We start from the raw sequence: 55,592 nt of genomic DNA, 5'->3' as shown, positions 1-55,592 counted from the left end.
AGCCGGCCTGGTCACCGCGCTGACCCCCTTCGCCTCCCAGTACGTACAGAGCGAGATCACCCGCCGGGTCGGACTGCACTCCCAGGACCGCCTGTTCCGGGCCGCTGAACGCTTCACCGGGCTGGCCCGGTTCGAGAACCCCGCCTTCCTGGACCGGCTGCGCCTGGCCCAGCAATCGGGCGGGGAGACCCCCAGTCAGGTCGTCTCCGGGGTGTTCTCGCTGGCCAGCGGCACCGTCACCATCCTCGGATTTCTCGCCTCCCTGCTGGTGATCAGCCCGCTCATGACACTGGTAGTGCTGCTCGCCGGAATCCCTACCCTGTTCGTGGAACTGCGGCTGTCCAAGGCCCGCGCCGCCATGATGTGGCGGATCGGGCCGGTGGAGCGGCGTGAGCTCTTCTTCCGCGAACTGCTCTCCAGCGTCCAGTCCGCCAAGGAGCTGCGCCTGTTCGGTGTCGGCCCCTATCTGCGCGAGCGAATGGGCCGCGAACGCGCCGAGGCCAACACCCAGCGGCGCCGCATGGACCAGCGCGAACTGTCCGCGCAGAGCCTGCTGGGCCTGCTCTCGGCCCTCATCGCGGGCTGCGGCCTGGTGTGGGCGGTCCTGGCGGCCGTGGAAAGCCGCTTGACCGTGGGCGACCTCAGCCTGTTCATCTCCGCCGTGGCCGGCGTACAGAACGCCCTGGGCCAACTGGTGCGCGAGGTGGGCCTGGCTCACAACCAACTGCTGATGTTCGACCACTACCTCAGGGTCACCCGTGCCGAACCCGACCTGGCGGTGCGCGCCGATCCGGTTCCGGTCCCCGCGCTGGAACGCGGCATCGAGTTCCGGGCGGTGTGGTTCCGTTACACCCCCGAGCACCCCTGGACCCTGCGCGACGTGAACCTGCGTATCCCGCACGGCGGGTCGCTGGGACTGGTGGGCCGCAACGGCGCGGGCAAGAGCACCCTGGTCAAACTGCTGTGCCGCATGTACGATCCCGACCGCGGAGCGATCCTGTGGGACGGGGTGGATCTGCGCGACATGGACCCCGCCCTGCTGCGCCACAGGATCGGCGCGGTGTTCCAGGACTACATGGAGTACGACCTGACCGCCGCCGAGAACATCGGGTTGGGTGACGTCGGCATCCTCACCGACGGCGGCACCACGGAGCGCCGGGACCTGATCCGAGCCGCCGCCGAACGCGCCGGGGCGCACCCGATCGTGGCCGACCTGCCGCGCGGGTACGACACCCTGCTCTCGCGCATGTTCTTCGACATGCCCGGCTCCGAAGACGACGACGGTGACCAGAACGGCGTCCCGCTCTCGGGCGGCCAGTGGCAGCGCCTGGCCCTGGCACGCGCCTACCTGCGCGGGGGCCGCGACCTGCTGATCCTGGACGAACCCAGTTCGGGGCTGGACGCCGAGGCCGAGCACGAGATCCACTCCGGGCTGCGCGAGCACCGCCGGGGACGCAGCAGCCTGCTCATCTCGCACCGGCTCGGTACCGTGCGCGAGGCCGAGCGGATCGCGGTCCTTGACGAGGGCAGCGTGGCCGAGACCGGTACCCACGAGCAGCTCATCGCGGCGGACGGGCTCTACGCCCACCTGTTCGGGCTCCAGGCCTCCGGATACCGGTCCGGGTCCGAACCCGGAGCCGGACCGGAGGTGAGACAGCGATGACACTGTCGGTACTCGCGGCGGCCGGGATCGCGGTGGCGGTCCCGACGGGGCTGCTGCTGTGGCTCAACCGGACCCTGGTCGCGGTGGAGGTGGTGGGCCGGAGCATGGAACCCACCTTCCGCCACGGCGAGCGGGTCCTCGTGCGCCGGGTTCGTGCCAGGCGTCTGCGCGTAGGCGACGTCGCCGTCCTCGGGCAGCCCGGCCACGACGTTCTGGCCCACCCGGACGAACTCCTGGGCTCCGCACCGCCCTGGGTGCTCAAGCGGGTGGCGGCTCTGCCCGGGGACCCGGTCCCCGACGGGATCCCCGGAGAGCCGGGCGGCACGGTCCCACCCGACCACCTGGTGGTCCTGGGCGACAACACCGGCCGCAGCACGGACTCGCGCGTGTGGGGACCGGTCCCCGGTGACCGGGTCCTCGGGATCGTCCGCAGGCGCATGGCCCCGCACCCTGCTAGGGCAGACCGGTCTTCTCCCGCGGCCACCGCAGAGCGGGATCGCGGTTGAGGATGGCGGCGTGCAGGCGGACCAGGTCCGGTCCGGGCTCCACCCCGAGCTGCTGGACCAGGGTCCGCCGGGCCTCACGGTAGGTGTCCAGAGCGGCGGAGGCCTCGTTGGATCGGTAGAGGGCGAGCATGAGGGCGTGCCACAGGCGCTCGCGGAGTGGATGCTCTGCCACGAGGGTGCGCAGGTCGCTGACGAGGTCGGGGTCCGACCCCAGGTCGAGCCGGGCGTGGGCGAGGTCCTCGGCGGCGCTCCACCGCTGTTCGTCGAGCGCGTCCAGCCTCGGGGCGAGGACGGGCATCCGTGGCACGTCCTCGGCCGCCGAGCCCCGCCACAGGTTCAGGCCGGCCGACAGCAAGGAGGCGGCCTCCTCGGAGTCGCCTTCGCGCAGGGCACGCCGGCCTCGGCGGTGGAGGTCGGTGAAGGCGAGCACGTCGAGTTCGCGGGGGCACACCCGCAGCATGTAGCCGGGCGGGCTGGCGACCAGCCTCGCCCGGTCCACGGTGCAGTGGGCGGGCGGCAGGCGTTTGCGGAGCTGGTTGGCGTAGGTGCGCAGGTTGGCGATCGCGGACGCGGGCGGCGACTTCTCCCACAGGGCGGCGGTGAGGCGGGCGAGGGGGACCGCCTGGTTGGGCTGGAGCGCGAGAGCCGTCAGGAGGGCACAGAGTTTGGGGGTGCCGGGCGAGGGGTCGACGGGGTCGTCGAGGAGGCGGACGGGACCGAGCAGGCCGAAGAGTAGCCCCATGGGACCTTCCAGAGTCGGGCGCGCGAGCAGACCGCGAATCATATCGGCGGACGGCGGCGCGGGGGGTTCCGGACCGTTCTGGGAGCGCTCCCAGAAACTTTACCTCTGAGCCGTTTCGGCCGTCAACAGCCGTGACGTGGCCGCTCCCTGACCTTCCGCGAGCACACTCCGCCGCTCCCGGGGGCCGGTGACCGGCAGGAACCGACCCTACTCCCCCTCCTCCTCCGCACCGGGCAGGTGCGCGTCGAGCATGCCGAGCAGCCGCAGCGCCACCATGGCCAGCAGCGCCAGGCCGCCCGCCAGTTCCACGACCTCCTGCACCGAACCGTGCACCCGGTCGGCGGCCGTGCTCCAGGTGCTGGAGTCGATGAGCTCCATCCCCACCGCTCCGGCCGAGAGGACGACCCCGACCGCCAGCGCCACGGTGGCCGCGCCGTCCGCGCGCACCGCCCACCACACCCAGACGAGCAGCAGCAGGCCGATGGCGGCCAGGACGAAGAGCAGGAAGTCGCCGGGGGCCACCCAGGGCAGGAAGGGCACCGTGTCGCCGTCCGAGCCGAAGAGGTCGTCCCCCAGGCTCTCGTGGAAGGCGAAGCGCTCGTCGGTGCCCAGCGCGAGCAGGCCCACACCCAGCAGCGGCCAGATCCCGGCCCGTTCCCCGGCCCGGCCCGCCACCAGCGCCGTCAGCAGGCAGCCCGCCCCTGCCAGCATGAGCGCGACGCTCTGCGCCCAGGTCATCGGTGTGCGCTCAGGAGCGATCCACTCCCAGTAGTCCGGCCACCGCAGCACGGCCAGGAGCACGGGCACCACGATCCATACGGCGACGAGCAGGCCGACCAGCCTCGTCCGCGTGTGCCCCATGCGCCCCTGCCCTGTTTCTCGCTCCGACGTTCCACCGCGTCACACTGCCCCCACAGGGTTACACGAACGTGGAGTTTCGGGCCCAAGAGGGTGTCTTCACCGCGTATGCCGAAGAAGAAGACGGGCCGGACGGGCCGCCGGAGCCGGACGCGGCAGAGTCGACCGAACGCGAGACGGCCGCCCCGGTGCTCCCGGTGCGGCCGTCCGTCGTCTCTCTGACCCGCTGTTCTCCTGTGTATGAGAGCCAGCGAGGGGACTTGAACCCCTAACCTATCGCTTACAAGGCGATTGCTCTGCCAATTGAGCTACGCTGGCGGGTGCCCGGGGCCGACAGGTCCCGAGCCGTCCACCCGCATGGTACCGGTTCCGGTGTCCGTAGGCCTACTCGGTCGCGGACCGGCGGCGCCGGGCCACCTCGTACAACGACACCCCGGCCGCGACCGAGGCGTTCAGCGACTCCGCGCCGCCGATCGGGATGCTCACGACCAGGTCGCAGGTCTCCCGGACCAGGCGCGAGAGCCCCTTGCCCTCGGAGCCCACCACGACCACCAGCGGTCCCGTGGCCAGGTCCAGGCCGGGCAGGGACGTGTCGCCCTCGGCGTCCAGGCCCACGACGAACAGCCCCGCCTTCTTGAAGCCCTCCAGCGCGCGCGTCAGGTTGGTGGCCTGGGCGACCGGCAGCCGCGCCAGGGTTCCGGCGGAGGTCTTCCACGCCGTCATGTTCACGCCCGCCGAGCGGCGCTCGGGGATGACGACGCCGTGCGCGTCGAAGGCGGCGGCCGAGCGCGCGATCGCGCCCAGGTTGTGCGGGTCGGTGACGCCGTCCAGGGCCACGATCAGCGGCTGGGTCTCCGATGCCCGCGCCCGGTCCAGCAGGTCCTCGGGCAGCCAGTACCGGTAGGGCCGCACCTGGAGGGCCACGCCCTGGTGGGCGGCGTCGGGCTGACCGTTGCTGTCGCAGCGGCGGTCCAGCTCGGACCGGGTCACCTCCAGGAGTTCGACACCGCGGTCCCCGGCGAGGCGCGCCGCCTCGGTCACCCGGTCGTCCGGGTCCAGGCTGTTGGCGATGAACAGGCGGGTCGCGGGCATGCCCGCGCGCAGCGCCTCGACGACCGGGTTGCGCCCGACCAGGAGGTCGGAGTCGGCCTTGCGCCGCTCGGTGCGCGCCGGTGCCGCGCCGCCCCCGGTGGTGGTGCGCTTGGCCGCCCGGGCACGCTGCTTGCCCTCGTACCAGTGCCGTTCCTGGGCGGGCAGGGTACCGCTCTTGCCCTGGAGCGAGCGCCGCCCCTTGCCGCCGCTGCCCTTGGTCGGGCCCTTCTTGCTCTTCTTCGCCGGCATGTCCGCCGCCTCCCGTTGTCGCGAGCATGCCGGAAGCGCGTCGCGTCCGGCTGGTGGAGATCGGCCACCTGGCCTCGCGGGCGGTGGCAAACCTCCAGCCTAGTGCCGTCCGCGCACCGCCCGGGCCCGTGTCAGCCGCGCTTGAGGTCCCACCGGGGGCCCTGCGGGGTGTCCTCCACCGCGATCCCCGCCTCGGTGAGCCGGTCGCGGATGGCGTCGGCCGCCGCGTAGTCCTTGCGCCCGCGCGCCGCCTGGCGCTGCTCCAGAGCCACCGACACGAGGGCGTCGACCACCTCGCGCAGCCCGTGGTCGCCTCCGCCCGCCCACGGGGCGCCGAGCGGGTCCAACCCGAGGATCCCCAGCATGGTGCGGAGCTCGGCGACCCGTTCGGCGGCCTTCTCCGCGCCCTCCGCGGTCAGGGCCGTGTTGCCCTCGCGCACGTGCCCGTGCACGAGGGCGAGCGCCTGGGGGACACCGAGGTCGTCGTCGAGGGCGGCGGCGAACTCCGCCGGTACCCGCTCCGCCGGGGCCACCTCGCCCAGCGCCTCGGTGGCGCGGGTCAGGAAGCCCTCGATCCGCTGGTAGGCGACGGCGGCCTCCTGGAGCGCGGCCTCGGAGTAGTCGATCGCGGAGCGGTAGTGCGCCTGTCCGAGGTAGTAGCGCAGCTCCACCGGGCGGACCTTCTCGACCATCTGCGGGATGCGCATGGAGTTGCCCAGCGACTTGGCCATCTTCTCGCCGCCGACCTTGAGCATCCCGTTGTGCAGCCAGTAGCGCGCGAACCCGTCGCCGGCGGCGTGCGACTGCGCCACCTCGTTTTCGTGGTGGGGGAACACCAGGTCCAGTCCGCCACCGTGGATGTCGAAGCTCGGGCCGAGGTACTTGGTGGCCATCGCCGAGCACTCCAGGTGCCAGCCGGGGCGCCCGCGGCCCCACGGCGTCTCCCAACTGGGTTCGCCGGGCTTGGCGCCCTTCCACAGGGCGAAGTCGCGGGGATCGCGCTTGTCGCCTGCCTGGTCGGCTGACTCCTCCACCTGGTCGGGGCGCTGGTTGGACAGCTCCCCGTAGGCCCGGTAGGAGGCCACGTCGAAGTAGACGTCTCCGGAGCCGCCCCGGGCCGCGTAGGCGTGGCCCGCGTCGATGAGGCGCCGGATGAGTTCGATCATCTCGGGCACGTGCCCGGTGGCCCTGGGTTCGACGGTCGGCGGCAGGCAGCCCAGGACGTCGTAGGCCTGGGTGAAGGCGCGCTGGTTGCGCTCGCTGACCTGCCACCACGGCACGCCCTCGGCGGCGGCGACGTTGATGATCTTGTCGTCGATGTCGGTGACGTTGCGGCAGAAGGTGACGTCGTAGCCCAGGTAGGTGAGCCAGCGCCTCAGGATGTCGAAGTTGACGCTGGAGCGGATGTGGCCGATGTGCGGAGGAGCCTGCACCGTGGCACCACACAGGTACAGGGAGGCACATCCCTCGCGCAGCGGGACGAAGTCTCGGACCTGCCGGGCACTGGTGTCATAGAAGCGCAGACTCACGCCGTCAAGCGTAGCCGGTTCCACCTTCGGTGAGGCCCCCTATTCCCTTGGACTTCGGTGCTCGTTCCCCGGTCCCGGACAGTCCGCAGGACGCATATGTGCTGAGCCGTATCCGAGGGCCTGCCACGGCTTTCCGCCCCTTTCCCGGAACCGTTCCCCGCCGCCGTCCTGCCCCGTGCCACGCCTCGGGGCCCCTCCCCGGGGAAGACCGGCTTTCCGCACCTCCCGGAGGCATCCGACAATCCTCCGGAACCTCGTGCCGAACGGGCCTTCTCGACTACGCTGCGGAGACGATGGCCCCTTACGACAAAGCCCCCGGGACCGGGGCACGGAACGGTCAGCTCGCAGGCCGCGGCGCGGGATCCGGTGCCCTCGCCGTCGGCGTGCTGTTCGCCGTCCTCATCACCGTGTGCGACCTCGTCGTCTCCTACAACGGCATCTACGCCTTCGCACGCTACGGCGGGCACGGGGACGGCGCCGTGGCCCACGTGTTCCCCCTGACCCACGCCCTGCTGCTGCTGATGGCGTTCGGGGTGAGCTACGTCGTCCGCCAGGACCATCCCCGGGACCGCGTGTGGGTCGACGCCCTGATCCTCTTCCTCATCCTGGTGGCCGGCACCGCCATGGCTCTGGACCGGCTGGGGTTCTTGGAGTCGGTGCACCAGGGGGTCGCCGACGTCATCGTGGCGGTCGCTCCACTGGCCGCGCTGCTCATCGCCTTCCTGCTGTGGATGGCGGTCCGCTCCCACATGCGTCGTGCCCGCAGGTCAGCCGTCCCACGGGGCCTGCCCCCCACAGACCGGGCCACCGTGCTGCGCGGCCGCGCCGAGGAGGAGCCTGAGTGGCCGCGGGAGCCCGCCCCGGGCCACGGCGGTCCCGAACCGGAGCCGGTCCCCGGTGCCGCACCGCCCGAGCCCGACGCCGAGCGCGTCCCTGCGCCCGTCCGGCCCGGCCCCGAACCACGTGGGCGCCCCCAGGAGGACGAACCGGACACCGGTTCCCACGAGACCGGGGACCACGGCCACGGGCCGCCGCAGACAGAGGTGTCCACCCCCGCGCTGCCCCGGCGCCCCCAGACGGCGGACAACCCGATCAAGCGGGCCGCGGAGCGCCCCCCGGCCGTGTCGCCGACGGCCCGACCCGTCGGCCCCGAGGCGGAGCGTCCGGTGGACGACAGCGGTCCGGAACCCTCCGACGAGGGGTTCGTCCACGAGCCCCTGCCCGGAGACCCGGTCTCCGACGAGGGCGAGGTGCCGACCGCCGCGCCGAGTGCGGTGGAGCCCGCCGGGGAAGAGCCCATCGAGGAGGAGCGGGTCCTGTGGGAGCCGCCCGCGGACCGTCACGGCCCGCCCGCCGACTACGAGCCGCCGGTATGGACCCCGCCCGAGGCTCCGCCAGCGCCCGTGGCCACACCCGTGGCCGAGAGGGCCCCGGTCTGGGAGGCGCCGGAGGGTGTGCCCGACGGGCCCTCCGAGGCGTTCCCCGCGCTCAACCACGACACCGGGCCGTCGGTCCGGGCCGCCTTCGGTATCCCTCCCGCGGATCCGGACGGACCGGTCACGGAGCCCGAGCCGGTGGACACCTTCGAGGAGGACGCCGAGCCGGTACCCGAGGCGGAGCCGCTCCCCGCCGAACCGTCCCCCGGCGACGGCCCGGTCCCGCCGGCCGGGGGCCGTCCTCCGCTGGAGAAGCGACCGATGGCGCTCAAACCGCGCCGGGGGCCGATCGACCTCACCCCGGTACCGCCGTCGCGGCGGATGCGCAGCGGCCCCCTGCCCCCCGATGGGGACGAGCTCTGAGCCCCACAGGCGGGATACGCCGGACCGGTTGACCGTGCGGCCCTCGGCGGCCCACGGGGCGGCCGGCAGGTCAGTCCACAGGCGCGCAGAGGGCCGTGGCGACGGCAGCGATGCCCTCGCCGCGGCCGGTCAGGCCCAGACCGTCGGTGGTGGTGGCCGAGACGCTCACTGGCGCCCCCACGACTTCGGAGAGCGTCTTCTCCGCCTCGTCGCGCCGGGGCGCGAACCTGGGGCGGTTGCTGATGATCTGGATGGCTACGTTGCCGATCCCGAACCCGGCCGCGTGCACGCGCGCGACGGTCTCGGCCAGCAGGGCAGAGCCGGACGCGCCCTTCCAGCGGGGGTCGGAGGTTCCGAAGTTGGAACCGAGATCGCCCAGCCCGCACGCGGAAAGCAGTGCGTCGCAAGCGGCGTGGGCGGCCACATCACCATCGGAATGGCCGCTGACGCCGTCTTCCCCAGGCCATTCCAAACCGGCGAGGAAAAGTGTTCTTCCAGGAGAAAACGGATGGACGTCGGTTCCGACGCCCACCCGAGGCATATTCTTCATGAACGAGGAGATTCTTCAGCCGATGTCAGTTCGTGAGAACCTCGTCGAGGAGGGCCTCGGCCTTGTCCTCGTTGGTCTTTTCCGCGAGGGCGAGTTCACTGACGAGAATCTGTCGGGCCTTGGCCAGCATCCGCTTCTCCCCCGCGGACAGGCCACGCTCCTTGTCCCGGCGCCACAGGTCCCGGACGACCTCCGCGACCTTGTTGACGTCGCCGGACGCCAGTTTCTCCAGGTTGGCCTTGTAGCGCCTGGACCAGTTGGTGGGCTCCTCGGTGTGCGGCGCGCGCAGGACCTCGAAGACCTTGTCCAGGCCCTCCTGCCCCACAACGTCGCGAACGCCGACATCCTCGGCGTTCTCAGCCGGCACACGAACCGTCAGATCGCCCTTGTCGACCTTCAGAACGAGATAGCTTCTTTCCTCGCCTTTGATGGTGCGAGTTTCGATCGCGTCAATACGAGCAGCCCCATGATGGGGGTAGACAACAGTGTCGCCGACCTTGAAAGCCATGTGACAGGTACCCCTTCCGCTACCACGAGGATACCATGAATCTGTGACTTAACGTACCTATTAGCTTTGCGAAGACGCAGGTCAAGGACTACTTTTCGGGGCTTGACAAAGTGTACCCGAGCACTCTCGCCAGACCCCGCCATGGCGGCGGCCGCCTCCGAATCCCTTGCTGGCCAGCGTAAGCACCGGCCTCGCCCGGCGGCCCCGGAGAGGGGCCCGACACCCCCCTCCGAGGCCGCCGCGGACCTTCAAAGCGAGGAAGATCACGTTTTGAACACGAGGTGGCACCCGGTCTCACGCATCCGGCTCATAGTCCTCCCGCTTCTCACCGGTCACCATGTAGACGAGGTTGTTGGCGACGTGCACCGCGTGGTCACCGAACCGCTCGTAGAAACGGCCGACCAGAGTGGCGTCCATGGTGGCCTCCACCCCGTACTCCCACTTCGGGCTGAGGATGCGCTCCAGCAGCTTGCGACGCAGCCGGTCCATGCGGTCGTCGTCGTGCTCCAGCTCCAGCGCGGTGTCCGGGTCGCGGTCGGCGATCACCTCCCCGGCCTTGGTCACCAGCAGTTCCGCCTGGTGCCCCATCTCCAGCACGATCGAGCGGAGTGGCTTGGGGATAGCCGAGTCCGGGTGGCGCCGCCGGGCGATCTTGGCGAGGTGGACGGCGTGGTCACCCATGCGTTCGAGGTCACCGCGCATGTACAGCGACGTGATGACCGTTCTCAGGTCGGAGGCGACCGGCTGTTGTCTGGCCATCAGGCGGAAGGCCGCGTCCTCGATCTCCTGGTCCAGGCGGTTGATCTCCTCGTCACCGGAGATCACCTCCTGGGCCGCGGTCAGGTCGCTGTCCAGCAGCGCGGTGGTAGCGCGCGCGACGGCATGCCGAGCCAGTCGCGTCATCTCGACGAGGCGTTCGCCCAGGCTGTCGAGATCCTCGTGGTAGGTATCGCGCATATCGTCAATGCTCCCAGTGCTTCGTTGAAGAGTCGGCCAAGATTCGGTGAACGATCCGAGAAGCTCGGTTGGGGCCAGGCCCCCGACCGGGTAAAGAACCAGTCCTGCCGTTTACGATCGAATCGTGCAAGGGGAACTTCTCACCGCCGTGACCGGCATAGTCGGACTCGTGACGGGCGTCGTCATCGGCGTCCTCGCCGGTCATTTCTTTCGTACCAGCGGTACTCAGCGCCGCCCCCCGGTGCCCGAGCGCCGCGACGGGACCACGCTCCCGGCCGGTATCGCCGAGGTCCTGTCCGCCCTCCCCTCCTCCGCCGTCGTCCTCGACTCCACCGACCGCGTGCTGCGCGCCTCGTCGGCGGCACGTGCCTTCGGTATCGTCCGGGGCGAGGAGCTGGTGATCGGCGAACTCCTGGCCCTGGCCCGGCAGGTGCGCCGGGACGGGGTCATCCGTGAGACCGACATCGAGGTGGCGGTCCGCAAGTTCGGCCCCGACGCCACCTCCTTCGCCGTCCGGGTGGCACCGCTGGGCGGGACCGGGCTGGTGCTGGTGCTGGCCGAGGACCAGACCGAGCACCACAGGGTGGAGGCGGTCCGCCGCGACTTCGTGGCAAACATCTCACACGAGCTGAAGACGCCCGTGGGCGCGCTGGCACTGCTGGCGGAAACGGTACAAGACTCCAGTGACGATCCCGAGGCCGTCCGCCGTTTCACCGACCGTATGCAACAGGAGGCCTCGCGTCTGACGGCGGTCATCCAGGACCTCATCACGCTCTCCCGCATCCAGGGCGCTGAGCCGATCAGCGAACCCACCCGCCTCGACCTCGGAAGCGTCGTGGACGAGGCCCTGGACGCGGTGCGCATGCCCGCCGACGCCAAGGGGATCGAGCTGGTCGGCAGCGGGGCGAAGGGCATCACCGTCCTGGGCGACGAGACGATGCTGGAGACCGCCCTGCGCAACCTCGTCTCCAACGCCGTGGCCTACAGTCCCAAGAACACGCGGGTGGCCGTCTCGGTGGCGGAGTCCAAGTCCGGCGTGGACATCAGCGTCGCCGATCAGGGCATCGGCATCCCCCAGCAGGACCTGGGGAGGATCTTCGAGCGGTTCTACCGTGTGGACGCCGCTCGGAGCCGGGCCACCGGCGGTACCGGTCTCGGCCTGGCGATCGTCAAACACATCATGACCCATCACCGTGGAGAAGTGACCGTGTGGAGCAAGGAGGGGTCCGGGTCGACGTTCACTCTACGTCTGCCCCGGCCTGAGAACCGGGAGGCCAAGGCCCCCGGGAACACCGACCGTCAGGAGGCGGCACAGTGACGCGCGTACTCGTTGTCGAGGACGAGGAATCCTACAGCGACGCCCTCTCGTACATGCTGCGCAAGGAAGGGTTCGAGGTCGCGGTGGCCCCCACCGGGACCGTCGCCCTGGAGACCTTCGACCGCACCGGTGCCGACCTGGTCCTGTTGGACCTGATGCTGCCCGGACTGCCCGGCACCGAGGTGTGCCGGACGCTGCGCCAGAAGTCCAACGTCCCCGTCATCATGCTCACCGCCAAGGACTCCGAGATCGACAAGGTCGTCGGTCTGGAACTCGGCGCCGACGACTACGTGACCAAGCCCTTCTCCTCCCGCGAACTGGTCGCCCGCATCCGCGCCGTGCTGCGCCGCCGGGTGGAGATCGAGGAGCCCGTCCTGCCCGCCGCCCTGGAGGCCGGTCCCGTCCGCATGGACGTGGAGCGGCACGTGGTGACCGTGCGCGGCGACAACGTCCAGTTGCCCCTGAAGGAGTTCGAGCTGTTGGAGGTGCTCCTGCGCAACGCCGGGCGGGTGCTCACCCGGATGCAGCTCATCGACCGGGTGTGGGGTGCCGACTACGTCGGCGACACCAAGACCCTCGACGTGCACGTCAAGCGGCTGCGCGCGAAGATCGAGGAGGACCCCGGACACCCCCAGTACATCGTCACGGTGCGCGGCCTCGGCTACAAGTTCGAGCCGGTGACCGTCGACGCGGGGTAAGCGGTGCCCCGTCCCCGTCCCCGCACCCGAGGTTTCCGTGGCGGGCGTCGGCGCCCCCTGAAACGGCCGTCGACACCCGTCACACCTCGATCAGGACGGTGAAGGGCCCCTCGTTGGTGAGCGCCACCGACATACGCGCCCCGAACACCCCGGTCTCCACCCGGGCACCGAGCCCGCGCAGCTCCTCGACGACGATGTCGACGAGCGGCTCGGCGACCGGCCCCGGCGCGGCCGCCTGCCACGTGGGGCGGCGGCCCTTGCGTGCGTCGCCGTAGAGCGTGAACTGGCTGATGACGAGCAGGGGCGCTCCGGTGTCCGAGCAGGAGTTCTCGTCCTCCAGGATCCGCAGGGTCCACAGCTTCCTGGCGACCTTGCGCGCCTGCTCCTCGGTGTCGGTGTGAGTGGCCCCCACCAGGGCCGTCAGTCCGGGCTCGGTGATCCGCCCGACCACCTCGCCGTCCACCGTCACCGACGCGTGCGACACACGTTGCACGACCGCGCGCATGTTCCCCCCTCGTAGACCGCCGCCGCTGCGGCTCCGGCAAGGCCACCCTAGACCTCATCTGCGGCGTTGGAACTGGTTGACCAGCCGCAGTCGGCGCGCGTTGGTGATGATGCCGGTCAGGGCGACGGCGAACGTGCTGATGGAGTCGGAGAAGTCCTCGATCCGCCACTCGCGCGGACCCGTGTACCAGGCGAGCCCGTCGCCGGTCAGTTCCTCGTCCGACAGATCCGTCAGCGCCGCCGCGGCCAGGATGTTCGCCCAGCGGTCGGTGTCGCCGAAGATCACGGCGTAGGGCAGGTAGCGCGAGTAGATCTCCACCCGTTGCCCCGGCGGCTCGGTTGCCGCCCTGGGGTGGAACAGGTAGTCCCGGAAGCCCATCGTGTGCGCGAACACCGAGCTGCCCAGGCGGGTCTTGGCCGGCATGTACTGGGCACCCATCGTGACGGCGGCCCCGGCGATGACGACGGCAAGGCCGGTGAACGCCGCGGTGGTGAACACGGCCAGGACCACGGTCAGGAGAACACCGAAAGCGGTGAGGACCACACCGCCCGTGCTCCACCGGCTGCGTACCTGGTTGGGTGAGTGCGCGAACCACTTCAGCCGCACCATGTCGCGGTACAGCTCCTCGCGGACGCGGTCGATGCGTGCGGGGAAGTCGGCGCACACCCCGGCCGTACCCACCTGGGACAGGCGGACGGTCGGACGCCCGCCGAAGAGGGCGTCCATGAGCAGGCGCTCGTAGGGCAGCAGATGCTCCCCTTCCGGGCCGTCCAGGCGCACCAGGCGCCAGTCCACCGACGTGAAGTGCTCGTGCGGGAGCTCCTCCAGGCGGATGTAGCCGCGCACGGCCAGGTCCACCACGGCTCCGGTGAGGTCGGTGATGTCCACCGTCTCGTTGACGAGTGTCCCGATCTGCCCGGGATGGACGCCGTGCGGCGGCTCGAACCGCACCTGGCCCCGCGCGCCGGTGGCCACGGGCGCCTGCTCACCCCGTCCGGCCTCCTCGCGCAGGGCCCGCTCGTCCCGGCCGCGCACCCGGATGAGCAGCACCAGGCCGCCGATGAGGACAAGGAGCAGGAGCCCGAACACGCTCGCCGTCCACGGCGTGACCGCGAACGCCGAGCCGAGGGTCCAGCGGCGTTCGAGGAACGGCTCGCCCTCGGCGGTGCCGGGCGGGTAGGAGACGGCGATGTCGAGGCGGTCGCTGGGCTCCATGTCCACCTGGAGGAAGTGCGCCACGTCGGAGTCGGTCCCCAGGTCCGAGGCCGTGCAGTAGATGGCGCTGCGTGGCTCGCCCGCGAGGCAGGACAGCCCCTCCGGGGGCATGGGGGCGGTCACGGTGACGTCGGTGGTCCGCACGGGGTGGCTGTAGGCACCCACGGCGCGCCACTCCAGCTGGACCCCGCCCGTCACCTGGCTCACAGCGCCCTCCACACGGTAGGTGAGTACGACCGTGTCGGCACCGCCGGTCTCGACGGTGGCGTACAGGCGGCCGTCCTCGGCCTCGGTGCGCACCTCCAGCAGCGTGCCGCCACCGTCGGACGCGGCGACGTCGCGCACCTCGTAGGCGCGGTCGTGCTCGGTGTCGTAGATCATGGTCTCGGTGAGCGCGCGGGTGAAGGCCTCCGGGGCCCCTCCCTCGAATCTGAGGGTCTCCCTGCCGTGGAGGACGCCCTCGGCGTCCAGATCCAACCGGAGGTCGTTGGTGATGGCACTGTCCTCGGCGAGGCTCCGCCCCGAGGGGGCCTGGAGCGGCCCTTGTACTGTGGTGGCCGGTGGTACCGCCGTCGTGGCCCCGGCCTCCCCCGCGGGTCCGGCGACGGTCGCCACGAGCACAGAGGAGAACACGAACGCGGCCGCCGCGAACACGACGGCCGGGCGCCTGGAGCCGACCCACCACATGACGCGAGAGCCTATCCGGTCCACCCGGTACCCCCGTGCACTGACGTCCGCCCAACACGGCCGCGACCGCCGTCCCCGGACGGTTTCTCGGTGAGAGGCCGCGGCAGTCCCGAGTTCTGGTCCGAGCGGACCGGCTTCTTCCAGCGCCTGGGGCCGGCCGTCTCGTTCACCCTGGGCACCGGCCTGGCCGCGGTCGGTTTCACTGGGTTCCTCTCGATCTCCGCGCTGGTGCCCGGCGCGGACGCCGCCTGGTCCCAGCCCGACCCGTCGGAGGGCGGCGGGGCGGCCGAACGGCCGCTCGTGGACTCGGCCGGAGGCGACCCGCTCACGCACAACACCCTGTACCGGTCCGGTGAGATGGGGAAGGTGAGCTGCACCGCCCCCGGGCTGGACGCCCACGACCCGGAGTCGATGGAGGTGTTCGTACACGCGATCGCCGACTGCCTCGACCTGGCGTGGAGCGGCTACTTCGCGGAGGCGGGGATGGCTTTCTCCTCGCCCAACCGGGTGTACTGGTACGCCGACGGGCACAGCCCGTGCGGACCCTTCCCCCGGGAGGGCACCGCCGCCTTCTACTGCCGCGCCAACCAGGGCCTGTACCTGGGGGTGCGGGACATCGTGGCGGCATCGGCGGGCAATGGCCACCCCGAGGTCTACACCTTCCTGCTCAGCCATGAGTACGGTCACCACGTCCAGGGGCAGGCCCGGATCCTGGCCGAGTTCCACTCCGCGCGTGTGGGCGCCGACGGGGAGACCGCCGACGAGCTGACCCGCCGCAGCGAACTCCAGGCCGACTGCCTGGCCGGGGTCTTTCTCGGCGCTTCGGGCGAGTCCCTGGGGCTCGGGGGGGCCGAGCGGGCGAATATCCTCGACGACGTCGCCCGGCGCAGCGACCACGGCGCCGAGCGGACGCACGGCCGGGAGCGGAACGCGCGCCTGTGGACCGAGCACGGGATGGACCGCAGGGACCCGGCCTCGTGCAACACGTGGAACGCGGACGAGGACCTGGTGGGATGAGGACCAGCGGGGAGCCGGGGCCGGAGGGGCTGGCCCCCGAGGTCGAGGAGACGGACTGACCAGGGTGTTCGAGGGGTTCGGGGACACGGCCCGGCCGGTGGACCGCGTGCGGGCGGCGGACGGTCGGCGGTTCCTCAGTGCCGTGTCCGCACTGACGGCGCTGCTCCTGGCGCTGACCGCCGTGGTCTGGACCGCTGCGGCCGGGGAGGACCCGGGGACGCCGGGGCCGACCGCGGACGAGGCGCGGGCCTCCTCCACCGACACCGCCGGGGAGCCCTCCGGGGGGACCGCCGCGGACGCCCTCGGCGAGTTCGGCCGGAGCCTTCGCCCCTCCGGGCAGGACGCCCTGCTCGCCAACCCGCTCTACGGCACCGGCCGTCTCAGCCCGCTGCCCTGTCCGGCTCCGGAGCCGGATGTGGACGCCCCGGAGGAGATGGCGGAGTTCCTGCACGCGGTCACCGACTGCCTCGACGACGCCTGGGCTACCCAGTTCGCGCGGGCGGGGCTCCCCTTCGAACCGCCCGAGCGCGTGTTCTGGTCGGAGCCGGGGACGAGCCCGTGCCGCGCCTACCCCTCAGCGGCGGGCGCCTTCTACTGCCGTGCCGACACCGGCGTGTACATCGGCGTCTCGGACGTGGTGGACAAGTGGCACGGTACCTCGGAGAGTGTGGTGTACGCCTCCCTGCTCGCCCACGAGTACGCGCACCACGTCCAGGGGGAGTCGGGGCTGCTGGAGTACTACCACGAGCAGCGGCGGCTGGAGGACGACGTCTCGGACCGCAACGCCTGGACGCGCCGGAGCGAACTCCAGGCGAACTGCCTGGCGGGGGTGTTCCTGGGTTCGGTTCGGGTGAGCTACCCGCTGGACGAGGGCGACCTCGCCACCCTGTTGGCCGACGCCGCAGCGACCGCCGACCGCGCCGACGGCGCCGAGGAGGACCGCACCCACGGTTCGGTGGACAACAGTGTGCGGTGGACGCGCACGGGCTGGGAGCAGCAGACCCCGGGGGCGTGCAACACGTGGGCCGAGGAGGACGGGTCCCTGGTGGGCTGAGCGCCCGGTACGGGCGCGGATCCGGGGAATCGGTGTCACCGGAGCACGCTGCGTGGCAGGATGCTGACCATGTCGGCCATGCCCTCCCACACCGACCCTGACAGACCCGAATCCCCCGCCCGGACCGGAGGCGACCATGTGGAACTGCGCGTACACGGCGTGGCGGGCGGGCAGGCCGAGGAGCTCCTCGACGTCGAACCCGCCATGCGGGTGGCGGGCGACGGCCTGTCCGGTTTCTTCCGCTGGCGCAGTGCGGCCGACACGGAGACCGTTCCGGGGGTGCGCCGGGAGATCTTCGCCTGGGGGAACCTGACCTCCGGACGCGCCTCGCGTGCCCTGTGGCTCATGCTGCTGCCGTTCATGCTGGTGAACCTGGCCTATTGGATGCGCCCAGGGCGGGCGGGAACCGGTCCGGGGAGCGCGCCCCGGACCGCCCGTGCCGTCTACGGCGCATCGGTCCGCCTCCTGGCGCTGGCCCTGACCATGCTCATCACCCTGGCCGCCGCGGGCGTGGGAATGGACGTGGCGGCGTGGCAGTGCTCGGCCCAAGCCGAGCGGTGCGCCACGGCCCACCCGTGGTCGGCGTTCCTGGCGTCAGCGCCCCCGGCCCTGTCGGCGCCGGGCACCGTGCTGCTGCTGGGAGCCGTGGCCCCGCTGGCGGTGGTCGCGGTGCTGTGGCGGCTCTCGCGCAGCTCCGGGGGCGAGTACGAGGTGGTGCCGGCCCCCGAGCCGGCAGTGGCCACGGAGGCTGCTCCGCTCAGCGATCCCGGGTTCTGGCGCAACGGAGAGGTGCTGGCGCGGCTGCGGTCGGCGCACGTGGCGGTCGCACTGAACACGGTCTCCCTGCTCCTGCTGGTACCGCCCCTGAGGCACGACCTGGGCGGCGGCTTCCCCGCCCCGGGGGTGTGGGCGGCCGGTGCGCTCCTGGCCGCGGTGCTGGGCCTGGTGACGGCGGTGGCCACCGCGGGCGTGCTGCTCCCCGGCACCGACCCCCGGTGGAACGCCCGCGCCGACCGGCTGTGCGCGCTGCTGCGCGACGCCGCACTGATCGTCGGTGTGGCCGCCGCGGTGTACGCGCTCTGGCCCCGCCCCGGGTGGGAGGCCGTCGGCCGTCTGCCGGGCCACAGCAGCACGCTCACCGCCCTGTTCGCCGTGCAGGGGGTCCTGGTGCTGGTGCTGGTGGCGGCGGCGGTCGTCCTGTACCGGTCTGGCCGGGGCGAGGGCCGGGCCGCGATGCGCGGACTCGCGGGCCCGGCGACGGCGGCCCTCGGTGCCCTGCTGGGCGGGGTCTTCTCCGCCGCACTGGTGTACCAGGCCGCGCTGTGGCTGGGCGACTGCCCGCCGCTGGCCGGTCCGGAGGCCGGCTGTCTGGCCCTGGAACCGCCCACGGCCTACTCGTGGCTCCAGCTCGCCTTCGTCCTGGAGGCGGCGATGGCGATCGCGGCCGTGGCCGTGCTCACGCTGAGGCTGCGCCGTGCCACCAGGTCCCAGTTGTCGGAGGTGACCGAGCAGTACGCCCGCAGCGTGCGCGACCGGCGGACCTGGGAGATCGCCCGCGCGCGTGCGCTGGGGCGGATGACGGAGTCGCTGCCCGCGGTGCTCACGGCGTTCGTGGTTCCCGTGGTGCCGCTGATCGCGCTGGTGCTGTACGCGGCGGTCTCCGGAACGGCGCTGGCCGGTCCGGTGCCGGCGGACACCGCGCTGGCGGCGCTCTCGTCCGGCGGCGGAGGGTTCGGCAGCCGGGAGGTGCTCGCGGTCCTGGTGGGCGTCGGCTCGTTCCTGGGCGGGCTGTGCCTGGCCGCGCTGGTGTGGATCGGGCGCAGCGCCTACCGGGACCGTCCGACCCGCCAGGCGGTGGGCGCGCTGTGGGACGTGGGGACGTTCTGGCCGCGTGCCGCGCACCCCCTGGCTCCGCCGTCCTACGCCGAGCGGGCGGTTCCGCAGTTGGCGGCCCGGGTGGCGCGGATGGCGCGCGAGGGCGCGGACACGGTGCTCTCGGGGCACTCCCAGGGGTCCGTGCTGGCGGCCGCCACGGTGTGGCAGCTTCCGGAGGACTGCGTCGAGCGGGCGGGGCTGGTCACGCACGGGTCTCCGCTGGACCGTCTCTACTCCCGCTACTTCCCCGCCTACTTCAACGCCCGGGCGTTCACGGACCTGGAGCGGCGTGTGCCGGGCTGGCGGAACCTGTGGCGGGTCACCGACGCCATCGCCGACCCGGTACGCACGGTGGAGCGCTCACCCGACGGCTCCGAGCGGATGGCGACGGTACCGCCGGAGGAGCCCCTGCCGGACCCGAGGTCCTACGACCCGCTGCCCGGCGAGGTCCTGCGACCGGAGGTCCTGGGCCACTCCCGGTACACCGGTGACCCGGAGTACGCCGAGTCGCTGTGGAAGGTGTTGAGCGCTATGGCTGACCGCCGTTCCTGAGACGAGCACGGCCTACCAGGGACCGTAGGGCCCCTGGTTCCGTCCGCCACCCGCACCCTTGACGGCGGGGCGCACGTCCAGCAGGAACACCAGGGTGGCGACCAGGCCGAGGATGACGAACATGCCCCGGCCGGAGAACACGGCGAGCAGGGACAGGCCGCTGGCCACACCGGTGAGGGCGACCCAGAGCTTCTTGGACTGCTTGTCCATGATCTCGAACGCGGAGGCCGGGGTGCGGATCGCTTCGATCAGCGCGTACAGGCTGGCCACGAAGGTGACCAGGTAGATGAGCTGCCAGATGAGTCCGAACACTACGCACACTCCCACGACGCGTCCGGGCGGTGGTCTGCTCCGCCCTGCCCGGTCAACGCTTCGACGACGGGAAACGTGCCCGCCGAGTCAGAAGTCACACGCCCGACAACGCGGCGGAGGCGGGGGCACTGCCGGTGTCCGCGGGAGGAGTCTCCACCGCAGCGAGGAACGAGCCGGGAGGGACTGCGCCGCAGGCCTCCGTTGAGGGCGGTGCCGGGCTGGCGGGCGGCGAAGACGCCGGCCTCGGGGCGCCCGAGCCCGCGAGGGACCACGAACACGGTCACAGGGGCAGGTGCCACAGACAGGTGATCGCGGCGAGGAGGAACGCGGACGAGCCCATGATGACGGCACCGGCGTGGTAGGGGAGTTCCTTGCCGGGGTGCAGGAGGCGGTCCACGCGGCGCATCACGCCGGACTGGGGCTGTTCCAGGGCGGCCATCGCCCCGGCGGGCACGGGGGCGGGTCCGGCGGCGCCGAAGCGCAGCAGGGCCGTGGCGAGTTCACGCCGCGAACTGCGGCGCTGGGCCTGGTCGTCGGCGCACATCTCGATGAGCAGGGCGACGCTCTCGTAGTAGGAGCGGATGAGGCGCACGTGCGGGAAGGCCCGTTTGAGCGAGGAGAACGGCAGCAGGACGAGGTCGTGGCGCTGGCGCAGGTGGGCGCGCTCGTGGGCGAGGACGGCGGCCAGTTCCCTGTGGTCGAGGACCTCCATAGCGCCGGCGCTGATGACGACCTGGGAGCGCAGGACGCCGGGCAGGCAGTAGGCGGCGGCGGCCGGGTGGTCGAGGACGCGGGCCCCGGGGACGTCGGGGTGCTCGCTGGCCACGAGTTCGATGAGGTCGTGGTGGCGGCGGCGCACGCGCATGACATGGACGAAGGAGGACACCAGGCCGTAGAAGAGGACCAGGGCCAGGGCGAGGGCGAGTGCCACGGCCGCGATGTGGCTGACCCCTTCGGCACCCTGGGCGAGTTCGGCGGACAGCAGTTCGCCGGTGACGGCGTCGCGGGCCAGGGCGAGCAGGCCGCCGAGCGCACCGAGTTCGTAGGAGGAGAGGCCGTAGGCCAGGAGCGCCCCGATGGTGGAGACACCCCAGGCGAGTCCGAGCGCCTGCCAGGTGACCACAGCGGTGTAGGGGCCGCGCTCGGGCCATGCGGCCCGGTGCAGGGCCTCCATGGCGAGCAGGCAGCCGACCGCGACGAGGGACAGGAGGGCGGCGCTGACCATACGGGCTAGTTCCTTGACTGCTCGGTTTCCGCGAGTGCGCGCCGGAGCGCTTCAGCTTCCTTGCCGTCCATGGACTGGACGAAGGCGGCCAGGGCAGCGTCCCGGTCGCCGGTCTGCCCGAGCGCGTCGAACATCAGCTCGGACACGTACGCCTCGCGGCTGGCTGCCGGACGGTACCGCCACGCACGGCCTTCACGTGCCCGCGTGACGACCTTCTTCTTCGCCAGCCTGTCGAGCACGGTCATGACGGTCGTGTGGGCGAGGTCGCGCTCGGCGAGCGCCTTGCCGACCTCCCGAACCGTCATGGGTTCGTTCTTCGCCCACAGTACATCCATCACCGCGCGTTCGAGTTCGCCAAGCCGAGTCATGCAGCCGAGTCTACCGCTGCTAGTACTACGCACTGTCGTAGCCCCTGTTAAATCCGGGTCAACCGTGTCCCCAGGGTGTCCAGTGGTGCGCGCGTGGCGCCCTGGAATGCGGGAAGGCAACGCATATGAGCGGTATACGAGACACACGCCGCAGTGTCATCATGGGCGACATCACCGAACAAAGGGTGGACGCGGTCGTCAACGCGGCCAACGGTTCCCTCCTGGGCGGCGGCGGTGTGGACGGGGCGATCCACCGCAGGGGCGGCGCGGCGATCCTGGAGGAGTGCCGGGCCCTGCGTGCCTCCCGCTACTGTGGCGGGCTACCCACAGGGCAGGCGGTGGCCACCACGGCCGGGCTACTGCCCGCGCGGTGGGTGATCCACACGGTCGGCCCGGTGCACAGCGCCGCGGAGGACCGCAGCGCGCTGCTGGCGTCGTGCTTCACCGAGGCGCTGCGGGTGGCCGACGGGCTGGGCGCGGAGTCGGTGGCCTTCCCCGCGATCTCCACCGGGGTGTACCGCTGGCCGCTGGAGGAGGCCGCCGGCATCGCCGCGGAGGCGATCCTCGGTGCTCGGACCCGCGTGTCCGAGGTTCGTCTGGTGCTGTTCGACGACCGGGCTCTGGCGGCCTTCCGGCGGGCCTTCGGGACGGCGTGAGTCGCGTCGGCTCCGAACGTGTGGTCGGCAGGATCCCCTTCCCGCTCCCTGATCCCCGGAGACTGCTTTGGCCGATACGCCACCGCCCCCGACCCCTGTCCGCTCGTCGGTGCTCTTCCTGGTCGGGGCGATCGTCTGCTTCGTGGGCCCGCCGCTGGCCCTCGGCGTCCTGGCCGGGGAGTCGCCCCCGCCCCCGGCCCTGGTGCTCGTCGCCCTCGTCGAACTCGCGTCGGCGGCGCTCCTCGTGTTCTGGTGGCTGCGGCGGCGCTCCCTGCCGTGGACCGACGTCGGCCTGACCTCGCGGCACTGGCCGCGGGACGCGCTCATCGGCGCCGCGACCGTGCCGCCCCGGCTGCTGATCGAGGTCGGCGTACTGATCCCGATGGCCGGAGGCGCCCGGAACCCGGGGGTCGAGGAGGTGCTCGCCACCACCTCCGCGGGCCTCGCGGCCCTGGCCGCGACCCTGGTGCTCGGCGTGGTCGGGGGCGGCCTGGCCGAGGAGCTCTACTTCCGCGGCTTCCTCATGGGTGCGCTGCCGAAGGCCTTCGCCCACCGGCGGGCGGCCCTGTACGGGGCGGCGGTGGTGTCGGTCCTGCTGTTCGCGGCCCTGCACCTGCCCACGTCGGTCCCCGACGTCGCCGCCATCGTCCTCGCCGGCCTGGTCTACACCGGCCTCTTCCTGCTGACGCGCCGCCTGGCGGCGACCGTGGTCGCCCACTCGCTGTGGAACGTCTCGGTCGTGTTCACGGTGCTGGCCGTCTACGGGTAGGCGGGTGCCGTACTCGAACAGGCGGACACCAAAGAGTGAAGGATTTGCGACGGCGAGCGGCCACGCGCCGGTTGCCTGCACCGTTCACGTCCGTCAGGTAGACGGCCACTGCTGGGCAGAGGCGGAGGAGCCTCCCGGGGCCTTCGCGGCCGGGGAGAACCTCGACGAACTCTGGGAATCCGTTCGGGACGCCATCGGCCTCGTCTGCTCATGACCGGCCCGGAAGGCGGGCTCAGCGGCCGGGGTCGGCGATCGGCGGCGGGTAGCCGTCGGGGAGCCGCTCCTCCCGCCAGGGGGTGAGCGCCCGCCTGCCGGGAAGCCCGGCCAGTTCGGGCACGTAGCGCCGGACGTAGGCCCCCTCCGGGTCGAACCGGCGCGCCTGGCGCAGCGGGTTGAACGGCCGGTTCGGCCTGGTGTCGTTGCCGGTCCCAGCCACCCACTGCCAGTTGCCGTAGTTGTCGGCGATGTCGCCGTCCACCAGGTGGGCGTGGAAGTGGTCCGCGCCCTCCTTCCAGTGCACGTGCAGGGTCCGGGTGAGGAACGCGGCGGTGATCATGCGCGCGCGGTTGTGCATGAACCCCTCCCGCAAGAGCTGGCGCATGCCCGCGTCGACGACGGGCACCCCGGTCCTCCCGCGCCTCCACGCGTCGAGGGCCTCCGGGTCCCCGTGCCACACGCGGTCCCTGGGCCGGTAGTCGCGGACCGCCAGGCCGGGGAAAGCGGCTGCCACCTGGTGGTGGAAGTCACGCCAGGCGAGCTGCCGGACGAACTCCTCGGCACCCTGCCCCGCACCGGACGCCTCGGCCGCCTCCACGGTCTCCAGGGGGGACAGGCAGCCGAAGCGCAGATCGGCGGACAGGTGCGAGGTGGCCGCGCCGGGCAGGTCGTCACGGGTCCGGTCGTACCGGGACAGTCCGCCCTCCAGCCAGGCGCGTAGCCGGGCGCGTGCGGCCCGTTCCCCTCCCGCGAGGCGGTCGGGGGCCAGGGCCCCCACGCCCCGTTCCGCCAGGTCCCCGGGGAGGGCCCCGGGGTCGACAGCGGGGAGGCGGACCTTCTCCGGGGCGGGCAGGACGGACCTGCGTTCGCGGTCGGCCCAGGCCCGCGAGTACGGCGTGAACACCTTGTAGTGGTCGCCTCCCGTGGGGGTGACGGCGCCGGGGGGCACCACGGTGAGCCCGGGGAGGGCGTGCACGGCGGGCACGGCCTCCCGCAGCCGGTGCTCGCGGCGCGCGGCGAACCGGCCGACCCCTGCGGTGAGGAACACCGTGTCGGCCCCGGTCTCCCGCGCCAGCGCGCAGACACGGTCGACGGTGTCGCCCTCGCGGACAAGGAGGTCCCCGCCGCGCCCGCGCAGGGCCGCGCGCAGGTCGGTGAGCGCCTCGGACAGGTAGGCGCACCGGTTGCGGGCCGCGCGGCCCGTGATCGCCGGATCGACCACGAACAGGGGCAGCACGGCGTCGCGATCCCCGACGGCGGCCGTCAGCGCCGGGTGGTCGTGGACGCGCAGGTCCTGGGTGAACAGCACGATGGCGGGCGGCACCTGACTCCTCACTCTGAGCACCTCATCTGACACCGAGCGTATCGGCGATCCGAAGGGTATGCTCCCCGATCCCGGGCATGGAGACGGTATGAGACCAGTACACGAGACCGCCACGGCCGTCCGCCCGCTGCTGGGGGTCTCCAGCTGCCTCCTCGGCGCGCCCGTGCGCTACAACGGCGGCCACTCCCGCTCACGGTTCCTGACCGACGAGCTGGACCACTACGTGGATTGGCTGCCGGTGTGTCCGGAGGCGGAGATCGGCCTGGGCGTGCCCCGGCCGACACTGCGGTTGCAGCGGCGCGAGGGCGCCGACCGCGTGGTCTCCAGCAGGGACGGGGCCGACCATACCGACGACCTCGCCTCCGTCGCCGACCACCACGTCCTCCAACTGCGCCGGGCCGACGGCTACGTCCTCAAGAACAAGTCGCCGAGCTGCGGCCTATTCGCCCTTCCGGTGTTCTCGCCCGGGGGCGACCGGGTGGACGGCAAGGGCCGCGGGGCCTTCGCCGAACGGCTGACCCGGCTCCTGCCGCACCTGCCGGTCGAGGAACAGGGCCGCCTGTCCGACGCCGCGCTGCGGGAGCACTTCGTGCAGCGCGTCTTCGCGCACGCCCGGCTGCGCACGCTCCTGGAGTCGGACTGGGCGCCCCGGGACCTGGTGGCCTTCCACGCCCGGCACAAGCTCCAACTGATGTCGCACTCGCCGGAGGGGTACCGGCGGACGGGGCGCATCGCGGCCCGGGCCGGGAGCTCCGACCCCGGGGAGGTCGCGGCGGCCTACACGGCGGAGTTCCACCGCACCCTCGCGGTACGGACGAGCCGCGGCAAGCACGCCAACACGCTCCAGCACGTGTTCGGTATGCTCAGCCCACTGCTGGACGACACGCGCAGGCACGACCTGCTGGCGGCGATCGAGGACTACCGCACGGAGATGGCTCCGCTGAGCGTGCCCGTGGCGCTGCTGCGGCACCACTGCGCGGCCGAGGACGTGGGGTGGGCGCACGAGCAGACCTACCTGCGCCCCTACCCGGACGAGCTGCGACTGCGGCACGCCCTGGCGGTCTGATCCACCGAAAGGAAACACCCACGCGACGCAGGGGATTCATTCTACTACGATGAGTCACATTCGGTGCCGTCGCATCCCCCGGCACCGACCGGCCCCGACCCTGAGGTTTCGGTGTGTTCGCCTCCTTCTCCCGACCTGTCCTCGTGCTCGTCTGCTCCTGTGCCGTCTTCGCCTCCGCCGCCCTGCTCGCCATCGCGCCGCCCGGCCAGATCGCCGAGCGGATCGGGCGGCGCCTGGCCAGCCCCGCACCGGAGGCCGGTGCGGGCGAGATGCGGCCGCCCGCCCTCACCAACGCCGCCGTGCCCGCCCCGATCCCCGCGCCGGGACAGGTCGCGGTGTGCAACGAGGCGGGCCGCGACGAGGTCGTCACCGCCCCGGCCCCGGCCGCGCCCGGGGGTGAGCGCGAGGTCTGGATCCGTCGGCCGCCCGGCCCCGACAGCGCCGACCTGCCCGTGCTGTACCTGCTGCACGGATCGGCGTCCACCCACGAGACCCTGATGGAGGAGGGGGTCGGGGCGCTGCTGGACGAGCAGATGTGCCGCACCGGTGTCGAATTCGTCATCGCGGCCCCCGACGTCCGGGTGGTGCCCGGAGCCGCCCCCGGGCGGGACGACGCCGACGACGGCTCCTTCGCGGTGGAGTCCTTCGTGACCGGCGCGGCCGTACGCGCCGTGGAGGGCGAGCACGTCCGGCCCCGGAAGCTGCGCGCCCTCGGCGGCTTCGCCACGGGCGGAGATAGTGCGGCCGCCGTCGCACTGCGCAACCCCGGACTGTACACACAGGTGGCGTCCTGGTCCGGCCGCTACCGGGGTGACGGCCCCCAGGGCTTCGGTGACCGCGCACCGGACCGCCTGCTGGACTCCCGGTCCGCGGGCGACCTCCGGTTCGTCCTCGTCGAGGGTGCCCGGGAGCGCACCCCGTCACGGGAGGAGGGCAGCGGCGGGGAGGCGGCGCGCTTCGCCGACCTGCTCGACGGGCGCGGTATGACGGTCGCCACTCTCCGCCCCCGAGGCGAGCCCGGCTTCCCCGCCTGGAAGCGCGCCTTCCCCGGGGCCGCGAAGTTCCTGGTCTCGGGCTGGACCCTCCCCTCCTGAGCCGCGGGCCGTCAATACCAGACCCCTCGGACAATCCGGGCGGGAACAGTGTGTACCTTCATCGCTGTTGACGACAGCGGCGTATACACGAACTGAAGGGACCCCCGGTGTCCGGAATCGTCCTTGAGGGAGAACAGAGGGTACCGCGCCGCGTGGCGACCGTCAGTCTGCACACCTCCCCGCTCGACCAGCCGGGAACGGGTGACGCGGGCGGCATGAACGTCTACGTCATCGAGGTCGCCCGGCGCATGGCCGAACGCGGCGTGGCCGTGGACGTGTTCACCCGGGCGAGCGGCCCGGACCTCCCGCCCGTCGTCGAACCGGCGCCCGGGGTACAGGTGCGGCACGTGCCCGCCGGCCCCTACGGCCAGGTGGACAAGAACACGCTCGCCGACCACCTGTGCCCGTTCATCTTCGGCATGATGCGTGCCGAGGCCCAGGGCGAGCCCGGGCACTACGGCCTCGTCCACGGCCACTACTGGCTCTCCGGGCGGGCCGGTGTCGTCGCCGCCCGCCGCTGGGGGGTGCCGTTCGTGCAGTCCATGCACACCATGGCCCGGGTCAAGAACGCCTTCCTCGCCGAGGGCGACACCCCCGAGCCCGAGGCGCGGGTACGCGGCGAGGACCAGCTCGTGCGCCAGGCCGACCGGCTGATCGCCAACACCGACGACGAGGCCCGCCAGCTCCGCGAGTTCTACGGGGCACGCGAATCGCAGTTGAGTGTGGTCCCGCCCGGCGTCGACCTGGACGTGTTCAGCCCCGGCCCGCGCCAGGAGGCCCTGCGGCGGATCGGGCTGGCCCCCGGCACCGAACTCCTGCTGTTCGTGGGGCGCCTGCAGCGGCTCAAGGCCCCGGACGTGCTCATCCGCGCCGCGGCCCGGCTGTTGGAACGCGAACCCGGACTGCGCTCGCGCCTGGTGGTGGGCGTGGTGGGCGGACTCTCCGGCACCGGGCGGCGTGAACCCGGACTCCTGAGGGACCTGGCGCGCTCCCTGGGGGTGGCGGACGTGGTCCGGCTCGAACCGCCGCAGGACCGTGTGCGACTGGCCGACTACTATCGCGCGGCCGCGGTGACGGTGGTCCCGTCCTATTCCGAGTCCTTCGGGCTCGTGGCGGTGGAGTCCCAGGCCTGCGGAACGCCCGTGGTGGCCTCGCGCGTGGGCGGACTGACCACGGCGGTGGCGGACGGCCTCTCCGGGGTCCTGGTGGACGGCCACGACCCCGACGACTACGCCGCTGTGCTGCACCGGATGGTCACCGAGCCGGGCTGGCGTGCCACCCTGGCCGGGAGGGCCCCCCTGCACGCCGCCACCCTGGGCTGGGAGCGGACCGTGGACGACATGCTGGACGTGTACCGCACGAGCCTCGCCCCGGACCCCCTGCCGATGGCCGCGTGCCGGTGACCGACGAACGAGAGGAGCGGACGAGGTGGCTACGGATGCGGTGCGCGACGCTGCGGAGAGGGCGATCGTCGAGGCGGTGGCCGAGGCCGGACTGGAGGTGGAGCGGCCCCGGGAGAGCTCCTTCCTGGTGACCCTGCCGGGCACGGCCAAGCTCAAGACCCTGGTGTGGCTGGAGGTCGGACCGCACAGCCTGACACTGACGTCGTTCTTCTGCCGCCAGCCGGACGAGAACCACGCCGTGTTCTACCGGTGGCTCATGGGCAGGAACTCCGACATGTTCGGGATGGCCTTCGCCGCGGACGAGGTCGGTGACGTGTACATCCGCGGACGGCTCCCCCTGTCCGGCATCACCCCGGAGGAGGTCGACCGGCTGCTGGGGTGCGTGCTCACCTACTCGGACGAGAACTTCAACGCCGCGCTGGAGCGCGGGTTCGCGTCGGCGATCCGCAAGGAGTGGATCTGGCGCGCCGAACGCGGCCACGACATGCGCAACCTGAAGGCGTTCGCGCACCTGGCCGAGCCGCACCACCACGGCGGGGACCGCCCGTAGGGCCGGGCCCTGGAGCCCCGTGGGCACCCGCGCTGACCCCCTGGGGGCACGGCACCGCGTTCGGGGAACAGGCTCTAGGCTTGGCCCCATGGGAACTCTGGTACTGCTGCGACACGGTGAGAGTGTCTGGAACGCGAAGGGCCTGTTCACCGGCTGGGTGGACGTGGACCTGTCCGCCACCGGCGAGGACGAGGCCCGCCGCGGCGGGGAGCTGTTGAAGTCCGCCGGCATCACGCCGGACATCCTGCACACCTCCCTCCTCAAGCGCGCCATCCGCACCGCCAACCTGGCGTTGGAGACCGCCGACCTGCACTGGCTGCCGGTCCGGCGCACCTGGCGCCTCAACGAGCGCCACTACGGCGCCCTACAGGGCAAGAACAAGGCGCAGACGCGCGAGGAGTACGGCGACGAGCAGTTCATGGTCTGGCGCCGTTCCTACGACACCCCTCCGCCGGTGATCGCCGACGACGACCCCTACTCGCAGTCCGGCGACGCCCGCTACTCCGACCTGCCGTCGGAACTGATGCCGCGCACCGAGTGTCTCAAGGACGTACTGGAGCGCTCCCTGCCGTACTGGTACGACTCCATCGTCCCCGACCTGGTCGCCGGGAGGACGGTGCTGGTCGCGGCGCACGGCAACTCGCTGCGCGCCCTGGTCAAGCACCTGGACGACATCGGCGATGCCGACATCGCGGGGCTGAACATCCCCACCGGTATCCCGCTCACCTACGACCTGGACGAGGACCTCAAGCCGCGCAATCCGGGCGGCACCTACCTCGACCCGAAGGCCGCCGAGGCGGCCATCGCGGCCGTGGCCAACCAGGGCAAGAAGTAAGCCCCTCCCACGTCGGCCGCCGCCCGCGCCGCCACGGCGCGGGCGGTCAGTACACCAGGGCCTGGACGCCCTCGGCGAGGGCCTCCTCCACGAACGTGGGCGCACCCGCGATGCGCACCCCGCCCAGGAGGTCGCCCTGCTCCAGGTCCCGGCGGGCGGCGCACTGCGTGCACACTGTCACCCGCCCTGCGGCGAGGACCGCACCCAGCAGGTCGGCCAGGGGCGCGGCGTGCGGGAGTGCGAAGCCCTCGGCGCGCCCGGGAACGGCGAACCAGGCGGCCTCACCGGTCAGCCACAGCGATACCCCGACCCCGGAGGCCAGTGCGGCCGCCGCCACCGTGAACGCCTGGTTGCACCGCTCGGGGTCGTCGCCCCCGGCCGTGACCTTGATCACCATCGAACGAGCCATGGCTGCCAGCCTACTCAGAGCCCGGCCGCGACCAGCAGGGCCCCCGCGATCGCGCAGAACGCCAGGGCCGCGCAGAGCACCAGGGCCTCCCGGCGCCGGGGGGAGGCGTGCACGGGCCGGTCCTCCGCTCCGCGCTCGATGGTGACCGCACCGCCGTCGGGGGCCACGAGCACGACGTGGCCGTCGCGCTTGCGGACCTCGCCGCTGACACGCACCCGCTCGCCCGGGCGGATGACCCATTCGCGGTACTCGAACTCGATGGTCTCGCCGCGGAAGACACCGGAGATCCGGCCGCGCACCCGGGACAGGAGATCGTCGGAGGAGGCGGTCCCGCCCCGCTGGGGGCGTCCCACGACGCGCTTGAGGCAGAGCTCGGCGCCGCGGGGGTCGCTGCCGGAGGGATCGACGAAGACGCGGTCGGAGGTCTGAGGCATGCCTGCGGCCACCAGGCCGAACAGTTCCTCGGAGCCGTGGTCGGCGATGGAGTCGCAGGCGCGCTCGCGGACCGTGCCCTCCGCCTGTCCGGAGGCGAGGGGCCAGTAGTGGCGCAGGACCTCGTGGCCGTGCCAGACGCACTCCAGGCCCGCCAGGTTGGACTCGATCGGGCCCGCGGGGCCGGGTGCGGCCACACCGGTGAGGGTCACGCGGCTGCCCTCCCGGGCCGCGAGCACGGCAGGGCGCAGGAGTGTGAGACCGCGCTGACGGGACCAGCGCCGCAACGCGACGACCGTGAGCGGAACCAGGACCGCTGCGGCGACGAGCAGCACCGAACCGATCAGCAGTAACACAGAATGCCCCTTGTCCCAGTCCGTGGAGGTCGAGCCCGGCGGTGGGCTCGACACACCCCGTGGCCGCACCGCTTCGTTGACAATCTTTACCAGTTCTCCGCGAAAGCGGGGCCAATTGGGTATGACCGGACCCGGGCCCGCGGGTGATCACCCAGGTCAGGTGCGGCCGGTCCCGCCCACTCTCCGAACGCGGCTACGCTACGGGGTCATGGACGCTGATGTGCACCCCGATCTGGCGAGACTGTCCTTCCTGTTCGGCCGCTGGGAAGGCGCCGGTGTCGCCGGGTACGCCGACGAGGAGGAGTTCCGCTTCGAGCAGGAGCTGGAGTTCGCCCCCGCCGCAGGACCGCCGTACCTGACCTTCTCCAGCCGGGCCTGGCGGATGGGCTCCGACGGGGCCCGGGGGGAGCTGGTCACCGAGGAGTACGGCTACTGGCGTGCCCGGCCCGAGCCCGCCAGCGACGCCGAGGTCCCCGAGGAGGGGTCCGAGATCGTCCATCTGGAGGCGCTGTACGCCCACCCCGAGGGGTTCACCGAGGTGTACCTGGGCAACGTGTTCGCGCACCGCGTGGAGATGCACACCGACGCGGTGGTGCACACCGAGACCGGGATCGACGTGAAGGCCTCGCACCGGCTGTACGGCCTGTTCGGCGACGACCGGGAGACCCTGGGGTACGCGTGGGACCTGGCCGCACGCGGCCACAAGCTGCGCCCGTACATGTCCGCCCAGCTCAAGCGCGCCGACAAGGGCTGACGCGGGGCCGGGGACCGCGCGGAGGGCGTCCTCACCGGGGCTCGGTTGCAGAAGCGGATCCCGGGCCCTCTCCCGCCGAGGCGGGGCCGGTCGGACGAGCTCCGGCGGCCCGGGATCCGGGTGTCCGTCTGGGATTCGCTGCGAACGACGTCGCGCGAACGCGCGGGTCGCCCTAGCGGACGGCCACCTCGCCAGTCCTAGAGTCACTCATTCCTCGGACCACCTCCTTTCTTGCGTGCCTCGAAGGTATGCGCCTGGATGCCACTGGGGCAAATGTTTTTCCGTGGTGCGTAACACCAGCTCAGGGACGGGTTTTCCGGTAGGACGCGCGGTGCGGATACGCTCGGCTGTATGACATCGCCGCTGCTGACCACACCGGGTGCCGTGAGCGCCGAGTCGACCGACGCGGGCGTGGCCGCGCACTACGGCCGACCCGCCCACGAGGGCCGTGCCATCGAACGCTCGGGCGCGTGGGTCGACCGGAGCAACCGAGGGGTGGTCCGGGTGGGCGGCCCGGACCGGCTGGGGTGGCTCAACGACCTGACGAGCCAGCTCACCCTCGGCCTGGCGCCGGGTGCGGGCACGGAGGCGCTGGTCCTGGACACCCGCGGCCACCTGAGGCACCACCTGTCCCTGGTGGACGACGGGGAGGCCGTGTGGATCCACACCGAACCCGGGGACGGGCCCGCGCTGGCGGCGTTCCTGGACTCGATGCGGTTCATGCTGCGGGTCGAGGTGGCGGACCTGAGCGGGTCCCGGTCGGTGCTGACCGTGCTCGGCCCGGAGCGCGACAAGGCCCTGGCTGCGGCCGTCGAGCGGATCGGGGGCGTGCCCGTCCGCGCGGCGGAGGACGAAAGCGACCTGTTCGTGCCCTCGGAGCGCCTGCTGGAGGCCGCGGAGGCGCTGACGGAGGCGGGCGCGTCCCCGGCGGGCCTGTGGGCCTACGAGGCGCACCGGATCGCCGGGCACCGGGTCCGTCCCGGACTGGACACCGACGAGCGCACCATCCCGCACGAGGTGGACTGGGTGGGCCGCGCCGTGCACCTGGAGAAGGGCTGCTACCCGGGGCAGGAGACGGTCGCGCGCGTGCACAACCTGGGCCGCCCGCCGCGCCGCCTGGTCATGCTGCACCTGGACGGGACCGTCGAACGCCTGCCGGAGGCGGGATCTGCCGTGGAGTTCGGCGGACGGACCGTGGGGCGCGTGGGATCGTCGGCCCGCCACCACGAGCTGGGCCCGATCGCGCTGGGGCTGGTCAAGCGCGCCGTGCCCGTGGACGCCGACCTCACCGCCGACGGGATCGCCGCGGGCCAGGAGGTCGTCGTGGACCCCGACACCGGCGCCAACGCCCAGATCGACCTGCGCCGCCGCCCCCGCTAGAGCCGCCTGGGCGACGATCGACGGCCCCGCCTGACGGGGTCATCGGCGTGTACGCCCCAAGTCATCGCGTTCCGCGACATGGGACATAAGAGAAGCATGATGTTCTTCCGTATGTGGGAGATCATCATGCTGGGTCCGGTGGGCCGGTCAGGGACTGGTACCTCAAGCTCCGGGCCGACGACCCAGTGACCGCCGTGCAACTCGAAGCAGCCTTCGCTCGACCGGAGCCACGCGGACCCGACCTGAGGCGACCCTTGGCCGACAAGATCAAAGACACAGGCCATGGGCATCAGCCGGGCCCGCGTCTCCCAGATCGAGCACGGCCAGACCAACGGCCTGGATCTCCTGCGCTCCCACATCAGCGCTATCGGGGGCGAACCGCACCCGACCGTGTCCCAGGGGCCTCTGAACGTCACGCTGGACCTTTCCAGAACAGCGGTGGCCGAGAGCACCCCGCTGAGAACGGCGACCACCAGGCCGCCGGAGCCGTGCCCGGGGGCCCGCGTGGGCGGGACCCCCGGTGTGCGTCAGCTCAACGCGGCGGCGAGGCGCTCCTCGTGCAGGCGCTCGCCCCAGGAGGGGTCGAGCGGGGGGAGCTGGCCCACGCGCCAGCGCAGCAGCAGGTCGGCCAGTGCCGGGTTGCGGGGCAGCGCCGGGCCGTGCATGTAGGTGCCCAGCACCTGGCCCTGGTAGGCGCCCTCGGTGCGGTCGTCGTTGCCGATGCCGCGCACCGTGGTGGACAGCGGGCGCGCGGAGGGGCCGATCTCCGTGCGGCCCTGGTGGTTCTCGAACCCGGTGATGCGTCCCACGCCCAGTGCCGGATCGACGTCGGCGACGATCTCGCCGACCGCGCGGGTCTGGCCGCGTCCACTGCGGATGTCGAGGATGCCCACGCCCGGCAGGGGGTTGGCCTCGTCGTCGCCGTAGGTCTCCCCGATGATCTGGTACCCGGCGCACACCGCGAAGACGCAGCCGCCGCGGGCGGCGGCGCGGGCCAGGCCGCCGTCGGCGCGCAGGCGCTCGGCGGCGAGGATCTGCGGGCGGTCCTCTCCGCCGCCCAGCAGGTAGATGTCGCCCTGTTCGGGCACCGGGTCGCTGGAGTGGACGTGCACGATCTCGGTGGCGATGCCGCGCAGTTCGGCGCGGCGGCGCAGGATGAGGGCGTTGCCCTGGTCGCCGTAGGTGCTCAGCAGGTCGGGGTAGATCCACACGATCCGCAGGGTGCTGCTGGTGTCGGTCATGGTCTGTCTCCCCTACTGGACGCGGCCGTACGCCGTGCGGATCTGCTGGAAGGCGGTGTAGTTGGCGATGACGTCGACCTTGGTGATGCCGGGCTGCTCGGCCTTGAGGCGGCCCAGGACCTCGTCGACACGGTCGGCGGTCTCGAAGTCCACCCCGTCGGTCTCCAGCCGCAGCGCCAGGTCGGTGCGGCGCTCGCCCATGACGAACACGCGGCGGCCGCGCAGCACGGAGTAGTCCACGTCCCACAGCCAGGACGTGTCCTTGCCGTCGGGGATCTGGGCGTTGACGGACAGGATCACCGGGACCCGCGGCGGGTCCAGGACCGCGAAGGACTCCAGCCACCCGGCCGGGTTCTTGGCCAACAGGAGCCGTACCTCCACTCCCATGGTGACCACGGAGGTGTAGCGGCCGGCGACGGAGGTGATCTCGCGCAGCCGCTGCACGGTGCGCTCGGGGTGGATGCCGTACCCCGCGGCGGTGGCGGCGGCGATGACGGCGTTGGCCCGGTTGGCGTCGCCGGGCAGGTTGAGCCGCAGCTTGATGCGCTGTTCGTCGGGGGTGACGAGCGTGTCGGAGTCGTTGTCCACCGCCCAGGTGGTGCGGGGGCGGGCCAGGCCGCACTCGGGGCACTCCCAGTACGGGTCGACCTCGCGCTTGAGGTGGCCCCCGCACTCGGGGCAGCACCAGGAGTCCTCCTTCCAGCGCTGCCCCGCGGACACCCAGGTGGCGTTCGGGGCGCCCAGCCCCGCCCAGGCGACGAGGGGGTCGTCGGCGTTGGCGACGACGTGCGTGCTGCTGCGGCCGAGGGCGGTGCGCCACTTCTTGGCGAGCAGGTTGATCTCCGAGGCGCGGTCCATCTGGTCGCGGCTCAGGTTCATCAGCACCACGAACGCGGGCTGGGTGGCGAGCAGGACCTGCGGGAGGTACTTCTCGTCCACCTCCAGGACGCCGTTGACCGCCTCGGCGTGGTTGGACAGGGCGGTGATGTGCCCGGTGGGCATGTTCGCGCCGAACTCGTTGGTGGCGACCTCGCCGAGCTCGCGCAGGGCCTGCGAGATGAGCTTGGTGGTGGTGGTCTTGCCGTTGGTGGCGCTGACCAGGGCCAGGCGGCGGCCACGGGCGAGTTTGGAGAGCAGGTCGGGTTCGACCTTGAGCGCGATCCTCCCGCCGATCACCGACCCGTCTCCGCGACCGGTCGCGCGCGACAGGCTGGCCGCGCTCCTACCCAGTACCGATGCCAACTGGGCGCGTAGGGGAAGCTCGCTCATGCATACTCCAGGTCGCTGGATCACCGCGTCCGCGCGCGGCGGCCGTGGGTGGCGGTGGAACCAAGCCTATGGTCCACTTTCGGTCAAACCCGCCAGTCGAGGCGCTCGGGCGGGGGACCGAGGTTGGGCGGGGCCGGCTCGGACGCCCCGCCGCCACCGTCCGGCCCGGAACCCCCGGCGGGTCCCGCCGTTGTGCCGGGGCCGCCATGGGCCACCGCGCCGCCCGTCCGCCGCGGACGGTCCCCGCCGGCGCGCGCGGCCTCGGCCGCCGCCCCGGCGCTGCGGGAGTCGTCCACTGTGGCCAGGGTGGCCGTGGACAGGGTGAGAATACCCGGATTGGTGTCGGCGAGAACAGGGCCGCGGCGCCCCAGGACCAGCGCGGCGGTGCACGGCAGGCCCCGCAGCGACGTGGCGTCCAGGCCGAGGGTGGTCACCGGCGGTTCCTCACCGCCGTCGGTGCCCGACGGGGTGCCGATCTCCGCGGCCTGGGCGGTCGCCCTGCCCCACGACGTGGCCGATCTCACACGGCGGACGAGGTCGAGCGGGGACACCCCGGCGGCGGCGTTGCGGATCATCGCGCCGGACTCGGTGTGCGAGGCGGAGAAGAAGCGGTCGTCTGCCTCGGGCTCGGGCTCGGGTCCGGCCTCGGGCTCGGTCACCTCTCCCCCCAGCGCCTCGCCGATGACCTGGCTCAGGCGATGCACCTCCAGCCGGGCCCGCCCGTGGGGCGCCGTGCCCGGGGCCGCGGCCACGGCACGCACGACCGCCTCCACCGGCCCCTCGCACTGGCGCATCACCACGGGCAGGCAGCCGGGGTCGGAGAAGCGTTCGAGGGCCTCGGGGACCGCCGTGCGGAACATGAGGACCACCTCGGCCCCGCCTGCCGAGGCGGCGCGCAGGACCTGGTCGACCTCGGCGCCGGGGAGCGTCTCGGCCCCGCACACCACGACGGTGCGGGTCCTGCCCCCGTCCTGGCGGACCCCGTGCGCGGGCGTCCCGCCGGGGTCGCCGAGGAGTTCGCTCAGGGCAGCCACCGCGTAGGTGCCGTACATCCGGGCCGCGGCCTCGCCGGAGGCCCGGTCCGTCGAGATGATCTTGACCTGGGCGTAGGCGGCCTCCTCCCCCCGGGTACCGACCGATTCGAAGGGGCTGAGCCGGCGTTCCAGCGCCCAGGCGCGCTCCCGGAGCCCGGGTGTGTCGGCGCAGCGTTCGCGTACCCCCGTGCGCTGCTCGGCGGACAGCCGGGCGAGCGCGGGGTCGTCGTGGGCGGTGTCGTCGGCCGGGGTGAGCAGGGCCCGCAGCCCGCCGATCAGTTCGACGATGCCCGCTCGGGGCCCAAGCACCTCCAGGAGGCGCAGCAGGAGGGTCTCGTCGGCGTCGACGGCCTGGGACGAACCGGACGCGGCGGCGACCGCCGACAGGATGCGGGCGCGCTGGCCCGCGTCGAGGTTGGTCCCGAGCGTCATCCGGGGCAGGTCGGCGGGGAGGACCCAGTGGCGGGGTGCCACGGCGCACCGCCGGGCCAGGCGCACCAGTTCGCGGGTGGCCGACCGGCCGGTGAGGTCCACGACGGTGAGGTCGCCGCCCTCCCTCAGCCGGGACACCCCGATGGTGGTGAGCAGGGCCGACCAGCCCGTGTCCGTTCCGCCCACGACCACGACGGCCCCGGTGTCGTCGGGGACCGTGACGCCGTACCAGCGCGGCTGGGCCTCGTAGGCCCGCGTGGCCGCCTGCCACCGCGTGTACAGGCGGGCGTGGTCGCGTTGGCGTTCGTGGAGGGCGCGTTCGCGCTCCTCCCGCTCCGTCTCCAGCTGCTCCCGGACGCGTGCCAGGCGCGCGGCGACCACGTGTCGGCTCTGCACGAGGGCGACCGCCACGGGCGCGGCGACGGCCGTGCAGGCCAGGACCCCGCCCACGGCGAGGCTGGCGGGGAGGACGCGCTGTGTCCACAGCAGGAGGAAGAGCACGGCGAGGAGGCCGAGGCCGGTCAGGGAGAGGTACAGCGGCCGGTTGATCCGGGCCTCGCTGTCGCGCTCCCCAGCGATCCACTCCTCGCTGAGGCCGAGGGACCCGTCGGGCACCGGCCGACGCGGGGGCGGGCCCGGGTGCGGGAGGAGCACTGCGTGGCACCAGCCCAGATAGGTACGCCCGGTCTCTGGGCGGACTGTGCCGCCCGACCGTTCGGCCACGATCCGAACACCTCCTGCGCGGCCTCGGCGGAGTGGTCCGGCTGCGCGTCCGGGCCGCGGACCGGAGACCGTCAACGGCCCGCGGCCCCAAGTCAAGCAGGCCGCGCACCGCGCTTCCAGGGCCAGGGCGCCGAAATCGGCGCGGCGGCGAGCCGTCGTCGGGGAGGCCCCGACGGCGGCGGGGCGCCGACCGCGACGGGATCCCCCGTCGCGGTCGGCGCCCCGTTCGGTGTGCCGGGCCCGTGGGTCAGGCCTGGACCTGGAGGTCGATGACCTTGCCCACCTCGGCCTGGACCGGGTACTCGCCGCTGAAGCCCTGGGAGGCCAGGACGCGCACCTTCCACGTGCCGTCGGCGGCGAAGAAGCGGAAGGTGCCCTCGTCACCGGTGGCCACCTCGCCGACGAAGTCGTCGGACTCGTTCAGAAGCCGGGCGTAGGCACCGCGCAGCGGCTTGCCGTCCCGGATCACCGTGCCCTGGATGACCGCCTGGTCACCGGCGTCGACATCGGCGAGGGCCACCCCGCCGACCGGGGCTCCGCATCCGTCACTCACTTGGCCTCAGCCTCTCCCAATTCGACCGGGACGCCCACCAGGGAGCCGTACTCGGTCCACGAGCCGTCGTAGTTCTTCACGTTCTCCAGCCCCACGATCTCGTGCAGGGCGAACCAGGTGTGCGAGGAGCGCTCACCGATACGGCAGTAGGCGATGATGTCCTTGTCCAGGTCCACGCCGGCCCCGGTGTAGAGCTCGCGCAGCTCCTCGGCGGTCTTGAACGTGCCGTCCTCGTTGGCGGTCTTCGCCCACGGGATGTTGCGCGCCGTCGGGATGTGGCCGGGGCGCTGCGAGGTCTCCTGCGGCAGGTGCGCGGGGGCCAGCAGCTTGCCGGTGAACTCGTCGGGCGAGCGGACGTCGACCAGGTCCTTGGCGCCGATGGCCTCGACGACCTCGTCGCGGAAGGCCCGGATGGACAGGTCCTGGTCCTGGGCCTTGTACTGGGTGGCGGACCGCTCCGGGACCTCTTCGACGAGCGCGCGGGAGTCGAGCTCCCACTTCTTGCGACCGCCGTCCATGAGACGGACGCTGCTGTGGCCGTACAGCTTGAAGTACCAGTAGGCGTAGGCGGCGAACCAGTTGTTGTTGCCGCCGTACAGCACCACGAGGTCGTCGTTGGAGATGCCCTTGGCGGACAGCAGCTTCTCGAACCCGGCGCGGTCGACGAAGTCGCGGCGGACCGGGTCCTGGAGGTCCTTCTTCCAGTCGATCTTGACGGCGCCGGGGATGTGCCCCTTGTCGTACGCCGACGTGTCTTCGTCGACCTCGACGAGGACCACGTTGTCATCGTCCAGGTGAGCCTCCACCCAGTCGGCGTCCACAAGGACGTCGGAGCGGCTCATAGGGAACCTCCTGTGGTTGTTCGCGTGGTGATCGCGTGTATCTGGTCGGTGCTCTCCGGGCAGAGACTACGCCCGGTCGGCCGGGGGTCGGGCGCTCCGCAGCGGAAGCGCCCTGGGTACGGGGGTGCGCACGGCATGCCGGAAGCGGCAGGGCACGGAGCGGGCGCGGCGGTGTGCCGCTGGGAGGTACCGAGGCGCATGGCGTGATCGTTTCCAACCGCGTTCGTGGGAAACCAGGCCGTTCGCGGGAGAGGGCGCGGGTCGACGGGACCCGAACTCTAGGGACACAGACAGAGCGCGGCGGCGACACGGCAGAAGTCCACTGCCCGTCGCTTCGTCAGATACGCGCTCGTCAAAGAAGTCACGCACTCGAAACTACAGGCCCGCACGGGTGTTTGTCACGGGTGGCCTGGATCACAGGGGCCGTACGCGGGGGCGGCTACCGTGCCTCCCCGGCCCCGCGCGGTCCGATCAGGCCGCTTCGGATCCCGCCAGGGAGACGTCCTGGCCGACACCGGTGATCCGCAGCCCGTTGGAGGCGGTCTCCATGTCGGTCAGCGACAGGCCGAACGGCAGTTCGGGCGTCTCGAAGTCGAAGCTCAGCATGCCCTCGGCCACGGGTCCGGCGTCGAGGGAGCCGTCTCCCGCCTGCACGTCCACGGGGGTCAGGGCCACGACGTCACCGTCGACGGTGAACTCGCCGCCGGCCGTGACCGGGACGCTCCGGCCGGTCCCCGGCAAGGCCAGCTCGCCGCTGATGCGCGGTTCGCCGCCCTCGGTACTGAAGGAGACGCCCTCCGGCAAGCGCGAGCCGAAGTAGGAGTAGGGGACCACGAACGAGCCCTCGACCTGACCGGCGACGAGCAAGGGCTGTGCGAGCAGTTCGGACAGGGGCGCCTCGACCCCGGTCGCCGAGACCTCGATCTGCTCGATGGTCATACCGGCAGCGGACGCGCTGTCCGCGGTGATGACGATCCGCTCGTACTCGCCGGTGATGACCTGGGGGAGGAAGGCCCATCCGCCGATGGCCACGTGCGCCTCGTCGGTCGCACCGGTCTGGACGATCCGCTCTGAGGCCAGGTCCTCCGCGACGCCGCGGAGCACGATGTCGGCGGCCACGACGCCGCACGCGATGAGGAACAACAGGACGATGAGGAACTTACGCATGAGTCCCAGCACACTTTCTTTCGCTCAGGCGCGGCCGCGGGCGGGGCGTTCCGCCGGGCTGTCATCGCACGCCCTCGGCACCAGACGGGGCCGGTCATGAGAACAGTTAGGAGGGTACTTCACCCCCATCGGACGCAAGAGACCTCGTTCCGGTTCATCGGCCCGTACCGAAATACACCGGTTTGAGACATTCGCCCACCGGACCGCGGCCCGCGCGTGTGCGGGTGATCGCACACGGTCTCAGTGCGGCATGAGCATCGAAACGAGACTGTCGCTGGCCGAGGCCCCGGAGAGGGAGAGTTCGATGACGTTGGTGGCGACCACGTGGGCGGGGCCGCGGCGGGCGAACTCCATGACGTGCGGCTGGCGCTCGTGCTCCTCCTGGGCGAGTTCGTCGCGGTAGATCGCGTAGACGATGCGCTGGAGGGGGGCGCTGGGGACCGTGTGGCACGCGAACAACAGGGTGTCCGGCTCCCGGCGCGACACCTCCGCCACGACGGCGTCGGTGAGCCGGTCGAATTCGGGGGCCTGGCCGTCGACGAGGGTGTAGATCGTGATGACGCCGCGCAGCCGGGGCGGGATCCGCTCCGGCTCGGGCGCCTCGTCGTCGTAGTAGTAGTCGTCGTAGTCGGCGGACTTGGAGGTGTGACGCCTGCGGCGCACGGGCTTCTCCCGGGGGTCGTCATAGGGTTCTGTGTCACCGTCGGCCCCGTCGTCGTACTCGTCGTAGTCGTCCCGAGGGGCCGAACGCCGCGGCACACCCGCGGCGAGCGCGCAGGCGCCCCACAGTGCGGCGACGGAGCCCAGTGCCAGGAGCGGCCCCACGACGTCGAGGCCGACACGGCCGACGAGGGTGCTGAGCAGGGCCGCCAAGGCGGCCAGGCCGAGGACGGACAGCTCGGTGAGCCGGTCGCGGTCGCCGTCCAGGCGCCGGGCCGACGCGATCACGGCCCAGGCCAGGAAGGCGATCACGAGCACGTGGGCGGCACCGAGGACCGCGCGCGGGACAAGATCGTAGTGCTCGCCCATCGCGGGGAAGGCGCGCTCGAAGTGGCCGCTCACCCGGTCGACGAAGAGGATCACCAGAGGGACGACGGTGAACGCGCTCAGCAGCAGCCGGGAGGTGAACCGGCCCTGGGCGGAACGCACGCCGAACTCGACCGCGCCCCAGGCGATGTAGAGCGGTCCGAGAAGGCTGATCCCGATCTGCAGCAGCCGGAAGGTGAGCTCACCGAAGCCCAGGATCACGCCGATCACGCCGGCGCTGAGCCCGACCGCCATCCCGAGGGCCGCGACCAGCCAGCCGACCGCGGAAGCGCTGGGACGACGTTGGGCATACGCGGCGAGCGCGGCGGTGGCGCTCCAAGCCACCAACGCGCTTATGAATGCCAGTCCTACCGTCACCATCCCGACAATGATGCTGCACGCCGACGGGTGGATGTGCACGTCACGAAGAGAACAAAGAGAACAAAGTGCATGACATGGGATGATTTCGCAGAATGCAGGCGCATCCCACCTCGGCCATGTGATGTTCATCACGTGAAATATTGTGGGAAGCAGGTGGCCCCACCCTCCCTCCGGAGGGCCATAGGGTCGGGTCAGCGGGGACCTCACCCCGGACAGCCGGAGGTTCCGCCTCCCACTCGAGCCAGGAGAGAACCGTGCCGCACGACGTGCCGCGACCGCCTGCGGCGGGGGCGGGAGCCGCCTTCTTCGACGTGGACAACACCCTGATGCGCGGGGCGTCGATCTACCACTTCGCGCGGGGCCTGGCGGCCCGCGACCTGTTCACCACCCGTGACCTGCTCCGGTTCGCGTGGGGGCAGACCCTCTTCCGCGTCACCGGTTCCGAGCAGCCCGAGCACATCGACGCCGCCCGCGAGGCCGCCCTGGCGTTCGTGGCCGGGCACGGCGTCGCCGACCTGGTCGACCTGTGCGAGGAGATCTACGACGACTCCATGGCCGACCGCATCTGGGAGGGTACGCGCAGGCTCGTCCAACACCACCTGGACGCGGGACAGGCAGTGTGGCTGGTGACGGCCACCCCCGTCGAACTCGCCCAGATCATCCGCAAGCGCCTGGGGCTGACCGGTGCACTCGGTACCCGGGCCGAGACGATCGACGGCGTGTACACGGGACGGCTCAACGGAGACCTGCTGCACGGACCCGCCAAGGCCGAGGCGGTGGACGCGCTCGCCCGTGAGAAGGGCTGGGACCTGGCGGTCTGCTCGGCCTACAGCGACTCCTCCAACGACCTGCCCCTGCTGTCGCTCGTGGGCAAGCCGCACGCGGTCAACCCCGACGGGGACCTGCGCCGCTACGCGCGCACCCACGCCTGGCCCGTGCACGACTTCCGCAGGCACCGACAGACACTGAAGGCCGCGATACCGGTCACGCTCGCGGGGGCCGCGGCCGGGGCGGTGGCGATACGCGCCCTTCGGCGCCGCGGGACGCCCTGAGGGGACGACGGGCGCAGGGGACCCGCTCAGCACGGCCCTTCTCCCGGCGGGGCCGGCCCCTCACCGCCGCAGACCCGCCCTCGCGAGCGTGAGCAGGTGCACGGCCCGCAGGCCGGCTCCGGACCGGCGGCGGTGAGCCGCGTAGGACTCGAAGGCCTGGGGAGAGCTGTGCGCGGGCGCCCACCGGAGTGCGTGCTCCAGCGGCGCGGGCTCCCACTCCCCCGGCACCGCGGTACCCGTGCGGGGAGCGCTGGAACTGGCGTAGCCGATCCGACCGTACCTGTTGAGGCCGCGCAGCACCCGCAGGCCGGCCGCGGGCACCGGCATACGGCGTCCCCCGACCCTGCGCAGGCACTCCGACAGGGGCACGGAGTCCTCGCCCGCCAGGTCGAAGAGGCCGGTCTCGTCGCTGAGCGCCATCCGAGCGGCGGCCTCGACGGCGTCGTCCTCGTGCAGGAACCGCACGTCCGGGTCGTGGCCGAGCACGGTGGGGACGACCGGGGAGTCGAGGTAACGGGTGAGGGGGGTGTCGGCAGAGGGCCCGATGAGGTTGGCAAACCTCAGGACCGCGACCGACATGTCGGGGCGGCGGCGCAACAGGCCGAGCGTGTGCCGTTCGACCTCCTCCGCGCCGCCGTCCTCCAGAGCCGCGCTGGAGCGCACGACCAGGCGTCGCACGGAGGGGGAGCGCTGCGCGGCGGTCAGTGCCCGCATGGCTCCCAGGAGGTGCTCCTCACGCCCGTGGCCCTGGGCCGCGTCCAGCCCCAGGTGCAGGACCAGGTCGGCACCGGACTCGGAGACGATCCGGGCCAGGCTCTCGTCGTGCAGGTCGACATGGGCGTACTCGGCCCCTCCCGGCAGCTCACCCCCGGTTGGCGGCACGGAGTCCGCGCCGATGACCCGGTGCACGCCGGGTTCCTCCACGAGGATCCGGGCGACCCTGGCGGCGAAGGGGGCGGACACACCGGTGACGACGGCGACACGAGCCATGGCGACACGTTCCTTGGGAGCAGCGGGCGGGGAGCCGACAGAAGCGGACCAGGGGCGGACCGCCCACCGGAACACACGACCTACAACGGCGCTACGCCCGGAACATTCCCTCCGGCCGCTCACCCGGCGGCGCTGGGAAGGGGAGGGCTTCTCCGCGTCGGGACGCGCACGGGGCCCGTCTCCGTCCGCGGAGAGACGACGTTCGCCGCGCCCGGCCCTACTTCTTGTTGCGGCGCTGCACGCGAGTGCGCTTGAGAAGCTTGCGGTGCTTCTTCTTCGCCATCCGCTTGCGGCGCTTCTTGATGACGGAACCCATGGGACCACCTTCTCGCTGACTGACGTGCCGGACACACCGCACCGCTGGCGGTGGGGAACCGGCGAGGAGTTCGGGTACGGCCGCCGTGCCCGGCGCCGACCGGCTTCGGGCACGGAAAGGCCCGGGCGATCCGGCCCCCGGCGAAGCGGCCGGGCCGACACCACGGGGATGTGGGCCCACCGCGCCCGAAGCCCCAGCTTACCGGTCCGTGACGGCGCTCGGGCTCATGCCCCGGGAGGAGCGGCCTCACCGGTGTAGAGCGCGGCCGCCGGTTCGGCGTAGTCCACACGGACGAGGCTCTGGTCTGCGAAGGTCAGGGAGGTGACGCTCGCGAGGTTGCACTCGCGACGGTCCGGCCTGTGCCACAGGCGTTTGCTCTCGGCCACGCGGCGCATCATCCAGATCGGCAACTGGTGGCTCACACAGACCGCCTCATGCCCCCAAGCGGCTTTGCGTGCGAGCTTGACCACCTGGAGCATACGCTCGACGATCTGGGAGTAGGGCTCCCCCCAGGAGGGCCGAAACGGGTTGTACAGGCGCCGCAGGACACGGGGATCGCGTGCGGACCGGCTGGAGAGGCTGCGGCCCTGGAGCTTGTTGCCCGCCTCCACGAGCCGGTCGTCGAGGACGACGGGCAGGTCCAGGGCCTTCTGGAGCGGGACCGCGGTCTCCTGGGTCCGGTCCAGAGGGGAGGAGAACAGTGCGGTGATGTCACGGCCCTCGAACCACTCGGCGGCGAGTTCGGCCATCTGCTGTCCACGGTCGCTCAGGTGGTATCCGGGAAGCCTGCCGTACAGGACCCCGGCGGGGTTGTACACCTCGCCATGGCGCAACAAGTGCACAACGGTGGTCGTCGTCATCGTCGGTCGTCCTTCTCGTCGGTGAATCGTGGAGGCGGTGCCCCGGGGAGCGGCCCCGGTGGGGTCAGGCCCCGGCCTCCGCGGCCGCTCTGGCCGCCCGGGGCAGGGCGGAGACCACCCTCTCGATCGCTGTGTCGTCGTGCGCGGCGGAGAAGAACCACGCCTCGAACGCCGCGGGCGGCAGGTAGACGCCCTGTTCCAGCATGGAGTGGAAAAACGCCGAGAACCTGGCCGTGTCCGTGGTACGGGCGGTGTCGAAGTCGTGAACATCCTGGTCGGTGAAGAACACCGTGAACAGGTTGCCCCCGCCCTGAACCCGGTGCGGCACCCCGGCGGCGCTGAGCGCCTTGGACACCTCCGACTCCACCTGGGCGGAGACGTGGTCGATGCGGGCGTAGACGGAGGGCGTGGCACCGCGCAGCGTGGCCAGGCCCGCGGCGGTGGCCAGCGGGTTCCCTGAGAGGGTGCCTGCCTGGTAGACGGGGCCCTCGGGGGCGAGGCGGTCCATGATGTCGACGCGCCCGCCGAAGGCCGCGGCGGGCAGGCCGCCGCCCATGACCTTGCCGAAGGTCATCAGGTCGGGCTCCACGCCCTCCAGGCCGTACCAGCCGGAGGCGCTCACCCGGAAACCGGTGAGCACCTCGTCGAGGACGAACAGGGCACCGTTGGCGTGCGCGATCTCCTTGAGGCGGGCGTTGAAGCCCGCCCTGGGCGGGACCACTCCCATGTTGGCGGGACAGGCCTCGGCGATGACACAGGCGATCTCCTCGCCGTGCTCGGTGAAGGCGCGTTCGACGGCTTCGAGGTCGTTGTAGGGGAGGACGAGGGTGTCGGCGGCGCTGGCCCCGGTCACCCCTGGGGAGTCCGGCAGGGCGAACGTGGCCAGACCCGATCCGGCGGCGGCCAGCAGGGCGTCCACGTGTCCATGGTAGTTGCCGGCGAACTTGACGATCTTGCTCCGCCCGGTGAAGCCGCGGGCCAGGCGGATGGCGGACATGGTGGCCTCGGTGCCGGAGTTGACCAGGCGCACCTTGCGCACCGGGGTGCGCTCCACGATCAGTTCGGCGAGGTCGACCTCACCGGGCGTCGGGGCGCCGTAGGAGGTCCCCGCGTCCACGGCGGTGTGAAGCGCGTCCACGACGCCCGGATCGGCGTGGCCGAGGATGAGCGGCCCCCAGGAGCAGACGAGGTCGACGTACCGGCGTCCCTCGGTGTCGGTCAGGTAGGGGCCCTCGCCCTTGACGAAGAAGGGCGGGGTGCCACCGACGGCGCCGAAGGCGCGGACGGGTGAGTTGACGCCGCCGGGGATGGCCGCCGTCGCACGCTGGAAGAGCTCTGCGGAAGTCTGTTGATTACCCACGTCACCAGTGTCTCAGCCGCCCCAGGTCCCGTGACCGTGACCCGCCTCGCACCCAGTGCCCGCGCACCGCGGGCACCACACGGTGCACCCCGGTACTCGGATCGCTTCCCTCCGTGGGGCGGGCGGCAGAGCCGCGCCGAGCAGGGGCCCCGGCGGGCAGGACCCGGCGGGGACCGCCGGACTACCGCTCAGTAGCGTGGACGGGCACGGCCCCGGAAAGACGGAGACGACATGACCACGGACTTCACCACGGCGGACCTGATCGACGGCCACGGCGACACCCTGCGCAGTTGCTCTACGCAGTTCCGGCAGTTCGGCGGGCGCGCGGTGTTCTCCGGCCCCATCCGCACCGTCAAGTGCCACGAGGACAACGGCCTGGTCAAGAAGGTCCTCAACACGCCGGGCGAGGGCGCGGTCCTGGTCGTGGACGGCGGCGGGTCCCTGCGCAGCGCCCTGATGGGCGACATGATCGCCGAGGCCGCGGTGGCCCACGGGTGGGCCGGCGCGGTCATCCACGGCGTGGTCCGCGACACCGTCGCGTTGGGCGGCCTCGACCTGGGGGTCAAGGCCCTGGGCTCCAACCCCCGCAAGTCGGCCAAGGACGCCGCCGGGGTCCTGGACGGTCCGGTGGTCTTCGGCGACGTCACCTTCGTGCCAGGCGAGTGGCTCTACAGCGACCACGACGGGATCGTCGTCAACGCCGAGCGGATCTGAGTCTCCCGGGGCCGCGCGGCTCAGCGCGCGGCGAACTCCTCGCTGGCGTCGGAGAGGATGTCCAGCACCGCGATCGGGTCGGGCAGCACGACCGAGCCCTCCTCCACTCGCGGGGCGCGGATCCACGTGACCCGGCCGCCGGAGGTCAGCAGCGACGGAGCGCCCGGCACGAAGCTGTCGCGGCAGTGCCAGCGCAGCCCCGGCATCTCCTCCACGGACTCGGGCACGCAGTCCAGGTGGCACGACCACCACTCGTCCTCGTCCGTCGGTGACCGGGTGGTCACGAAGAACAGGTAGCGCGACGAGTCCACCGCCGCCACCGGCCCCGGGACGGCACCCGAACGGCCCATCCGCGCCATGGCCATCACCCCGGCCTCACGTGGTACGTCGAACACGTCGAAGACCCGGCCGGTGGGCAGGATGACGTTGGCACCGGGATGCTCGGTCCACCAGCGGCGCAGCGTCTCGGCGTCCGTGCTGGCCTCCGTTCCCCAGGCCATGGTCACCGGGTGGGCTGCCGGGTCGGGGCAGCCCATCCGGTCGCACGTGCACGCGCGGTCCTCGCCCGGCGAGGCACCGCGCACCACTGGCCATCCCAGTTCCGCGTAGCGCAGCGCGGAGTCGAGCATGCTCTCGGCTACAGGACGCCGTTTCCGTCGGTACAGCACATCCACCATGGGCCCCCTGGTCGTCGTGTTCCGGGCGCGGCCTGCTCGCTGCGTGGCCCGGCGTCCGGCGACCGCGACCGGACGGCGGCCCGGTCTCACCGGAGCAGGTGCGCGGCCTCGGTCGCCCAGTAGGTGAGGATCTGCTCCGCTCCGGCCCTGCGGTAGGAGGTCAGTGTCTCCACGATGGCCCGTTCCCGGTCCAGCCAGCCGCGCTCCGCCGCCGCCTCGATCATCGCGTACTCACCGCTGACCTGGTAGGCCGACACGGGGACCGGCGAGGAGTCGGCCACCTTCGCGATGATGTCGAGGTAGGCCAGGCCGGGTTTGACCATCACCATGTCGGCGCCCTCTGCGACGTCCAACGCCACCTCGCGCAGTGCCTCGCGCGCGTTGGCCGGGTCCTGCTGGTACCCGGAGCGGTCGCCGAACCGGGGCGCGCCCTCGGCCGCCTCGCGGAAGGGGCCGTAGAAGACGGAGGCGTACTTGGCGGCGTAGGCGAGGATCGGCACACCGGTGTGCCCCGCCCGGTCGAGCCCGGCGCGGATCGCCGCGACCTGGCCGTCCATCATGCCGCTGGGCGCGACCACCGCGGCGCCGGCCTGGGCCTGGGCCGCCGCGACGGAGGCGTACCGCTCCAGGGTGAGGTCGTTGTCCACGTGCCCGTCGGCCATGAGTGGTCCGCAGTGGCCGTGGTCGGTGTACTCGCACAGACACAGGTCGGCCATGACCACGAGGTCGTCGCCGACCTCGGCGGCCAGGTCGCGCAGAGCGGCCTGGACGATCCCGTCGGGGTCGTCGGCAGCCGAGCCGCGCTCGTCCTTGTGACCGGGGATGCCGAACAGCATCAGGCCGCCCACCCCCGCCTCGGCCGCTTCGAGGGCCGCCGCGCGCAGGCTGTCGCGCGTGTGCTGGAACTGGCCCGGCATCGAGGAGATCGGTACGCGCTCGGTGATCCCCTCCTTGACGAACATCGGCAGGACGAGGTTCTCCGGAAGCACGCGCGTCTCGGCGACCAGACGCCGCATCGCGGGACCGCGCCGCAGGCGGCGCGGCCGGGCCACAGGAAACGCGGCGTCGCGGACGGTATCGGTCATCTCGGGGCTCCCGGGGTGTGGGGCGGACGGGGACGCGGCCGGGTCAGAGCTTGCGGCGGCGGCCACGGCGCTTCTGGCTCGGCTTCAGCACGGGCTTACCCGCCTCGATCGCCTCGCGGCGCTTGGCGGCGCCGTACTCCGCCAGACCCTCCACGAGGGCGGAGACGGACGGCTTGGCGGCCACGACGTCGACGCGCAGACCGAACTCGACCGCGGTCTTCTCGGTCTCGGGTCCGATCACGGCGATCGCCGTGGTGTTGTGCGGCTTGCCTGCGATCCCCACCAGGTTGCGCACGGTGGAGGAGGACGTGAACAGCACCGCGTCGAACCCGCCGCCCTTGATGGCCTCGCGGATCGGCGCGGGCGGCGGTGCGGCCCGGACGGTGCGGTAGGCCGTCACGTCGTCGACCTCCCAGCCGAGGCCGGTGAGCCCCGACGACAGCGTCTCGGTGGCGATGTCGGCGCGCGGCAGCAGCACCCGCTCGATCGGGTCGATCTCGGCGTCGTAGGGCGGCCACACCGACACCAGTCCGGCGCTGGACTGGGTGTCCTCGGGCGGCAGGAGGTCGGGCTGGATGCCGAACCCGCGCACCGCCTCGGCCGTGGCGTCACCGACGGCGGCGACCTTGACCCCGGCGAACGCCCGGGCGTCCAGGCCGTAGGACTCCAGCCGCTCGCGGATCGCCCGGACGGCGTTGACGGAGGTGAACGCCACCCACTGGTACCGGCCGGTGACCAGTCCGCGGACGGCGCGCTCCATCTGCTGCGGGGTGCGGGGCGGCTCCACCGAGATCGTCGGGACCTCTTCGGGCACCGACCCGTGTTCGCGCAACTGCTCGGAGAGCGAGGCGGCCTGCTCCTTGGTGCGGGGCACCAGCACGCGCCAGCCGAACAGGGGCTGGGACTCGTACCAGGACAGGTCGCGCTGGCGCCCGACCGGGGCTCCGACGACCATCAGGGCGGGCGCCGTCAGGTGGTGGCCCTTGGCGTCGGTGGACTTGAGTTCGGCGACCAGCCGGTTCAGGGTCGAGGTGACCGTGGTCTGGCGGGTGGTACCCCCGGCGCGCACCACGGCGACGGGTGTCGACGGCGGACGGCCCCCGGCGATGAGGGTCTTGCACAGGACGTCGAAACCGGGCCCCTGGTGCCGCTCGGGCTCTCCGGCAGGCGCGTCCGCACCCAGGACCACCAGTGCGGCGTCGCTGGCCGCCGCCTCGTTCCAGTCGATCTCTCCGGTGCCGTGGGAGCGAGCCTGGAGGACGCGCACCTCATCTCCCTCCGAGCCCAGGAGGGGGATGCCCGCGAACGTGGGAACGGACGTGACGGCGGAGACCCCCGGGGCGACGTCCACCTCGATCCCGGCCTTGTGGCAGGCCTCGACGAGGTCACCGCCCCGGCAACCGAAGAACGGGTCTCCCGAGTACAGGCGTACCACGCGCTGCCCCTCGCGGGCCCGGGTGATCGCGAGCGCGTTGGCGTCGCCGCCGCACTCGTCGGCCTGGACCACGGACACGTCCTGCGAACAGTGGTCCAGGAGCTGCCTGCGGAAGGGGGCCAGTTCCTCACCGCCGGGTTCGTTGGGGGTGAGGACCACGTCGGCCCGGCCCAGCAGGTCGGCACCGCGCAGGGTCAGCAGGTCGGGGCCGCCCGGCCCGCAGCCGACCAGCGCGACGTGTCCGGAGCGGGCGACGGGGCGCGGCTCCTGGTGCTGGGAGGTGGCGTTGGCGTTCACGTGCTCGCTCCTACTGTGAGTCGTCCCTCTCGGCGAAGGCTTCGGCGACGATGCGGTCGGCCCCCTCCGCGATCATCTGCCGGGCCAGTTCCCGGGCGAGCCCGGTAGCGGCGGCCAGGTCCTCGGGAGAGTCGACGTCGGCGGTGCCCTCACGGCGCACGGCGGCGGAGCCGTCCGTGGCGACCACGGTGGCCCTCAGCCGGAGTCGGCCCTGCCCGTACTGGGCGTAGGCACCGACGGGTGCGGCACAGCCGGCCTCCAGTTCGGCCAGCACGGTGCGTTCGGCGACCGTCTCGGCGCGGGTGGGCGCGTGGTCCACCGAGGCCAGGTAGGCCAGGTCGCCGACCAGGCGCCCGGTACGGCACTCGACGGCCAGAGCGCCCTGTCCGGGGGCGGGCAGTATCTGTTCGGGTTCGAACACGTCGGTGGCGTCGTCGAGTCGGCCCACCCGACCCAGTCCGGCGTAGGCCAGCACCACGGCGTCGACCTCGCCGGAGGCGACCTTGCCGAGCCGGGTCCCGGCGTTGCCGCGGATGGGCACGTAGACCAGGTCGGGGCGGAGCAGGGCGAGCTGCGCGGCGCGGCGCGGGGAGCCGGTGCCGATGCGGGCCCCCGCGGGCAGGTCGGCGAACTTGAGGCCGTCGCGGGCGCACAGGGCGTCGCGCGGGTCGTCGCGTTCGGGGACGGCGGCCAGGGCCAGCCCCTCCGCGGGCGCGGTGGGCAGGTCCTTGAGGGAGTGGACGGCGAAGTCGATGCTCCCGGAGCGGAGTTCGTCGCGCAGGGTGTTGACGAACACGCCGGTACCGCCGAGCTGGGTCAGGTGCGCCTTGGTGACGTCGCCGTAGCTGGTGATGGGCACCAGTTCGATGGCGTACCCGGTGCGTTCGGTGATCGCGTCCGCGACCGCCTGGGACTGGTTGGTCGCCATGGGGCTGCGGCGGGTGCCGAGCCTGGCGGGTGCGGTGCTCATGCCTTCTCCTGTGCGGCCCGGCGCGGGGCGGTGCCGGCCAGGGTTCCGGTTTCGGGTTCGAGATCGAAGAGTTCGCGCAGGGCCGCCTCGTAGGAGCGGCCGTCCGGTTCGGCGGCGAGCTCCTTGACGCGCACCGTGGGCCGGTGCAGGAGCTTGTCGGCGACCCTGCGCATGGCGTAGGCGATCTCCTGGCGGGACTTGGCGTCGACGCCGTCGGGCAGGCGTCCGTGGAGCCGGGCGAGTTCGGCCTCGACGACGTCGCGTGCCTGGGACCGCAGGGCGACGACGGTGGGGGTGACCTCGTTGACGCGGCGCAGGGCGCCGAACTCGGCGACCTCCTCCTCGACGATCCCTCGGACCAGGGTGAGGACGCCGGAGCGTCCGGCACCGGTCTCGGACTCGCTGGCGGCGCGCCTCAGGTCCTCGATGTCCACGAGGCGTGCTCCGGGCAGCTCGCGGACGGCGGGGTCGATGTCGCGGGGCAGTGCGAGGTCGAGGAAGACCAGGGGACGGCCGCGGTCCCGGACGGCCTCGGCGACGGTGTCGGCGGTCAGGACCAGGTCCTGGGCCCCGGTGCAGGAGATGACGAGGTCGGCTTCGGGCAGGGCGAGGTGGGCCGCGTCGAAGGGCACAGCGGCCGACTCGACGGTGTCGTAGGCCTCGGTGAGGCATTCCGCGAGGCGTGCGGCGCGCTCGGGGGTCCGGTTGGCGACCACCACGCTACGCGCGCCCTGCCGTGAGACGGTGTTGGCCGCCAGGGCGCTCATGGAACCCGCGCCGAGGACGAGGACGCGGACACCGGCCAGGGAGGCGGGTTCGGGCCGGGCGGCCCCGGTGCCGTCTGCGGCCGGGGCCACGGGGCAGCGGGCGTGCCCGGTGGCCGACGGTGCGCCGGTGCGGGCCTCCGGTTCCACGGGGCGCAGGTGGGCCAGTGCCTGGCCGAGGCCGAAGCCCACCATGTCGGAGCCGGCGTGGTCGAGGTGGGTCTCGGTGTGGGCGCGCTTGCCCACGCGCAGGGCGCGCTGGCCGAGGTCGTTGAGGACCCGGCCGACGCTGCCGTCGTCCTGGCCCTCCTTGAGGGCGTCGCGCACCTGGCCGAGGATCTGTCCCTCGCCCACGACCATGGAGTCCAGGCCGCAGGTGACGGAGAACAGGTGCTGGACGGCGCGGTCCTCGTAGTGCACGTACAGGTGTTCGGCGAGTTCGGCCAGGGGCACGCCCGAGTGCCAGGACAGGAGTTCGGTGATGGCGTCGACACCGCCGTGGAACGAGGAGACGTCCGCGTAGACCTCGGTCCGGTTGCAGGTGGAGACCACCATGACCTCGTTGACGGCGTCGGAGCCGAGCATCTCCCCGACCGCCTTGGTGCGTGTCTTTCCCTTCAGCGCGACACGTTCGAGCAGCGTCACCGGTGAACTCCGGTGACTCAACCCCACGGCCAGGACACTCATCCGAACTCTCCTATGCGGGCCTACACGGCTTTCTCTCCATATTCGGGTACGGGTCGCCGCCCCTGTCGGCGCCTCCCCGAGACATGGCGCACGCTCGTCGCCACACCGCTCACGCGGGCCTGCGGCCCTTTCACACCGGCTCCAGCCCCGTCCCGCCCACCGGTCGGCGGCCGTCGCCGTCGGCCCTGCGCTGCGCGTGGAAGGCCAGAATCTGGAGTTCGATGGACAAGTCGACCTTACGCACATCCACCCCCTCCGGCACGCTGAGGACGACGGGGGCGAAGTTGAGGATGCTCGTCACCCCGGCCTCGACGAACCGCAGCGCCACATCCTGCGCCGATGCCGCGGGGGTGGCGATCACCCCAATGGACACCCCGGCCGAACGCACGATCTCTTCCAGTCTGTCAATATGCCCCACCTCGACGGCTGCCACGGTCCGCCCCACCACTGCGGGGTCGGCGTCGAGCAGGGCCGCGATGCGAAAGCCCCGGGAGCCGAACCCGCCGTAGTCGGCCAGTGCGCGGCCCAGGTTTCCGATGCCGGCGATGGCCACCGACCAGTCCTGGGTGAGACCAAGCTCACGTGAGATCTGGTAGACGAGATACTCGACCTCGTAACCCACGCCCCGGGTGCCGTACGACCCCAGGTGCGACAGGTCCTTGCGGAGCTTGGCGGAGTTCACCCCGGCTGCCGCGGCGAGCGCCTCGGAGGAGACGGTCGGGGTCTCGCGGTCCTGGAGTGCCTGCAGCGCGCGGAGATAGACCGGGAGCCGGGCGACGGTGGCATCGGGGATCCCCCTCCCCCGGGGTCTGGGCGGGCGATTGGTCACAGGCGGGCGCTCCTGAGCGGCTGTCGGTGCGGAGGGGGCGCGGCGCTCCCCCGACGGTCCCAGGGCACGTGGGGAGGGCGCGTCTCACGCACTGCGGCGGTGCCTCCGTCGCACGCGCCCCGGTGCGTCTAGATTACGCGCTTGTGAAAGCACGCACAAAGTGGGGCCACCTGTGAGGCGCCGTTCATAAGTTCCCACGGCCGGAGCGCGCTCGCCATGGACCCGTAACACGCATGGGAAGGGACCTCGGAGAACTCGGTGGGAAGATCTGTTCCGGCCCTCCCCTTTTCTCACCAATCGGGTTTTCTCAGCCGTGGAGGGCAGAACGCAAACGCTCCTCGGACACCCGCCAGAAATCGTGTCGGCGGCCGTCCACGAACGTGACCGGGACCTTGTCCCAGAACTCCTCGCGCTCGGCGTCGCCCACCGCGTCCAGCTCCACCTCCGCACGGGTCGCGCCGAGTTCGCCGGTGACCCGCTCGACCACCTCCCACACCTGCTCGCACAGGTGGCAGCCGGGCTTGCCCAGGACCACGACACGGGCCCGCCGCGCCCACTCCGGTGTTTCTCCCATATCTCCTCCGCGTTACGAAAAGGGGTACCGGCCCTCATCCTCCGGCAAACGGCGGTAGGACCTCGATCACAGTCCCCTCCGCGACCGCGACGTCACGGTGCGCCCGCCGGCCGGCCGGCCGCTCGTCGACCAGGAACGACGAGACCTCCAGAACACGCAGGAAACGAGCGTCTTCCGCCCTTGTTCGACACGCCGCTTCGAGGGCCTCGCCGAGCGTGCCCGCTTCGACATGTTCTTCGGCCGTTCCCGCCGCTTCCCTGGCCGCAGCCCAGTACCTGATAGTGCACTTCGCCATCTGTTGATTATCCTTGGTGTTGCTCGGAGGCGACCAATAAGACACATCTCCACCGGGGGCAAAGGCGCCTTCGACCGGCCGCATAGTGCGGGGTGACGAGAAGAGACGCATGAGCCATCTGCTGCTACTGACGAACTCGAACGAACCGTCCGACCACGTACTGCCCGCCCTCGGACTCCTCCTGCACTCCGTGCGGGTGGCTCCCGCCGAGGCCGGAGCACTCCTGGCGTCCCACGCGGGCGGAGGCTCCAGCGCCCCCGTCGACGCCATTCTCGTCGACGCGCGCACCGACCTGGCCGCCGCGCGGAACTTCTGCCGCCTGCTGGACACCACGGGCCTCGACTGCCCGCTGCTGGTCGTCCTCACCGAGGGCGGTGTCGCGGCCCTCACCCCGGACTGGCAGGTCGACGACTTCATCCTGGTCACCGCCGGCCCCGCCGAAGTCGAGGCCCGCCTGCGCCTGGCCGTGGGCTCGGCCGATGCCGGCAGCGACGATCCCGACGAGATCCGCCGCGGTGACCTGGTGATCGACGAGGCGACCTACATCGCCCGGCTCCGGGGACGCATCCTGGACCTGACCTTCAAGGAGTTCGAACTCCTCAAGTTCCTGGCGCAGCACCCCGGCCGCGTGTTCACCCGCGCGCAGCTCCTCCAGGAGGTGTGGGGCTACGACTACTTCGGCGGCACCCGGACCATCGACGTCCACGTGCGGCGCCTGCGCGCCAAGCTCGGTTCGGAGTACGAGTCGCTCATCGGCACGGTGCGCAACGTGGGCTACCGGTTCGTCCCCGAACCGGTCGGCAAGATGCCGACCGACGAGGACGCCCCCGGTGCGCTGTCCGCCGCGCGCAGCCCCGACTCCGGCAGCCGTTAGCCCGAGCACCCGCCCGTCGTCCCGTGGGCACCCTCGCCACACCTCCGGTGGCACGGACCACAGGCCCGCGTCGGCACGGCCTCACCCGCCACATCCGGGGCACCGGACACCCGGTGCCCCGTGGCCGACACGAGCGCGGGACGACAGGCGGGCGAACGGCACTGAGGGGGTACTCGTGTCCGGGCGCGACAGCGACTAGGATCTCCCGGGTACCCGGGAGCCAGGGGAGGGGCAGGCGCGGCGACACTCCCCCCGGGTACGCAGCCACGGACCAGCGCGTCCCCCGGAGGAGTGAGCCGCCCCCATGCCCAGCGACGCCGCGAGACCCCCCTTCTTCCGCACAGGTGTCCGGTACCCCGTGGCCGCCCTGCTCGGTGCGCTCCTCACCGGTTCGCTCCTGATCGGCGCGACGGCACCGATGTACGCGGACGCCTCCACGAACACCCCTGGCACGCGGCACACCCTCGACGACAGCCCGAGCCCCACCACGGGCCCCAGCCCCTCGCGGAGCGCGGTTCCGTCGGAGATCCCGGGCCCGTCGGCCCACCCAAGTCCCTCGCGGAGCCCGTCCCCCACCGAGGGACCGAGCCCGACGCAGAGCCCCAACCCCTCGGAAGAGCCG

General features: G+C 72.2%; 55 protein-coding genes, 1 tRNA gene and 1 pseudogene (1 of these 57 only partly in view). 21 read left to right on the top strand and 36 right to left on the bottom strand.

The features are described from left to right. Positions 1-1,663 carry the 3' portion of an ABC transporter ATP-binding protein gene (locus tag B042_RS24100; RefSeq protein WP_036555774.1) on the top strand. 242 nt of this gene lie to the left of the window's left edge, so the window shows 1,663 of its 1,905 coding nt (coding positions 243-1,905); its start codon lies off the left edge, out of view; its stop codon occupies positions 1,661-1,663. Then, on the top strand, positions 1,660-2,169 hold the full coding sequence (locus B042_RS24095) for a S26 family signal peptidase (protein WP_051415861.1): 510 nt from the start codon (positions 1,660-1,662) through the stop codon (positions 2,167-2,169). Before B042_RS24100 ends, B042_RS24095 begins: the two co-directional genes overlap by 4 nt. Here B042_RS24095 and B042_RS24090 read toward each other — a convergent pair. The 5 genes from B042_RS24090 to cysS form a co-directional block, all read right to left on the bottom strand. Further along, positions 2,117-2,911 carry an AfsR/SARP family transcriptional regulator gene (locus B042_RS24090; RefSeq protein WP_051415859.1) on the bottom strand — a complete coding sequence of 265 codons (795 nt, stop codon included), beginning with the start codon at positions 2,909-2,911 and terminating at the stop codon, positions 2,117-2,119. The two genes, B042_RS24095 and B042_RS24090, sit on opposite strands and share 53 nt — an antisense overlap. 207 nt (positions 2,912-3,118) lie before the next feature. Further along, positions 3,119-3,772 carry a hypothetical protein gene (locus tag B042_RS0120830; RefSeq protein WP_028649977.1) on the bottom strand — a complete coding sequence of 218 codons (654 nt, stop codon included), beginning with the start codon at positions 3,770-3,772 and terminating at the stop codon, positions 3,119-3,121. A 242-nt stretch (positions 3,773-4,014) separates the two neighbouring features. Next, positions 4,015-4,087 (bottom strand) — tRNA-Thr (locus tag B042_RS0120825). Positions 4,088-4,153: 66 nt separating this feature from the next. After that, positions 4,154-5,110: a 23S rRNA (guanosine(2251)-2'-O)-methyltransferase RlmB gene (rlmB, locus tag B042_RS0120820; protein WP_028649976.1), complete on the bottom strand. Its 957-nt coding sequence runs from the start codon at positions 5,108-5,110 to the stop codon at positions 4,154-4,156. Between the two features lie 131 nt (positions 5,111-5,241). Beyond that, positions 5,242-6,639: a cysteine--tRNA ligase gene (cysS, locus tag B042_RS0120815; protein ID WP_028649975.1), complete on the bottom strand. Its 1,398-nt coding sequence runs from the start codon at positions 6,637-6,639 to the stop codon at positions 5,242-5,244. Between the two features lie 293 nt (positions 6,640-6,932). Here cysS and B042_RS0120810 point away from each other — a divergent pair, with 293 nt between their 5' ends. Next, entirely contained in the window at positions 6,933-8,438 is a 1,506-nt protein-coding gene (locus tag B042_RS0120810) for a hypothetical protein (protein ID WP_028649974.1), read from the top strand. 70 nt (positions 8,439-8,508) lie between these two features. On the opposite strand, the gene ispF is transcribed toward B042_RS0120810, so the two are convergent. The 3 genes from ispF to phoU all read right to left on the bottom strand — a co-directional run bounded on the left by ispF (position 8,509) and on the right by phoU (position 10,453). Next, entirely contained in the window at positions 8,509-8,979 is a 471-nt protein-coding gene (gene ispF, locus B042_RS0120805) for a 2-C-methyl-D-erythritol 2,4-cyclodiphosphate synthase (protein WP_197024379.1), read from the bottom strand. Between the two features lie 34 nt (positions 8,980-9,013). Beyond that, on the bottom strand, positions 9,014-9,496 hold the full coding sequence (locus B042_RS0120800) for a CarD family transcriptional regulator (RefSeq protein ID WP_028649972.1): 483 nt from the start codon (positions 9,494-9,496) through the stop codon (positions 9,014-9,016). Between the two features lie 294 nt (positions 9,497-9,790). Next, a complete protein-coding gene (gene phoU, locus B042_RS0120795; RefSeq protein ID WP_028649971.1) occupies positions 9,791-10,453 on the bottom strand; it encodes a phosphate signaling complex protein PhoU in 663 nt (220 codons plus the stop codon). A 124-nt stretch (positions 10,454-10,577) separates the two neighbouring features. Between phoU and B042_RS0120790 the strand changes: the two genes are divergently transcribed. Continuing rightward, positions 10,578-11,771, top strand: a complete 1,194-nt coding sequence (locus B042_RS0120790) for a cell wall metabolism sensor histidine kinase WalK (RefSeq protein WP_036555773.1) — start codon at positions 10,578-10,580, stop codon at positions 11,769-11,771. Continuing rightward, positions 11,768-12,469 carry a response regulator transcription factor gene (locus tag B042_RS0120785; RefSeq protein WP_028649969.1) on the top strand — a complete coding sequence of 234 codons (702 nt, stop codon included), beginning with the start codon at positions 11,768-11,770 and terminating at the stop codon, positions 12,467-12,469. Before B042_RS0120790 ends, B042_RS0120785 begins: the two co-directional genes overlap by 4 nt. 79 nt (positions 12,470-12,548) lie before the next feature. On the opposite strand, the gene dtd is transcribed toward B042_RS0120785, so the two are convergent. Together dtd and B042_RS0120775 are read right to left on the bottom strand one after the other, a co-directional pair. Then, positions 12,549-12,974: a D-aminoacyl-tRNA deacylase gene (gene dtd / locus B042_RS0120780; RefSeq protein WP_028649968.1), complete on the bottom strand. Its 426-nt coding sequence runs from the start codon at positions 12,972-12,974 to the stop codon at positions 12,549-12,551. A gap of 54 nt (positions 12,975-13,028) precedes the next feature. Continuing rightward, complete coding sequence (locus tag B042_RS0120775; RefSeq protein WP_028649967.1) at positions 13,029-14,876, bottom strand: DUF2207 domain-containing protein; 1,848 nt, start codon at positions 14,874-14,876, stop codon at positions 13,029-13,031. Between the two features lie 90 nt (positions 14,877-14,966). Here B042_RS0120775 and B042_RS0120770 point away from each other — a divergent pair, with 90 nt between their 5' ends. The 3 genes from B042_RS0120770 to B042_RS24085 all read left to right on the top strand — a co-directional run bounded on the left by B042_RS0120770 (position 14,967) and on the right by B042_RS24085 (position 19,374). Then, the gene (locus tag B042_RS0120770) at positions 14,967-15,893 is read left to right on the top strand and encodes a neutral zinc metallopeptidase (protein WP_369797741.1); all 927 of its coding nucleotides are present in this window, start codon (positions 14,967-14,969) and stop codon (positions 15,891-15,893) included. 64 nt (positions 15,894-15,957) lie between these two features. Next, positions 15,958-16,947, top strand: a complete 990-nt coding sequence (locus tag B042_RS0120765; protein ID WP_028649965.1) for a neutral zinc metallopeptidase — start codon at positions 15,958-15,960, stop codon at positions 16,945-16,947. A gap of 69 nt (positions 16,948-17,016) precedes the next feature. After that, positions 17,017-19,374: a hypothetical protein gene (locus B042_RS24085; protein WP_369797740.1), complete on the top strand. Its 2,358-nt coding sequence runs from the start codon at positions 17,017-17,019 to the stop codon at positions 19,372-19,374. A 12-nt stretch (positions 19,375-19,386) separates the two neighbouring features. On the opposite strand, the gene B042_RS0120755 is transcribed toward B042_RS24085, so the two are convergent. From B042_RS0120755 to B042_RS0120745, 3 genes are all read right to left on the bottom strand, one after another. After that, entirely contained in the window at positions 19,387-19,686 is a 300-nt protein-coding gene (locus B042_RS0120755) for a DUF2516 family protein (protein ID WP_028649964.1), read from the bottom strand. A 280-nt stretch (positions 19,687-19,966) separates the two neighbouring features. Beyond that, positions 19,967-20,911 carry a M56 family metallopeptidase gene (locus B042_RS0120750; protein ID WP_028649963.1) on the bottom strand — a complete coding sequence of 315 codons (945 nt, stop codon included), beginning with the start codon at positions 20,909-20,911 and terminating at the stop codon, positions 19,967-19,969. A gap of 5 nt (positions 20,912-20,916) precedes the next feature. Continuing rightward, positions 20,917-21,279 carry a BlaI/MecI/CopY family transcriptional regulator gene (locus B042_RS0120745; protein WP_081748914.1) on the bottom strand — a complete coding sequence of 121 codons (363 nt, stop codon included), beginning with the start codon at positions 21,277-21,279 and terminating at the stop codon, positions 20,917-20,919. A gap of 125 nt (positions 21,280-21,404) precedes the next feature. Here B042_RS0120745 and B042_RS0120740 point away from each other — a divergent pair, with 125 nt between their 5' ends. Further along, positions 21,405-21,935 (top strand): O-acetyl-ADP-ribose deacetylase, encoded by a 531-nt coding sequence (locus B042_RS0120740; RefSeq protein ID WP_028649961.1) that lies wholly within the window; start codon positions 21,405-21,407, stop codon positions 21,933-21,935. A 67-nt stretch (positions 21,936-22,002) separates the two neighbouring features. Further along, positions 22,003-22,704 carry a type II CAAX endopeptidase family protein gene (locus B042_RS0120735; protein WP_028649960.1) on the top strand — a complete coding sequence of 234 codons (702 nt, stop codon included), beginning with the start codon at positions 22,003-22,005 and terminating at the stop codon, positions 22,702-22,704. 232 nt (positions 22,705-22,936) lie between these two features. On the opposite strand, the gene B042_RS0120730 is transcribed toward B042_RS0120735, so the two are convergent. Then, the gene (locus B042_RS0120730; RefSeq protein ID WP_036555768.1) at positions 22,937-24,244 is read right to left on the bottom strand and encodes a deoxyribodipyrimidine photo-lyase; all 1,308 of its coding nucleotides are present in this window, start codon (positions 24,242-24,244) and stop codon (positions 22,937-22,939) included. Between the two features lie 88 nt (positions 24,245-24,332). Here B042_RS0120730 and B042_RS0120725 point away from each other — a divergent pair, with 88 nt between their 5' ends. The 5 genes from B042_RS0120725 (at position 24,333) to B042_RS0120705 (ending at position 29,192) form a co-directional block, all read left to right on the top strand. Continuing rightward, on the top strand, positions 24,333-25,310 hold the full coding sequence (locus B042_RS0120725; RefSeq protein ID WP_028649958.1) for a DUF523 and DUF1722 domain-containing protein: 978 nt from the start codon (positions 24,333-24,335) through the stop codon (positions 25,308-25,310). A 113-nt stretch (positions 25,311-25,423) separates the two neighbouring features. Further along, complete coding sequence (locus B042_RS0120720) at positions 25,424-26,404, top strand: esterase family protein (protein WP_028649957.1); 981 nt, start codon at positions 25,424-25,426, stop codon at positions 26,402-26,404. 107 nt (positions 26,405-26,511) lie between these two features. After that, the gene (gene mshA / locus B042_RS0120715; RefSeq protein ID WP_028649956.1) at positions 26,512-27,807 is read left to right on the top strand and encodes a D-inositol-3-phosphate glycosyltransferase; all 1,296 of its coding nucleotides are present in this window, start codon (positions 26,512-26,514) and stop codon (positions 27,805-27,807) included. Between the two features lie 25 nt (positions 27,808-27,832). Further along, entirely contained in the window at positions 27,833-28,357 is a 525-nt protein-coding gene (locus B042_RS0120710) for a YbjN domain-containing protein (protein ID WP_028649955.1), read from the top strand. Between the two features lie 88 nt (positions 28,358-28,445). Further along, positions 28,446-29,192 (top strand): phosphoglyceromutase, encoded by a 747-nt coding sequence (locus B042_RS0120705; RefSeq protein WP_028649954.1) that lies wholly within the window; start codon positions 28,446-28,448, stop codon positions 29,190-29,192. Positions 29,193-29,238: 46 nt separating this feature from the next. On the opposite strand, the gene B042_RS0120700 is transcribed toward B042_RS0120705, so the two are convergent. Together B042_RS0120700 and B042_RS0120695 are read right to left on the bottom strand one after the other, a co-directional pair. Next, positions 29,239-29,601 (bottom strand): DsrE family protein, encoded by a 363-nt coding sequence (locus tag B042_RS0120700; protein ID WP_081748913.1) that lies wholly within the window; start codon positions 29,599-29,601, stop codon positions 29,239-29,241. Positions 29,602-29,615: 14 nt separating this feature from the next. Continuing rightward, complete coding sequence (locus B042_RS0120695) at positions 29,616-30,389, bottom strand: GIDE domain-containing protein (protein ID WP_028649952.1); 774 nt, start codon at positions 30,387-30,389, stop codon at positions 29,616-29,618. Positions 30,390-30,597: 208 nt separating this feature from the next. Here B042_RS0120695 and B042_RS0120690 point away from each other — a divergent pair, with 208 nt between their 5' ends. After that, a complete protein-coding gene (locus B042_RS0120690) occupies positions 30,598-31,143 on the top strand; it encodes an FABP family protein (protein WP_028649951.1) in 546 nt (181 codons plus the stop codon). 351 nt (positions 31,144-31,494) lie between these two features. Beyond that, the gene (locus tag B042_RS0120685) at positions 31,495-32,523 is read left to right on the top strand and encodes a folate-binding protein YgfZ (protein WP_028649950.1); all 1,029 of its coding nucleotides are present in this window, start codon (positions 31,495-31,497) and stop codon (positions 32,521-32,523) included. Positions 32,524-33,050: 527 nt separating this feature from the next. Here B042_RS0120685 and B042_RS0120675 read toward each other — a convergent pair. The 8 genes from B042_RS0120675 to B042_RS0120645 all read right to left on the bottom strand — a co-directional run bounded on the left by B042_RS0120675 (position 33,051) and on the right by B042_RS0120645 (position 41,158). Beyond that, positions 33,051-33,764, bottom strand: a complete 714-nt coding sequence (locus tag B042_RS0120675; protein WP_028649948.1) for a type 1 glutamine amidotransferase — start codon at positions 33,762-33,764, stop codon at positions 33,051-33,053. 12 nt (positions 33,765-33,776) lie between these two features. Beyond that, entirely contained in the window at positions 33,777-35,033 is a 1,257-nt protein-coding gene (locus tag B042_RS0120670) for a MurT ligase domain-containing protein (RefSeq protein WP_028649947.1), read from the bottom strand. A gap of 83 nt (positions 35,034-35,116) precedes the next feature. After that, positions 35,117-37,153, bottom strand: a complete 2,037-nt coding sequence (locus B042_RS0120665; protein WP_036555766.1) for a hypothetical protein — start codon at positions 37,151-37,153, stop codon at positions 35,117-35,119. Between the two features lie 316 nt (positions 37,154-37,469). Further along, positions 37,470-37,775: a DUF1416 domain-containing protein gene (locus B042_RS0120660; protein ID WP_028649945.1), complete on the bottom strand. Its 306-nt coding sequence runs from the start codon at positions 37,773-37,775 to the stop codon at positions 37,470-37,472. Then, positions 37,772-38,617, bottom strand: a complete 846-nt coding sequence (locus B042_RS0120655; protein WP_028649944.1) for a sulfurtransferase — start codon at positions 38,615-38,617, stop codon at positions 37,772-37,774. Before B042_RS0120655 ends, B042_RS0120660 begins: the two co-directional genes overlap by 4 nt. A gap of 278 nt (positions 38,618-38,895) precedes the next feature. After that, positions 38,896-38,982, bottom strand: a complete 87-nt coding sequence (locus tag B042_RS27170) for a putative leader peptide (protein ID WP_352983320.1) — start codon at positions 38,980-38,982, stop codon at positions 38,896-38,898. 106 nt (positions 38,983-39,088) lie between these two features. Continuing rightward, positions 39,089-39,784, bottom strand: a complete 696-nt coding sequence (locus tag B042_RS0120650) for a DUF2993 domain-containing protein (protein ID WP_028649943.1) — start codon at positions 39,782-39,784, stop codon at positions 39,089-39,091. A 240-nt stretch (positions 39,785-40,024) separates the two neighbouring features. After that, on the bottom strand, positions 40,025-41,158 hold the full coding sequence (locus tag B042_RS0120645) for a putative quinol monooxygenase (protein ID WP_028649942.1): 1,134 nt from the start codon (positions 41,156-41,158) through the stop codon (positions 40,025-40,027). Positions 41,159-41,445: 287 nt separating this feature from the next. Here B042_RS0120645 and B042_RS0120640 point away from each other — a divergent pair, with 287 nt between their 5' ends. Further along, on the top strand, positions 41,446-42,243 hold the full coding sequence (locus B042_RS0120640) for an HAD family phosphatase (RefSeq protein ID WP_081748912.1): 798 nt from the start codon (positions 41,446-41,448) through the stop codon (positions 42,241-42,243). A gap of 60 nt (positions 42,244-42,303) precedes the next feature. Here B042_RS0120640 and B042_RS0120635 read toward each other — a convergent pair whose 3' ends face one another. The 4 genes from B042_RS0120635 to hemL all read right to left on the bottom strand — a co-directional run bounded on the left by B042_RS0120635 (position 42,304) and on the right by hemL (position 45,769). Beyond that, positions 42,304-43,233, bottom strand: coding sequence for an epimerase (locus tag B042_RS0120635; protein ID WP_028649940.1), 930 nt, complete (start codon positions 43,231-43,233; stop codon positions 42,304-42,306). Positions 43,234-43,450: 217 nt separating this feature from the next. Then, on the bottom strand, positions 43,451-43,549 hold the full coding sequence (locus tag B042_RS25430; RefSeq protein WP_003948845.1) for a 30S ribosomal protein bS22: 99 nt from the start codon (positions 43,547-43,549) through the stop codon (positions 43,451-43,453). 224 nt (positions 43,550-43,773) lie between these two features. Beyond that, positions 43,774-44,409 (bottom strand): histidine phosphatase family protein, encoded by a 636-nt coding sequence (locus tag B042_RS0120625; protein ID WP_028649939.1) that lies wholly within the window; start codon positions 44,407-44,409, stop codon positions 43,774-43,776. 64 nt (positions 44,410-44,473) lie between these two features. After that, positions 44,474-45,769 (bottom strand): glutamate-1-semialdehyde 2,1-aminomutase, encoded by a 1,296-nt coding sequence (hemL, locus tag B042_RS0120620; protein WP_028649938.1) that lies wholly within the window; start codon positions 45,767-45,769, stop codon positions 44,474-44,476. A 231-nt stretch (positions 45,770-46,000) separates the two neighbouring features. On the opposite strand from hemL, the gene rraA reads away from it, so the two are divergent. Then, on the top strand, positions 46,001-46,483 hold the full coding sequence (gene rraA, locus B042_RS0120615) for a ribonuclease E activity regulator RraA (RefSeq protein WP_028649937.1): 483 nt from the start codon (positions 46,001-46,003) through the stop codon (positions 46,481-46,483). A gap of 20 nt (positions 46,484-46,503) precedes the next feature. Here the strand turns inward: rraA and B042_RS0120610 are convergent, their stop codons facing one another. From B042_RS0120610 to B042_RS0120575, 8 genes are all read right to left on the bottom strand, one after another. Then, on the bottom strand, positions 46,504-47,112 hold the full coding sequence (locus tag B042_RS0120610) for a bifunctional DNA primase/polymerase (RefSeq protein WP_028649936.1): 609 nt from the start codon (positions 47,110-47,112) through the stop codon (positions 46,504-46,506). Between the two features lie 134 nt (positions 47,113-47,246). Further along, the gene (gene hemB / locus B042_RS0120605; RefSeq protein WP_028649935.1) at positions 47,247-48,245 is read right to left on the bottom strand and encodes a porphobilinogen synthase; all 999 of its coding nucleotides are present in this window, start codon (positions 48,243-48,245) and stop codon (positions 47,247-47,249) included. A 43-nt stretch (positions 48,246-48,288) separates the two neighbouring features. Continuing rightward, on the bottom strand, positions 48,289-49,977 hold the full coding sequence (locus tag B042_RS0120600) for a uroporphyrinogen-III synthase (RefSeq protein ID WP_028649934.1): 1,689 nt from the start codon (positions 49,975-49,977) through the stop codon (positions 48,289-48,291). Between the two features lie 10 nt (positions 49,978-49,987). Then, positions 49,988-50,947, bottom strand: a complete 960-nt coding sequence (gene hemC, locus B042_RS0120595; RefSeq protein WP_028649933.1) for a hydroxymethylbilane synthase — start codon at positions 50,945-50,947, stop codon at positions 49,988-49,990. Further along, entirely contained in the window at positions 50,944-52,398 is a 1,455-nt protein-coding gene (locus B042_RS0120590; protein WP_028649932.1) for a glutamyl-tRNA reductase, read from the bottom strand. Before B042_RS0120590 ends, hemC begins: the two co-directional genes overlap by 4 nt. Before the next feature lie 130 nt (positions 52,399-52,528). Further along, positions 52,529-53,227 carry a redox-sensing transcriptional repressor Rex gene (locus B042_RS0120585; RefSeq protein ID WP_028649931.1) on the bottom strand — a complete coding sequence of 233 codons (699 nt, stop codon included), beginning with the start codon at positions 53,225-53,227 and terminating at the stop codon, positions 52,529-52,531. A gap of 307 nt (positions 53,228-53,534) precedes the next feature. Beyond that, the gene (locus B042_RS0120580; protein WP_028649930.1) at positions 53,535-53,801 is read right to left on the bottom strand and encodes a glutaredoxin family protein; all 267 of its coding nucleotides are present in this window, start codon (positions 53,799-53,801) and stop codon (positions 53,535-53,537) included. A 34-nt stretch (positions 53,802-53,835) separates the two neighbouring features. Beyond that, positions 53,836-54,096: a MoaD/ThiS family protein gene (locus tag B042_RS0120575; protein ID WP_028649929.1), complete on the bottom strand. Its 261-nt coding sequence runs from the start codon at positions 54,094-54,096 to the stop codon at positions 53,836-53,838. Positions 54,097-54,205: 109 nt separating this feature from the next. Here B042_RS0120575 and B042_RS0120570 point away from each other — a divergent pair, with 109 nt between their 5' ends. Both B042_RS0120570 and B042_RS26780 read left to right on the top strand, forming a co-directional pair. Further along, the gene (locus B042_RS0120570) at positions 54,206-54,970 is read left to right on the top strand and encodes a response regulator transcription factor (RefSeq protein ID WP_028649928.1); all 765 of its coding nucleotides are present in this window, start codon (positions 54,206-54,208) and stop codon (positions 54,968-54,970) included. Between the two features lie 304 nt (positions 54,971-55,274). After that, a pseudogene (locus tag B042_RS26780) lies at positions 55,275-55,592 on the top strand (hypothetical protein); the annotation flags it as partial.

Source organism: Nocardiopsis sp. CNT312 (assembly GCF_000515115.1).
Classification (GTDB): Bacteria; Actinomycetota; Actinomycetes; order Streptosporangiales; family Streptosporangiaceae; genus Nocardiopsis.
Note: the sequence above shows the minus strand (reverse complement) of the source record. Positions and strands in the feature narration are given on the sequence as shown.

Excerpts from the sequence above, each read along its gene's own strand:
- B042_RS24095 (WP_051415861.1), top strand. The coding sequence starts at position 1,660 with ATGACACTGTCGGTACTCGCGGCGGCCGGGATCGCGGTGGCGGTCCCG.
- B042_RS24090 (WP_051415859.1), bottom strand. The coding sequence starts at position 2,911 with ATGGGGCTACTCTTCGGCCTGCTCGGTCCCGTCCGCCTCCTCGACGAC.
- B042_RS0120830 (WP_028649977.1), bottom strand. The coding sequence starts at position 3,772 with ATGGGGCACACGCGGACGAGGCTGGTCGGCCTGCTCGTCGCCGTATGG.
- rlmB (WP_028649976.1), bottom strand. The coding sequence starts at position 5,110 with ATGCCGGCGAAGAAGAGCAAGAAGGGCCCGACCAAGGGCAGCGGCGGC.
- B042_RS0120810 (WP_028649974.1), top strand. The coding sequence starts at position 6,933 with ATGGCCCCTTACGACAAAGCCCCCGGGACCGGGGCACGGAACGGTCAG.
- ispF (WP_197024379.1), bottom strand. The coding sequence starts at position 8,979 with ATGCCTCGGGTGGGCGTCGGAACCGACGTCCATCCGTTTTCTCCTGGA.
- B042_RS0120800 (WP_028649972.1), bottom strand. The coding sequence starts at position 9,496 with ATGGCTTTCAAGGTCGGCGACACTGTTGTCTACCCCCATCATGGGGCT.
- phoU (WP_028649971.1), bottom strand. The coding sequence starts at position 10,453 with ATGCGCGATACCTACCACGAGGATCTCGACAGCCTGGGCGAACGCCTC.
- dtd (WP_028649968.1), bottom strand. The coding sequence starts at position 12,974 with ATGCGCGCGGTCGTGCAACGTGTGTCGCACGCGTCGGTGACGGTGGAC.
- B042_RS0120775 (WP_028649967.1), bottom strand. The coding sequence starts at position 14,876 with ATGTGGTGGGTCGGCTCCAGGCGCCCGGCCGTCGTGTTCGCGGCGGCC.
- B042_RS24085 (WP_369797740.1), top strand. The coding sequence starts at position 17,017 with ATGTCGGCCATGCCCTCCCACACCGACCCTGACAGACCCGAATCCCCC.
- B042_RS0120750 (WP_028649963.1), bottom strand. The coding sequence starts at position 20,911 with ATGGTCAGCGCCGCCCTCCTGTCCCTCGTCGCGGTCGGCTGCCTGCTC.
- B042_RS0120745 (WP_081748914.1), bottom strand. The coding sequence starts at position 21,279 with ATGACTCGGCTTGGCGAACTCGAACGCGCGGTGATGGATGTACTGTGG.
- B042_RS0120740 (WP_028649961.1), top strand. The coding sequence starts at position 21,405 with ATGAGCGGTATACGAGACACACGCCGCAGTGTCATCATGGGCGACATC.
- B042_RS0120725 (WP_028649958.1), top strand. The coding sequence starts at position 24,333 with ATGAGACCAGTACACGAGACCGCCACGGCCGTCCGCCCGCTGCTGGGG.
- B042_RS0120705 (WP_028649954.1), top strand. The coding sequence starts at position 28,446 with ATGGGAACTCTGGTACTGCTGCGACACGGTGAGAGTGTCTGGAACGCG.
- B042_RS0120700 (WP_081748913.1), bottom strand. The coding sequence starts at position 29,601 with ATGGCTCGTTCGATGGTGATCAAGGTCACGGCCGGGGGCGACGACCCC.
- B042_RS0120690 (WP_028649951.1), top strand. The coding sequence starts at position 30,598 with ATGGACGCTGATGTGCACCCCGATCTGGCGAGACTGTCCTTCCTGTTC.
- B042_RS0120685 (WP_028649950.1), top strand. The coding sequence starts at position 31,495 with ATGACATCGCCGCTGCTGACCACACCGGGTGCCGTGAGCGCCGAGTCG.
- B042_RS0120675 (WP_028649948.1), bottom strand. The coding sequence starts at position 33,764 with ATGACCGACACCAGCAGCACCCTGCGGATCGTGTGGATCTACCCCGAC.
- B042_RS0120670 (WP_028649947.1), bottom strand. The coding sequence starts at position 35,033 with ATGAGCGAGCTTCCCCTACGCGCCCAGTTGGCATCGGTACTGGGTAGG.
- B042_RS0120655 (WP_028649944.1), bottom strand. The coding sequence starts at position 38,617 with ATGAGCCGCTCCGACGTCCTTGTGGACGCCGACTGGGTGGAGGCTCAC.
- B042_RS0120650 (WP_028649943.1), bottom strand. The coding sequence starts at position 39,784 with ATGCGTAAGTTCCTCATCGTCCTGTTGTTCCTCATCGCGTGCGGCGTC.
- B042_RS0120635 (WP_028649940.1), bottom strand. The coding sequence starts at position 43,233 with ATGGCTCGTGTCGCCGTCGTCACCGGTGTGTCCGCCCCCTTCGCCGCC.
- B042_RS25430 (WP_003948845.1), bottom strand. The coding sequence starts at position 43,549 with ATGGGTTCCGTCATCAAGAAGCGCCGCAAGCGGATGGCGAAGAAGAAG.
- B042_RS0120625 (WP_028649939.1), bottom strand. The coding sequence starts at position 44,409 with ATGACGACGACCACCGTTGTGCACTTGTTGCGCCATGGCGAGGTGTAC.
- rraA (WP_028649937.1), top strand. The coding sequence starts at position 46,001 with ATGACCACGGACTTCACCACGGCGGACCTGATCGACGGCCACGGCGAC.
- B042_RS0120610 (WP_028649936.1), bottom strand. The coding sequence starts at position 47,112 with ATGCTCGACTCCGCGCTGCGCTACGCGGAACTGGGATGGCCAGTGGTG.
- hemB (WP_028649935.1), bottom strand. The coding sequence starts at position 48,245 with ATGACCGATACCGTCCGCGACGCCGCGTTTCCTGTGGCCCGGCCGCGC.
- hemC (WP_028649933.1), bottom strand. The coding sequence starts at position 50,947 with ATGAGCACCGCACCCGCCAGGCTCGGCACCCGCCGCAGCCCCATGGCG.
- B042_RS0120590 (WP_028649932.1), bottom strand. The coding sequence starts at position 52,398 with ATGAGTGTCCTGGCCGTGGGGTTGAGTCACCGGAGTTCACCGGTGACG.
- B042_RS0120580 (WP_028649930.1), bottom strand. The coding sequence starts at position 53,801 with ATGGGAGAAACACCGGAGTGGGCGCGGCGGGCCCGTGTCGTGGTCCTG.
- B042_RS0120575 (WP_028649929.1), bottom strand. The coding sequence starts at position 54,096 with ATGGCGAAGTGCACTATCAGGTACTGGGCTGCGGCCAGGGAAGCGGCG.
- B042_RS0120570 (WP_028649928.1), top strand. The coding sequence starts at position 54,206 with ATGAGCCATCTGCTGCTACTGACGAACTCGAACGAACCGTCCGACCAC.